The 57,671-nt window shown below is 47.9% G+C and carries 60 protein-coding genes; 3 read left to right on the forward strand and 57 right to left on the reverse strand.

From position 1 onward, the window contains the following. Nucleotides 1-138 precede the first annotated feature (138 nt). A complete protein-coding gene (locus tag H627_RS17035; RefSeq protein WP_051225181.1) occupies nt 139-1,449 on the reverse strand; it encodes a PTS sugar transporter subunit IIC in 1,311 nt (436 codons plus the stop codon). 95 nt (nt 1,450-1,544) lie between these two features. On the opposite strand from H627_RS17035, the gene H627_RS0104700 reads away from it, so the two are divergent. Further along, entirely contained in the window at nt 1,545-1,769 is a 225-nt protein-coding gene (locus tag H627_RS0104700) for a hypothetical protein (RefSeq protein ID WP_027828002.1), read from the forward strand. 208 nt (nt 1,770-1,977) lie between these two features. Here H627_RS0104700 and pepT read toward each other — a convergent pair whose 3' ends face one another. The 10 genes from pepT to H627_RS0104755 all read right to left on the reverse strand — a co-directional run bounded on the left by pepT (nt 1,978) and on the right by H627_RS0104755 (nt 13,969). Then, nucleotides 1,978-3,222 (reverse strand): peptidase T, encoded by a 1,245-nt coding sequence (gene pepT, locus H627_RS0104705; RefSeq protein ID WP_027828003.1) that lies wholly within the window; start codon nt 3,220-3,222, stop codon nt 1,978-1,980. 31 nt (nt 3,223-3,253) lie between these two features. Beyond that, entirely contained in the window at nt 3,254-4,369 is a 1,116-nt protein-coding gene (locus tag H627_RS0104710) for a Nif3-like dinuclear metal center hexameric protein (protein ID WP_027828004.1), read from the reverse strand. Further along, complete coding sequence (locus H627_RS0104715) at nt 4,369-5,079, reverse strand: tRNA (adenine(22)-N(1))-methyltransferase (RefSeq protein ID WP_027828005.1); 711 nt, start codon at nt 5,077-5,079, stop codon at nt 4,369-4,371. Before H627_RS0104715 ends, H627_RS0104710 begins: the two co-directional genes overlap by 1 nt. Before the next feature lie 95 nt (nt 5,080-5,174). Beyond that, nucleotides 5,175-5,420 carry a hypothetical protein gene (locus tag H627_RS0104720; protein ID WP_027828006.1) on the reverse strand — a complete coding sequence of 82 codons (246 nt, stop codon included), beginning with the start codon at nt 5,418-5,420 and terminating at the stop codon, nt 5,175-5,177. A 68-nt stretch (nt 5,421-5,488) separates the two neighbouring features. Beyond that, entirely contained in the window at nt 5,489-6,103 is a 615-nt protein-coding gene (locus H627_RS0104725) for a hypothetical protein (protein ID WP_027828007.1), read from the reverse strand. 110 nt (nt 6,104-6,213) lie between these two features. Next, the gene (gene rpoD, locus H627_RS0104730; RefSeq protein WP_027828008.1) at nt 6,214-7,329 is read right to left on the reverse strand and encodes an RNA polymerase sigma factor RpoD; all 1,116 of its coding nucleotides are present in this window, start codon (nt 7,327-7,329) and stop codon (nt 6,214-6,216) included. A 93-nt stretch (nt 7,330-7,422) separates the two neighbouring features. Then, nucleotides 7,423-9,279, reverse strand: a complete 1,857-nt coding sequence (gene dnaG / locus H627_RS0104735) for a DNA primase (RefSeq protein WP_027828009.1) — start codon at nt 9,277-9,279, stop codon at nt 7,423-7,425. 158 nt (nt 9,280-9,437) lie between these two features. Further along, a complete protein-coding gene (gene glyS / locus H627_RS0104740) occupies nt 9,438-11,510 on the reverse strand; it encodes a glycine--tRNA ligase subunit beta (RefSeq protein WP_027828010.1) in 2,073 nt (690 codons plus the stop codon). Nucleotide 11,511: 1 nt separating this feature from the next. Beyond that, the gene (gene glyQ / locus H627_RS0104745; protein WP_027828011.1) at nt 11,512-12,423 is read right to left on the reverse strand and encodes a glycine--tRNA ligase subunit alpha; all 912 of its coding nucleotides are present in this window, start codon (nt 12,421-12,423) and stop codon (nt 11,512-11,514) included. 376 nt (nt 12,424-12,799) lie between these two features. Next, entirely contained in the window at nt 12,800-13,969 is a 1,170-nt protein-coding gene (locus H627_RS0104755; RefSeq protein ID WP_027828012.1) for a tyrosine-type recombinase/integrase, read from the reverse strand. A gap of 405 nt (nt 13,970-14,374) precedes the next feature. Between H627_RS0104755 and H627_RS0104760 the strand changes: the two genes are divergently transcribed. Beyond that, nucleotides 14,375-15,754, forward strand: a complete 1,380-nt coding sequence (locus H627_RS0104760; RefSeq protein ID WP_027828013.1) for an SLAP domain-containing protein — start codon at nt 14,375-14,377, stop codon at nt 15,752-15,754. 307 nt (nt 15,755-16,061) lie between these two features. Here the strand turns inward: H627_RS0104760 and H627_RS19115 are convergent, their stop codons facing one another. From H627_RS19115 to rpsU, 40 genes are all read right to left on the reverse strand, one after another. After that, on the reverse strand, nt 16,062-16,931 hold the full coding sequence (locus H627_RS19115; RefSeq protein WP_051225182.1) for a peptidoglycan amidohydrolase family protein: 870 nt from the start codon (nt 16,929-16,931) through the stop codon (nt 16,062-16,064). Next, nucleotides 16,915-17,322 carry a phage holin gene (locus H627_RS19605; protein WP_081674676.1) on the reverse strand — a complete coding sequence of 136 codons (408 nt, stop codon included), beginning with the start codon at nt 17,320-17,322 and terminating at the stop codon, nt 16,915-16,917. The genes H627_RS19115 and H627_RS19605 overlap by 17 nt, the downstream gene beginning before the upstream one ends. Next, entirely contained in the window at nt 17,312-17,593 is a 282-nt protein-coding gene (locus H627_RS0104775; RefSeq protein ID WP_035439987.1) for a hypothetical protein, read from the reverse strand. The genes H627_RS19605 and H627_RS0104775 overlap by 11 nt, the downstream gene beginning before the upstream one ends. Before the next feature lie 18 nt (nt 17,594-17,611). After that, the gene (locus H627_RS19610) at nt 17,612-17,740 is read right to left on the reverse strand and encodes an XkdX family protein (protein ID WP_081674678.1); all 129 of its coding nucleotides are present in this window, start codon (nt 17,738-17,740) and stop codon (nt 17,612-17,614) included. Then, the gene (locus H627_RS0104785) at nt 17,733-18,020 is read right to left on the reverse strand and encodes a hypothetical protein (protein ID WP_027828015.1); all 288 of its coding nucleotides are present in this window, start codon (nt 18,018-18,020) and stop codon (nt 17,733-17,735) included. Before H627_RS0104785 ends, H627_RS19610 begins: the two co-directional genes overlap by 8 nt. A gap of 16 nt (nt 18,021-18,036) precedes the next feature. Then, nucleotides 18,037-20,415 (reverse strand): phage tail spike protein, encoded by a 2,379-nt coding sequence (locus tag H627_RS0104790; RefSeq protein WP_027828016.1) that lies wholly within the window; start codon nt 20,413-20,415, stop codon nt 18,037-18,039. Nucleotides 20,416-20,431: 16 nt separating this feature from the next. Beyond that, a complete protein-coding gene (locus H627_RS0104795; protein WP_027828017.1) occupies nt 20,432-21,943 on the reverse strand; it encodes a distal tail protein Dit in 1,512 nt (503 codons plus the stop codon). Then, nucleotides 21,936-26,636, reverse strand: coding sequence for a tape measure protein (locus H627_RS17050; RefSeq protein ID WP_081674694.1), 4,701 nt, complete (start codon nt 26,634-26,636; stop codon nt 21,936-21,938). The genes H627_RS0104795 and H627_RS17050 overlap by 8 nt, the downstream gene beginning before the upstream one ends. Nucleotides 26,637-26,667: 31 nt before the next feature. Further along, nucleotides 26,668-26,934, reverse strand: coding sequence for a hypothetical protein (locus H627_RS0104805; protein ID WP_226999162.1), 267 nt, complete (start codon nt 26,932-26,934; stop codon nt 26,668-26,670). Continuing rightward, a complete protein-coding gene (locus H627_RS0104810) occupies nt 26,882-27,238 on the reverse strand; it encodes a phage tail tube assembly chaperone (RefSeq protein WP_027828019.1) in 357 nt (118 codons plus the stop codon). Before H627_RS0104810 ends, H627_RS0104805 begins: the two co-directional genes overlap by 53 nt. A gap of 204 nt (nt 27,239-27,442) precedes the next feature. Beyond that, the gene (locus tag H627_RS0104815) at nt 27,443-28,099 is read right to left on the reverse strand and encodes a phage tail protein (protein WP_027828020.1); all 657 of its coding nucleotides are present in this window, start codon (nt 28,097-28,099) and stop codon (nt 27,443-27,445) included. Further along, entirely contained in the window at nt 28,100-28,480 is a 381-nt protein-coding gene (locus tag H627_RS0104820; protein ID WP_027828021.1) for a DUF806 family protein, read from the reverse strand. Further along, a complete protein-coding gene (locus H627_RS0104825; RefSeq protein ID WP_027828022.1) occupies nt 28,477-28,896 on the reverse strand; it encodes an HK97-gp10 family putative phage morphogenesis protein in 420 nt (139 codons plus the stop codon). The genes H627_RS0104820 and H627_RS0104825 overlap by 4 nt, the downstream gene beginning before the upstream one ends. Before the next feature lie 2 nt (nt 28,897-28,898). Then, on the reverse strand, nt 28,899-29,243 hold the full coding sequence (locus tag H627_RS19615; protein ID WP_081674680.1) for a phage head closure protein: 345 nt from the start codon (nt 29,241-29,243) through the stop codon (nt 28,899-28,901). Then, nucleotides 29,233-29,532, reverse strand: a complete 300-nt coding sequence (locus H627_RS0104830) for a hypothetical protein (RefSeq protein WP_027828023.1) — start codon at nt 29,530-29,532, stop codon at nt 29,233-29,235. The genes H627_RS19615 and H627_RS0104830 overlap by 11 nt, the downstream gene beginning before the upstream one ends. Before the next feature lie 72 nt (nt 29,533-29,604). Then, nucleotides 29,605-31,521, reverse strand: a complete 1,917-nt coding sequence (locus H627_RS0104835) for a phage major capsid protein (RefSeq protein ID WP_027828024.1) — start codon at nt 31,519-31,521, stop codon at nt 29,605-29,607. Between the two features lie 4 nt (nt 31,522-31,525). Continuing rightward, nucleotides 31,526-32,587: a phage portal protein gene (locus H627_RS0104840; RefSeq protein WP_051225184.1), complete on the reverse strand. Its 1,062-nt coding sequence runs from the start codon at nt 32,585-32,587 to the stop codon at nt 31,526-31,528. A 42-nt stretch (nt 32,588-32,629) separates the two neighbouring features. Continuing rightward, nucleotides 32,630-32,776: a DUF1056 family protein gene (locus H627_RS20875; RefSeq protein WP_081674682.1), complete on the reverse strand. Its 147-nt coding sequence runs from the start codon at nt 32,774-32,776 to the stop codon at nt 32,630-32,632. 109 nt (nt 32,777-32,885) lie between these two features. Next, complete coding sequence (locus H627_RS0104845; protein WP_258456954.1) at nt 32,886-34,730, reverse strand: terminase TerL endonuclease subunit; 1,845 nt, start codon at nt 34,728-34,730, stop codon at nt 32,886-32,888. Nucleotides 34,731-34,786: 56 nt separating this feature from the next. Further along, on the reverse strand, nt 34,787-35,266 hold the full coding sequence (locus H627_RS0104850; protein WP_027828027.1) for a phage terminase small subunit P27 family: 480 nt from the start codon (nt 35,264-35,266) through the stop codon (nt 34,787-34,789). A 433-nt stretch (nt 35,267-35,699) separates the two neighbouring features. Further along, nucleotides 35,700-36,137, reverse strand: a complete 438-nt coding sequence (locus H627_RS0104855; protein ID WP_027828028.1) for a hypothetical protein — start codon at nt 36,135-36,137, stop codon at nt 35,700-35,702. A gap of 16 nt (nt 36,138-36,153) precedes the next feature. Further along, nucleotides 36,154-36,420 carry a hypothetical protein gene (locus H627_RS0104860; RefSeq protein ID WP_027828029.1) on the reverse strand — a complete coding sequence of 89 codons (267 nt, stop codon included), beginning with the start codon at nt 36,418-36,420 and terminating at the stop codon, nt 36,154-36,156. Between the two features lies 1 nt (nt 36,421). Continuing rightward, entirely contained in the window at nt 36,422-36,964 is a 543-nt protein-coding gene (locus H627_RS0104865; protein ID WP_027828030.1) for an HNH endonuclease, read from the reverse strand. Further along, nucleotides 36,957-37,451, reverse strand: coding sequence for a single-stranded DNA-binding protein (gene ssb / locus H627_RS17055; protein WP_081674684.1), 495 nt, complete (start codon nt 37,449-37,451; stop codon nt 36,957-36,959). The genes H627_RS0104865 and ssb overlap by 8 nt, the downstream gene beginning before the upstream one ends. After that, nucleotides 37,451-37,693 carry a hypothetical protein gene (locus H627_RS0104875; RefSeq protein ID WP_027828031.1) on the reverse strand — a complete coding sequence of 81 codons (243 nt, stop codon included), beginning with the start codon at nt 37,691-37,693 and terminating at the stop codon, nt 37,451-37,453. Before H627_RS0104875 ends, ssb begins: the two co-directional genes overlap by 1 nt. Beyond that, nucleotides 37,683-38,207 carry a hypothetical protein gene (locus H627_RS17060; protein ID WP_051225185.1) on the reverse strand — a complete coding sequence of 175 codons (525 nt, stop codon included), beginning with the start codon at nt 38,205-38,207 and terminating at the stop codon, nt 37,683-37,685. The genes H627_RS0104875 and H627_RS17060 overlap by 11 nt, the downstream gene beginning before the upstream one ends. Then, nucleotides 38,207-38,416, reverse strand: a complete 210-nt coding sequence (locus H627_RS0104885) for a hypothetical protein (RefSeq protein WP_027828032.1) — start codon at nt 38,414-38,416, stop codon at nt 38,207-38,209. The genes H627_RS17060 and H627_RS0104885 overlap by 1 nt, the downstream gene beginning before the upstream one ends. 3 nt (nt 38,417-38,419) lie before the next feature. Beyond that, nucleotides 38,420-38,968, reverse strand: coding sequence for an HNH endonuclease (locus H627_RS19120; RefSeq protein WP_051225186.1), 549 nt, complete (start codon nt 38,966-38,968; stop codon nt 38,420-38,422). A gap of 1,204 nt (nt 38,969-40,172) precedes the next feature. Then, nucleotides 40,173-42,566, reverse strand: a complete 2,394-nt coding sequence (locus H627_RS0104900; RefSeq protein ID WP_027828033.1) for a DNA primase family protein — start codon at nt 42,564-42,566, stop codon at nt 40,173-40,175. A gap of 167 nt (nt 42,567-42,733) precedes the next feature. Then, complete coding sequence (locus tag H627_RS0104905; RefSeq protein ID WP_027828034.1) at nt 42,734-42,961, reverse strand: helix-turn-helix domain-containing protein; 228 nt, start codon at nt 42,959-42,961, stop codon at nt 42,734-42,736. Nucleotides 42,962-43,849: 888 nt separating this feature from the next. Then, nucleotides 43,850-44,134 carry a type II toxin-antitoxin system HicB family antitoxin gene (locus H627_RS0104915; protein ID WP_027828035.1) on the reverse strand — a complete coding sequence of 95 codons (285 nt, stop codon included), beginning with the start codon at nt 44,132-44,134 and terminating at the stop codon, nt 43,850-43,852. Continuing rightward, nucleotides 44,124-44,948 (reverse strand): DNA repair protein RecO, encoded by an 825-nt coding sequence (recO, locus tag H627_RS0104920; RefSeq protein ID WP_027828036.1) that lies wholly within the window; start codon nt 44,946-44,948, stop codon nt 44,124-44,126. The genes H627_RS0104915 and recO overlap by 11 nt, the downstream gene beginning before the upstream one ends. A 3-nt stretch (nt 44,949-44,951) precedes the next feature. Beyond that, entirely contained in the window at nt 44,952-45,866 is a 915-nt protein-coding gene (gene era, locus H627_RS0104925; RefSeq protein WP_027828037.1) for a GTPase Era, read from the reverse strand. Beyond that, nucleotides 45,856-46,263 carry a cytidine deaminase gene (cdd, locus tag H627_RS0104930; protein WP_027828038.1) on the reverse strand — a complete coding sequence of 136 codons (408 nt, stop codon included), beginning with the start codon at nt 46,261-46,263 and terminating at the stop codon, nt 45,856-45,858. Before cdd ends, era begins: the two co-directional genes overlap by 11 nt. A 12-nt stretch (nt 46,264-46,275) precedes the next feature. Beyond that, nucleotides 46,276-46,668 (reverse strand): diacylglycerol kinase family protein, encoded by a 393-nt coding sequence (locus H627_RS0104935; protein ID WP_027828039.1) that lies wholly within the window; start codon nt 46,666-46,668, stop codon nt 46,276-46,278. Continuing rightward, nucleotides 46,652-47,128 carry an rRNA maturation RNase YbeY gene (ybeY, locus tag H627_RS0104940; protein WP_027828040.1) on the reverse strand — a complete coding sequence of 159 codons (477 nt, stop codon included), beginning with the start codon at nt 47,126-47,128 and terminating at the stop codon, nt 46,652-46,654. Before ybeY ends, H627_RS0104935 begins: the two co-directional genes overlap by 17 nt. After that, a complete protein-coding gene (locus tag H627_RS0104945; protein ID WP_027828041.1) occupies nt 47,125-48,126 on the reverse strand; it encodes a PhoH family protein in 1,002 nt (333 codons plus the stop codon). The genes ybeY and H627_RS0104945 overlap by 4 nt, the downstream gene beginning before the upstream one ends. Before the next feature lie 303 nt (nt 48,127-48,429). Then, nucleotides 48,430-49,386, reverse strand: a complete 957-nt coding sequence (locus H627_RS0104950; RefSeq protein WP_027828042.1) for a dihydroorotate oxidase — start codon at nt 49,384-49,386, stop codon at nt 48,430-48,432. A gap of 289 nt (nt 49,387-49,675) precedes the next feature. After that, on the reverse strand, nt 49,676-50,119 hold the full coding sequence (locus H627_RS0104955; protein ID WP_027828043.1) for a GatB/YqeY domain-containing protein: 444 nt from the start codon (nt 50,117-50,119) through the stop codon (nt 49,676-49,678). A gap of 17 nt (nt 50,120-50,136) precedes the next feature. Then, nucleotides 50,137-50,313, reverse strand: a complete 177-nt coding sequence (rpsU, locus tag H627_RS0104960) for a 30S ribosomal protein S21 (RefSeq protein WP_022528361.1) — start codon at nt 50,311-50,313, stop codon at nt 50,137-50,139. A gap of 226 nt (nt 50,314-50,539) precedes the next feature. On the opposite strand from rpsU, the gene H627_RS0104965 reads away from it, so the two are divergent. Continuing rightward, on the forward strand, nt 50,540-51,379 hold the full coding sequence (locus H627_RS0104965) for a pyruvate, water dikinase regulatory protein (protein ID WP_027828044.1): 840 nt from the start codon (nt 50,540-50,542) through the stop codon (nt 51,377-51,379). 50 nt (nt 51,380-51,429) lie between these two features. Here H627_RS0104965 and H627_RS0104970 read toward each other — a convergent pair whose 3' ends face one another. The 6 genes from H627_RS0104970 to hisS form a co-directional block, all read right to left on the reverse strand. Beyond that, a complete protein-coding gene (locus H627_RS0104970) occupies nt 51,430-52,347 on the reverse strand; it encodes a deoxyribonuclease IV (protein WP_035439993.1) in 918 nt (305 codons plus the stop codon). 8 nt (nt 52,348-52,355) lie between these two features. Then, entirely contained in the window at nt 52,356-53,234 is an 879-nt protein-coding gene (locus H627_RS0104975) for a YitT family protein (protein ID WP_027828046.1), read from the reverse strand. Nucleotides 53,235-53,340: 106 nt separating this feature from the next. After that, nucleotides 53,341-53,865 carry a peptide-methionine (S)-S-oxide reductase MsrA gene (msrA, locus tag H627_RS0104980; protein ID WP_051225187.1) on the reverse strand — a complete coding sequence of 175 codons (525 nt, stop codon included), beginning with the start codon at nt 53,863-53,865 and terminating at the stop codon, nt 53,341-53,343. A 5-nt stretch (nt 53,866-53,870) separates the two neighbouring features. Beyond that, nucleotides 53,871-54,311, reverse strand: coding sequence for a peptide-methionine (R)-S-oxide reductase MsrB (gene msrB, locus H627_RS0104985; RefSeq protein ID WP_027828048.1), 441 nt, complete (start codon nt 54,309-54,311; stop codon nt 53,871-53,873). 77 nt (nt 54,312-54,388) lie between these two features. Next, nucleotides 54,389-56,158, reverse strand: coding sequence for an aspartate--tRNA ligase (aspS, locus tag H627_RS0104990; protein ID WP_027828049.1), 1,770 nt, complete (start codon nt 56,156-56,158; stop codon nt 54,389-54,391). A gap of 1 nt (nt 56,159) precedes the next feature. After that, nucleotides 56,160-57,455 (reverse strand): histidine--tRNA ligase, encoded by a 1,296-nt coding sequence (gene hisS / locus H627_RS0104995; RefSeq protein ID WP_027828050.1) that lies wholly within the window; start codon nt 57,453-57,455, stop codon nt 56,160-56,162. Between the last annotated feature and the right edge of the window lie 216 nt (nt 57,456-57,671).

Genomic DNA, 57,671 nt, shown 5'->3' on the forward strand with positions numbered 1-57,671 from the left:
CATCACGTTCCTGGGCTGGGGGAGGTATACGCCATAAGCTCTTACTAACCATCAATTTTCTTCCTGCACCTTCTTGACTTCAGACCGCAAGTCTTGAACAAAAAGGAGCAGGCATTTCTGCCTGCCCCGAACATGACCTTACTTGGTTGTTGCCACTTTATCCGTATCGTCGTCCAGCAGCTCGCCCTTCAATTCCGCGTTGTCCATTGCTTTCACAAAGGGATAGAATACGGCCATGGAGAATAGCCAGCCGACGACAACGAAGGCCACGGCCGCCCAACTGCCGTTCGTGGAAAGAAAGGCTTTGATGGGTGCCGGGGTGATCCACGGGATCGTCAGCACTGGGATGGGCAGCCAGTGCAGCGGCACCATGATCACGGCCACAATGGCGACGATGAAGGAAGACAGAATAAACGGAATCATCATCAACGGATTGAGCATGATCGGCAGTCCAAAAATCAGCGGTTCACCGATGTTGAAAATCGCCGCTGGCAGGGCCAGCCAGCCCATTTTTTTCAACCGTTGCGACTTGCAGGTGAGCAGGACGACAGCCAACGGGAAGACACCGGTCCAGATGTAGTTATCCATTAAGACGCTGGTGAAGGTGTAAGGCAGTGCCTTACCAGCTTGGAACGCGGTCTGGTTGGCGGTGAACATTTGGGTCCAGAACGTGCCGGCCACACCGCTGACGATATTCCCACCGTGGATCCCGACGGACCACAGAATCCGGTTCAGGAACGTGGCCACCAGAACGGCCCAAGGCGTATCCCCGACAACGACCAGCGGTTGGAAGATATCCGAGATCAGTTTCGGCAAATCCAGATTCAAGACGAAGCGGAACAGCCACCAGATAATGATCACACAGGAGGCTGGAATCAAGGCACTGAAGGAACTGGAGACCATGGGCGGCACATTTTCCGGCAGTTTGATCGTCCAGTGCCGGCGAATGAAGAAACGGTACATTTCGACGCTGAGGATCCCGACCATGATGGCAGAAAAGACGCCGATCGCGCCCATATAAGTGACTGGTAAACCGGCAAACGGCACCGGCGTCTTGCTGCCTTTAACCAGGGTATTCACTGTTTGAACCGGGTTGATCAACAGATACGATGCAACGGCCAGAATCATCGGTTGAATAATATCCGTCTTTTCCCCCTTGTTTTTGTTATACCATTCCACCAGCGCATATGAGGTGGTGATGACGGTATAGAGGGCGATAAAGGCGGTGCCGACCCCGGCGGCCGAGGCCAGCGTCGTTTTGAACCCGCCGATGAAGTTTTGGTACGCCGGGACTGGGAAGGCGGATAATAGCGTAAAGATGGAGCCGATGATCAAGAGGCTCATGATCCCCAGCCCAGTCCGCTGAATCACTTGAATATAGCGGTATTGGGAGAACTTAATTAACGGCGGTGCAATTTTCTCTTCGACAAACTTAGTGATGTGATCCATCAGAAAACACCCCTTCTAGTCATGATTTTCCCCTGAAGAACATGCTACACTATGTTGTAGTGAACGTATTCACTACATGAAAGGAGCTACCCGTGATGATTATTGTGCTCAGTCCCTTGATGCAGCAGCAGATTATCGACTTTTTAGAAGCCCAGTCCGATCCATCTTTTAAGTTTGAAAAGAAGAAAGGTATAGAACTGTACTTCACCACGGATGCCGCGGACGCGGAAGCCGCAGCCGATATTGCCAAACAGCGGATCAAGAGTCAACCCACCTTCTCCCCTTTGTTGATTAAGGTGCGCACTGAAGAATATTTGTAATTAATTGGCGCCTTGTTTTCACAGTATAGACCAGTTCAGGAGAGCTGGTCTATTTTTTATTATTGCAACCCCTTACAACTCAAATTATACAGGATAGAAATACAAATTCAACGGATAACAAGAATTATTTTCGAGGGCGAAATTTGGTTTCTTCCGCGGGTCAAAAAAGGCACGCAGCGTGGCCGTTGCGTGCCGAGTGTTTCACTAATTATTTAGCGGCGTTCAGTTGAACAATTTCTAACAAGACATCCACGGCTTTAGCCATCGTTTGTTCAGAAACAAACTCGAAGCGGCCGTGCATATTCTCGCCGCCGGCGAACAAGTTCGGAGTCGGCAGGCCCATGAAGGACAGCTTGGACCCGTCGGTGCCGCCGCGGACCGGAGTTTCATCCGGGGTGATGTCCAGATTGTGCATCGCCTGTTCCGCCAAGCGGACCACGTCCATGTGGTCCTTCATGACGTCGATCATATTGTAATACTGGTCGTGCATTGTCACAGTCACCCGGGGTTCATCCAAGCGGGCATTCAGCTTGTCAGCAATGGCCTGGGCCTTTTGCTTGCGCTCTTCCAGGCCGGCCCGTTCGAAGTCACGGATGATGTAATCCAGTTCGGCGTGATCCGGAGTCCCCTCGAAGGATAGCAGATGGAAGAAGCCGGCGCGGCCCCGGGTTTCTTCGGGTACTTCATCTTGGGGTAAATTATTTTGAAAATCGATGCCCAATTGAATGGCGTTGATCATCGTGTGGTAGGCCGTGGAAGGATGAACATTCTTACCCTTGATTGCTACGTGCAGCGAGGCGGCGGAGAAGGTTTCATATTCCAGCTCGCCCAATGGCCCGCCGTCAACGGTGTAAGCAAAGTCGGCCGCAAAATCCTTGACGTCGAAATGATCGGCACCGGTGCCGATTTCTTCGTCCGGACCGAAACCGATGCGGATATCGCCGTGTTTGATCTCCGGATGAGCCAGTAAATACTCGGCCAGGCTGAAGATCTCAGCGACGCCGGACTTGTCGTCTGACCCCAGCAAAGTCGTGCCGTCGGTGGTAATCAACGTATGGCCTGCGTAATTCTTTAAAGCCGGGAAATCTTTCGGATCCAGCGTATATTCTCCGGCAGGGTCCAACTTGATTACGGAATGGCCGTCATAGTTTTCGACGATCTGCGGTTTGACGCCTTCCGCATTAAAATCCGCCGTATCCACGTGGGCCAAAAAGCCGATGGTCGGCACCTGGTGGTCCGTATTGCCGGGAATTGTTGCCGTGACGTATCCGTTGGCATCGTTATACCGGGCATCGGATAACCCAATTTCTTTTAATTCATCAACCAGTTGGTGCAGGAATTTAACTTCCCGCTCTGCACTCGGGATAGTCGTTGATTTCTCATCAGAACGAGTATTGATCTTGACGTAACGTAAAAAACGGGGAATTAAAGTGGGATACTTGGTGTCTGCCATAAGTAGCAACCTGCTTTCTGAATTAATGGAATTAGAGAAATGTAAAGGGGTCGGTGGACAGCGGTGATGGCATCACCGTGATGTCCCAGTGGTTCTCATCCGCCCAAGCGGCGAGCTTTTCGCTCATCTGGGGAATGACGATACTTTCAATGTGGTGACCAGGATCGATCACCGGCAAATCCGCCGCTAGCATGTCGTGGCCGGTATGGTAATACACATCCCCGGTCACAAAGGCTTCAGCACCAGCCGCTTGGGCCTGATGGAAGAATTTACCGCCGTCACCGCCAACGACTGCCACCCGACGGATGGATCTTTGCAGATCTTTAGCCACCACGCGCAGACCCTGCAAAGCGAAGACCTGTTTAATATGGTCTGCCAAATCGCGAACAGTCAGCGCCTGGGGCAGTGTGCCGATCCGGCCGATACCGATATGCTGCGCCGGATAAGCTTCAGTGAAGATATCATAAGCGGGTTCTTCATAGGGGTGGACTTCATGCATGGCCAGCAAAACATCAGCCCGCAGCGAATGGGGGAAAATTACTTCGACGCGGCTTTCATGCACGACTTCCGGTTTGGCGACCGCGCCAATCGCCGGATGAGCACCCGCTTCAGGCGTGAAGCGGCCTTCGCCGTCATTGGTAAAGGACGCCCCGCTGTAATCGCCGATCTGACCGGCGCCGGCCGCCGCCAGCGCATGGCGCATCACATCGGCGTTGTCCGCTGGGGTGAAGACGATCAATTTTTCCAGCGGATCATCGTTGCTCCGGGCAAACGGCTGCACATCCTGCAAGCCAATGGCCGCTGCCAGCCAATCGTTCATGCCGCCCACTGCTTTATCCAAGTTGGTATGGGCGGCAAATACGCTGATGCCGTGGGTCAGCAAACTGGCATACATTCGATTCTGCGGATCAGCCAAGTCCAGATTGCGCGCTGGGCGGAAGATCATCGGGTGGTGGGCCCAAATTAAATCAATATTTTGGGCAATTGCGTAATCCACCACTTCCGGCCGGACATCCAGGGTGACGAGTACGCGGTGCACGACGGCTTGCCGATCCCCCAGCTGAAATCCGGTGGGGTCATTTCCTTCCCGTAAATACCGCGGTGCAAAGCGGTCGCTGCGATTGATAATATCTTGGACAGTGGTCATTAGGCTAACTCCTTCTCAATCATTTGCTGTTCTTCTTTCACTTGATCAGCCTTTTCCGATTGATCCGTTTGGGCCTGTCGCAGATCGGCTAATAATTCTTGGTTGTGGTCGTGGCGATCCTGCCAATAACGGCGCCAGACTTCGCTCTTTTCCTGACGCAGATGCGGTCCCATTAAAATATCAGCTGGCGCCAGCGTCACGGCTTCTTGGACCGGGTCGGCGACAATAATTTCATAAATATGGTGATCTTCGTCGATGATCCGTTCCGCATTGATGCTGTACCGGTGCTGCACCAACCAGGTGCGCACCCGGTCACTGCCGATATTCGGCTGCAAAATCAACCGTTCGGTGTGCTGCAAGTCAGACTGGCCGGCCTCCAAAATATCGGTGATCAGCGCCCCGCCCATACCGGCAATGACAACACAGGTGATGCCGTCATCCGCCGTCAGCGTGCTGAGTCCGTCGCCTTGGCGGACACTGACTTGGCTGGTCACTTGGGCTTCAGTCACATTGCGGGTGGCACTGGCTACCGGGCCGGCCCCAACATCGCTGGCGACAACGCGGGGAGACACCCCTTCATGGATGAGATAAATCGGCAAGTAGGCATGATCGGTCCCGATATCTGCCACGACGGCATCTTGGGGGATAAATTGAGCCACGACCGCGAGCCGATCGGACAATAACGTTGCGGTGTGTTTGTCTTGCGTCACAAAAAAGGCCTCCACTTTCTCTTGATACAAATAGTATACTCAGTATACCAAAAAAAGCCCGCGGCAACCGGCCGCGGGCAATAAAATAAGAAAAATCACAGCAAAATATGGTGAGCATCACGCGTCCGGTGGGTCCGCCGGTAAAGCTGCCAGTTTCCCAGCGCTGCCGTCAGCGCAACCACGGTGCCGACGACGATCAAACCGTCCACGCCGTCCTTTTGGACCAACGCATCATAAAACAGGGCGCCGATCCCCACAAGACTCAACAGTGCATACAATACCGCCATCAATGCCCAGCGATGCGCCGGGTCCGGTAACGGTCCAGGATTGTCACTATCCATAAAAATCACTCCATTTTCTCTCATGCCTTTGACAATATTATAGCATCATTACCAAAAAGGTACAGTGGTTAGCGTCGAAAGCGTTCCCACCAAGAACGCTTTGGATGGTCATCCGCCGGCAGCTGCATGTCCGCTAAGGTCTTGGGCCGATCATTGTGTTCCACGGCGACTTCCGCGGCGTGGGGATCCAAATAGGTGTGCGTCCGCGGTTTGGCAGATGCAGGCGGGGCGGCACTAATTTCAGTTGGCCGAGTCGTGACGTCACGCTTCTCCACCGCTTTGACCTGATCGGCCAAATTCGGATCCACCTGATGCAGCATTTCCAGGATTCGCGTATTTTGCTCAATCACTGTGGAGACGAGCTGGCGCAGCTGGTTGATTTCTTCCTGCTGGTTCTGGACGGTCACGGCCAAATCGGCGGCGGGCTCGGCGGCACGATTCACTGGTGCCAGCACCGCGCGTACCGCCGCCTGGATGGACAAATGTTCAGTGCTTACCCGCTGGGTGATGGCGGTAAGCTGTTGAATCGCCGTTGCCGAGTAAAGCCGGCCGCGCCGGTTATTGCGGGGGAAGGCTGCCCCATTTTCTTCCATGGCTGCGGATAACCGTCGTAACCGGTCAGCCGAGATACCCAGAGTCTGAGCAGTCTCCGTCACTGTCTGCAAGTCTTCTTTCACCATCATCATGCCGCCCCCAATGTCACATGTTAATTATATTGTACCAAAACTCGGGCTGATGACGGTAAAGAAAAAGGAAAGAGCAACGCCTGCCGGCCCTGCTCTTTCCGCCTGGTTTAATCCAAGAAATCCTTCAATTGTTTCGAGCGAGACGGGTGGCGCAGCTTGCGCAGGGCCTTGGCCTCGATTTGGCGAATTCGTTCTCTGGTGACGCCGAATACTTTGCCGACTTCCTCCAGAGTGCGGGTCCGACCATCATCCAAGCCGAAGCGCAACCGCAGAACGTTTTCTTCCCGATCAGTCAACGTGTCCAGAACGCTCTCCAACTGTTCCTTGAGCAGTTCGTTAGACGCATGCTCTTCCGGACTGGTGGCGTCGTGGTCCTCGATGAAGTCCCCTAAGTGGGAATCATCCTCTTCGCCGATGGGTGTCTCCAGAGAAACTGGTTCTTGGGCAATCTTCAAGATTTCCCGCACCTTCTCCGTAGGCAGATCCATCTCGGCACCAATTTCTTCCGGTGTTGGTTCCCGGCCTAGATCTTGCAACAGCTGCCGCTGGATCCGAATCAGTTTATTGATGGTTTCAACCATGTGGACTGGGATCCGAATGGTCCGCGCCTGGTCGGCAATCGCCCGGGTAATCGCCTGGCGAATCCACCACGTGGCGTAAGTGGAGAACTTGAACCCTTTGCGGTAGTCGAATTTCTCGACGGCCTTCATTAAGCCCATGTTCCCTTCCTGGATCAGGTCCAGGAACTGCATGCCCCGGCCGACGTAACGCTTGGCAATGGAAACCACCAAGCGTAAGTTGGCTTCTGCTAACCGCTGCTTGGCTTCTTCATCGCCCTGTTCGATCTTCAGGGCTAATTCGACTTCTTCGTCCGCAGTTAACAGCGGCACCCGGCCGATTTCCTTCAGATACATGCGTACAGGATCGTTGATCTTCACGCCAGTGGGCGCGGACAAATCACGCAATTCCTTCTTCGAAACAGCCTTTTCTTTCTTCAGGCTCCGTTCAGCTGGTTCGCCATTCTCGTCAACGATGCTGATGCCGTTGTCTTCGACCTTCTGCATCACATCATCAATGTCGTTGGACTCGAGTTTGAAGGGTTTCACAATTCTTTCAACGAGTTCTTCATTTGTGATTTGCTTCTTGGGTCGGTACTCCTTAACTAAGGCAGTCACGGCCTTGGTCAAGTCTTTCTTGGATACCGTATTGGTTTCTTTAGCCATCAAGCAATCCCCCTCAATAAAAATGGGCGTAAAAATACACATATATAATATACACCAATTGTGCCACCGATGCAAGTCGGCGGCACAATTGGGTCAGGAAACCGGTCCTGGTCTCCCCTTCAATTGCTGCTGCAACTGAATGATCTGCATAGCGACTGCTAATTCACGTTCGCCGTCGCCGTTATCATGGGCTTGGTGCAGCTGCTGCTGCAAGGTATGCAACTCAGTCTGCAGCGGGTGCCGGGACAGGATGTGCAGATAGTCCGTCACCTGTTCTTCCGAATAATCAGTGGGCAAGTCGCGCATCTCAATTTGCGTGAGCAGCGCGTTTTCCGCATCTGGAACGAAGTCGTTGAAGCCGGCCACGTCACCGGCTGAATGACCTGATGCCAAGTAATCCTGCCACAGCAAGTACAGCGTCTGATAATTGACATCCACGAATTCAAAAGTGCCATCCGACTTGCCCTGGACTAGGTCCACCACTTCCGGATGGGCCATCATCAATGCCAGCAGGTCCTGTTCTGTCCGCTCCACCAGCGACAGCCGCGGCTGCTCGGGCATCGCCGGGGGCGGCGGCAGCGGACCATAATCCATGGGGGCGGATTGGCGTCGTTCTGTTTGGCGCGGCCGCTGTTTGGGCAGCTCCGTTTGGATTTGAATTAAGGACGCCTGGAGCGCCCCTAAATCAACCCCCAGCTGTTTGCTCAAACCGCGCAGATGCACGTCTCGTTCCACCGGCGACGGGTCCTGGGCAATGATCGTCAAGGCGGCATCGGTGTAATCCGCCCGAGCGGCGTCCCCAGTCAAGTCACTGCGGCTGGCCAGCTCCCGTAAACCGAAGCCGGTCGGCGTCAACCGATGTTCCGTGATCTGTTTTTGGAAGGCCTCTGCGCCCCGCTTTTGCACAAATTCATCCGGATCCATACCATCGGGGAGGACGACGGCGCTGACGTTAAAACCTTGGTCGCCGCCCAAAAGTCCCATTGCCCGTTTGGCCGCCGCAATTCCCGGGGCATCGCCATCGTAACAAATTACGAGACTGTCCGTTAACCGCCGCAGGTCGTAAATCTGCTGATCCGTGAGGCTGGTCCCCATGGAGGCCACGCCATTTGTTACCCCGGCACTGTAAGCCGAAATCACATCCATGAATCCTTCAAAAAGAATCGCTCGGTGGTCATCCCGAATCTTGGTCTTGGCCTGATCCAGATTGAACAGCACCTGCCGCTTCGCAAACAGTTTTGTTTCCGGACTGTTCAAGTATTTCGGGGCATTGTCGGCCTTGGTCAGAATCCGCCCAGAAAAGGCCACCACCTGGCCGCCCTGATCCCGCACCGGGAACATCACTCGATTATAGAACCGATCTCGCAAATGGCCATCATCCTGCTCAGTGAACAGACCCGATGTCCGCAGCAGATCGTCATCATAATGCTCGTGCAAATACTGCCACAGCACGTCACCGGTATCCGGGGCAAAGCCGATATTGAACGTCTCGATCAAATCATCGGCCATCCCCCGCTGGTGCAGATACGCCAGGGCCGTTTCACCCACCTGGGTATTGACCAGAATATGGTGATAAAAAGCCGCCGCTTGAGTGTGCATCTGGCGCAACTGAGAAATTTCCGGATCCGCGGGTGTCGCCGGCCCTACGTATTCATCCGGCAGTTTTTCACCAATCATCTCGGCGACTTTCGCCACCGACTCTGGGAACGACAGGTCTTCAATGTCCATGATGAACTTGAAGACATTACCGCCCCGGCCGCAACTGAAACAGTGGAAGATCTGTTTGTCCGGAGCGACAGAGAATGACGGGGTCTTCTCTTCATGGAACGGACAGAGGCCGAAGTAATTGCGGCCTTGCTTGCGCAACTGGACATATTGGCCAACGATATCGAGGATATTGGCCTTCTGGCGGATACCTTCAATGACGTCTTCCGGTATTCTTTGGGCCATGGGCGGACTCCTTTCTGTTTGGATCAGTGAGAAAAGGGACCGGGACGAGACTCTTTCTTCGTACGGCGTGCCAATTTTGCCGCAGCTTGCGGAGCATTGGCACGCCGTACGTTTGAAAATTGAGTCTTGTCCCAGTCCGCTCGGAAAAAGCGTTATATCTATTTTACAATCAAACCATCCAAATTACCAAAGAACTTAGCGATGTCTCGAATTTGGGCGAGCTGGTGCAGGCGGTTATCCCGAATCTTGGGATCCTTGTCCATGACCATGTTCTCTTCAAAGTACTCGTTGATGATTGGCCGCAGATCTTGCAGGCGCTGATACAATTCCGCGATTGATAATTGCGGCGCATCGGCTTGTAACGTCTCCACCGCATCATGCAGTTTTTGTTCGGAAGGGTTCTGGAACAGACTCGGGTCGACTTGGGCACCGGCGTCTTTGGACTTCCGGGCCAAGTGTAACACCCGCGTCAAGGCTTCCACAGTCGGCTTGAAGGACTCTTTGTCGACCTGATCGGTGAGTACATTGGCGGCAGCGAACATATCCTCGGGATCGACATCTTGATTGGCCGTAACGGCATCGACGATATCGTGCCGCGTATCTTTCGTACTGAAGAACTGCTTCACCCGATCGACAAAGAAGTCGTTCAGGCCTTTAACCTTGTCCAGGTGCAGATGCGGCACTTGATTCTTTTCTTGGAACTGGCTGACGATCGCGGCTTGGATCCGAAGCAGCGGGAAGTGCCACTTGTGGTCCTGCAGGATGCGAATGATGCCATAGGCTTGCCGGCGCAGTGCATAGGGATCATTGGACCCGCTGGGCACCATTCCGGCGCCAAAGAAGGTCATGATCGTATCCATCTTATCGGCAATCGCTAGCACACTGCCAATTTTAGACGCTGGCAATTTGCCATCGGCCGACGTAGGCATGTAGTGTTCCCGGATGGCCTTGGCAACATCTTCTTTTTCACCGGCCAGGTTAGCGTAAATCTCCCCCATCGTGCCCTGCAATTCAGGAAATTCACCGACCATGCTGGTGACCAGGTCGAATTTGTAGATGTGGGCGGCCCGGTCCAAATCGGCGAGTTCTGCTTCGCTCAAGTCGAATCGCTTGCCCAAATAACGGGCAATGCCGGCGACCCGCTGCATCTTTTCATACATCGAGCCGATCTTGTCGTGGAACATGACCGTCTTCAGTTTCTCCACGTAATCGGCAATACTATGCTGCTGGTCCTCTTCATAGAAGAATACCGCGTCTTCCAACCGGGCGACAAGGACCTTTTCGTTCCCCTTGACGACATTCTCCAGGTATTCCCGGTTGCCGTTGCGAACGGCGACAAAATCCGGCAGAAGTTGACCATCATGATCGGTGACGTAGAAATACCGCTGATTGTCGCGCATGGAAGTGATTAAGACGGCATCGGGCAATTCCAGATACTTCTTGTCGAATTGACCGGCAAAGGCCGTGGGATATTCTACCAGGTTGGTGACTTCTTCAAACAAGTCCCGGTTCAGTACAATGCGCCAGCCGTGTTCGTCGGCGATCTGCTTCACCTGGGCTTTGATCACGTCGCCGCGCTTCTGCTCGTCAACAATGACAAATTGGTCGGCCAAGGCGTCTTCATAGTCCGTGGCGGTTTGCAGGTCCACCGCGTGACCAAGGAATCGGTGTCCCTGGGTGGTGCGGCCGGCCTCAACGTCGAGGACCTTGAATGGCACTATCTTGTCATCCAGCAGCGAAACGAACCAGTGGATCGGCCGGATATATTCGAAGTCATAGTGGCTCCAGTGCATCCGCGTCGGGAAAGTCATGGCTTCAATGATCTCCGTGACCTTGGGCAGAACATCTGCAACCGGCTGACCGATGATGTTTTTCTGGTAGAAAACGTAGGGCGTACCTTTAACGTCGCGTTCTTCCAGGTCATCCACAGTACCGCCTTGACCGCGGGCAAAGCCTTGGGCCGCCTTGGTCCAGTTGCCGTCGGCGTCCTTAGCGATCTTCATCGCCGGGCCGCGGTTTTCCGTACTCTCGTCAGTCTGCTTGTCTGCCAAACCGCTGACCAATAAAGCTAAACGCCGCGGGGTGGCATACTCTTTAATGTCGGCAAAGGCTAAGCGATTGTCCTTCAGAAAAGCGGCCATGCGGTCGTGGAGTTGGCGGACACTGGGGACCACCACGTGGGCCGGCATATCCTCTAAACCAATTTCGAGTAAGTAATTATGTGTCGTCATCTTATTCGACCTCCTTTGCGGCATTTTCCTGAGCATGCTTCAACAGCGGGAACCCGCGCTTCTCCCGTTCGGCCACAAACGCCTTAGCAACCAAGTGCGCCATCTTGCGGATCCGGGCTAAATAGCCGGCGCGTTCGGTTACCGAGACCGCGCCCCGGGCGTCCAGCAGATTGAACGTGTGGGAACATTTGAGAATATAGTCATACGCGGGGTGGACCAAACCCAGCTTGATCAGGCGGTGGGCTTCCTTTTCATAATCATTGAAGAACTTCAGCAGCATGTCCTGGTCGCTTTCTTCAAACGCATACTTGGAATGTTCGTACTCCGGTTCCTTAAAAATGTCACCGTACAGGACACCGTCGCCCCATTCCAGATCGAAAACGGAATTCACGTCTTGAATATAGGACGCCAGCCGTTCGATCCCATAGGTCAGCTCACTGGTGACGGGGGAAACATTCAGGCCGCCAACCACTTGGAAATACGTAAATTGGGACACTTCCATGCCGTCCAGCCAGACTTCCCAGCCAACCCCGGCACAGCCCATGGACGGGTTCTCCCAGTTGTCTTCAACAAACCGGATATCGTGTTCCAAAGGTTCGATGCCCAGCGCCCGCAGAGAATCCAGATAATATTCCTGAATTTCTTTGGGAGAAGGCTTCATGACCACCTGAAACTGGTGGTGCTGGTACAACCGGTTCGGGTTTTCACCATACCGGCCGTCTGCCGGCCGCCGGGACGGTTCCACGTATGCCGCGTTCCACGGTTCGGGGCCGACCGCCCGCAGGAAGGTATAGGGACTCATCGTGCCCGCGCCCTTCTCCACGTCATAGGCCTCCATTAACATACAGCCCTTGCTCGCCCAGAAGTGCTGTAAGGTCGAGATCATATCTTGAATGTCCAACTTCTTAGCCATAAAATTCTCCTCTTCCGGCCTCGCGGGGGGACACAAAAACCGTCCCTACACTACGCCAAATGGTAGTGTAGGGACGGCTTCAAACCGCGGTTCCACCCTACTTCACAGGACTGCGCCCTGTGCGCTTCGTTTGTTCTTCGCTCCCGGGTGCCGTGCGCTGGTCGTGGGCGGCTTGCACTCTCCCGCTCTCGCTGACTTGACCGCGCTTTACCCGTTCCTCACGAATGATTCATAGACATCATACGCTTGAATGGAATTTAAGGCAATTCCTTTCTGAAACAACCTATTTTTTACTTGCTGGCTCATGTTGTCTCCCATGTTATCCCTCATGTTATCTCCACAAGCTCGATCAGTTGGGACCGTAACGATAGAGCCGTTATTTTTTGCCCGTTTTTAAGTACTCTGCCAACTTGTCTGCTGCTTCAAATTCCTGTTCTTGATGCACACGAGCATAAATCTGGAGAGTGATTGTTGGATCAGTATGACCGACCAGTTTTTGAACCGTAGACACTGCCACACCAGCAATCAGCAGGTTGGAAATGTAGCTCTTTCGGAACTTGTGCAATGATATGACGGGGGTCAGATTGTTGTTTCGAATAATAGTGCTCAACCACATTCTCGGCTTATCGACTCTGAACGGCTTACCAACTTTGGTTGTGAACAGCAATTGATGATGGTCTGCCAGTCTGACGTAGCCATAGACGTAATCTGCCTGCTCCATTCGCCAGCGCTTTAGCCAATTAATTGTTTCCACATCAACGGGCACAGCTCTTCTACTGGCTCTGGTCTTTGGTGGATCAACAACTAGCCTGCCATGGAGTCCAAGAGAGAACGTCTTGTTGACACTAATTATTCGCTTGCGAAAGTCTATGTCTTCCCATTCAAGTGCCATTGCTTCACCAATCCGTAACCCAGCATAAGCCAGGATGCGAAACAGTACATATTTATACAGCTCACGGTCTGGATTAATGCAATTGAAAAAGGCTATGAGCTGATGTCTATCCCAAAAGTCGTTAATTGCACCTACTTTTTCTTGCTCCCTAGGAACAATCACTTTTCTGGCTGGGTTCTTGAGAATGTAGTCTTGCATCTCAGCATAGTTCAGTACACGCTTAGCATGTCGAAAGTAACGTTTGAAATTGGTTGGCGATTCTTTGTACCACTTCTGTACGACAGCCTGTAAATCGTGTGCCGTGATCTGGTCAATGTACATATCACCAAGATCAGGCAAGATATGCAGATTAAAACAGTCTCGTGTCTTTGACCAACTGCTTTCTCTGACTGTAAGTTGATAGGCTTTTAACCATTCGTGACAAACGTCTTTAAACTTTCGTTTGACCTCGGCTTTTTGAGGGGAAGCTGTTAATTCACCATTTTGCACTGCCTTTTCAAGTTCTTTGCCTGCACTGATTGCCTCTTGCCTAGTTGTTTTACCACCTCTAACTGCATATTTCTTGCGTCCGGTTTTTGGATCAACACCGATGTAAACTGTTGCTTTCCAACGGTGTTTGCCATTCTCAGTTTTGTAATCCTTAATGGAAGCCATTATTAAACCCCTCCATGCCAGCAGGCTATGTAGGGTCAGCATCAAGATTGTTCAACAATTGTTCTCCACGCACAAACTGAGTAAAAGCAGAGTGTGGTCAAGTCCGTGGTCAACAAAAAAATTCCCCAGCAAACAGCCAGGGAAATTCCCACATGATAGGAATAATCTTTAGAACCTCGATACCTGCTTAAATATATCGCACTAGCCAGCTGAATTCAAGCTAAAATTTTAGAATGTTTAAAACAAAGCAAAAAAAAGCATAAAATATTTTTCGCCTTTTTTCGAGCAACAGTTGGCTTTTGAACATTACTGTGCTAAACTCATTGTTGAAGTTGGTAAAGCGGTGCCTTTATGGTTTCGCTTCACCTGCTAATCAATTACAATTTACTTTAGGAGGAATACCACATGAAGAAATTTTCAAAAGTTAAGTACTTCGGTGCTGTAGCCGCTGCCTTGTTGGCAGTAGCCCCGATCGCTGCACCAGTAGTTAGCTCGATTGCTTCACCTGCTGTAGTACAAGCTGCTACAACTACCGATGCTCAAAAAGTGTTGAATCGTTACTTTAAGGATTCAACAACGACTAGCCAAAAAAATCTGTTTGAGTTTGTCTCTGGTGAATCGGCTATCACTGCTCCTGAATCCCTTGCGGGGCGGAGAAGTGGTCCGAACCACTTTCTTGGCACTCTGTTGACCAACGGAGATCTGCCTTCTGAGTTCAAGAATTACTATGTGCAGGTTGTGTTCTCTGGATATGAAGGTTATCCTGCTAGTCAGGTTGCCTATGACTTATATGCGCGTGGGGCTGGTACCTATACAGCGACCGTTTATTTGTTCAACGCAAATCCTTCTGGTACGTATGATACTCCAGCGCTTGCTTCTAAAACTGTTACTTTGACGGTTCCTGCCGCTACTGCTACAGTTTCCGGGGTTTCCAGTGTCAGTGATGCGACCGTAGCAAACGGTTCTTCTGTCACACCTTTCCAAACGGTTGCATCAATTGTTGGCTCAACTAAGTTTGCACTTTCAGACGGTTCCACTCGTGATGCTGTTCCTTCTGATTTCGCAACTGGTTTACCAATTTTTGTAGGCTTTACTCAATCATCTAATCCTTATTATGATATCAAGCAGCTTGACGGGGGGATTACTGGTTCAACGTTCAAGACCCCTGGAACTTATTATGCTTTGTTCAGCTTGAGCGATGATGTTGCCGCTTCACTTACAACCGCAGGAGTGACTCCAACCGTTTCTCTTCGCAAGGTTACGGCTACGGTTACGGTTCCGGGCGATAAGACGAAGACGGAGACGAAGACGAACTGGTATGTTGCTCGCAAAGTTGTAGTTGGCGATTATGCTGAGTCTGCTGCTACTGGCACGGCAAACGTCGTCAATGGTCAGGGTACTACAGTTTATAGCGATCCTACTACCACTACTTCAACTGGTAAGACTTTGGATTATGGTTCTGCTTGGAAGGTTTACGGCGTTGTAAAGAACTCAGCTGGTACTGTACTTGCTTACAATTTAGGTGGTAAGCAATATGTTAAGGCGAGTGATGTTTCTTCAACAGCTGTATCTAATCAGGCTGGTGTATTCACTGTTAAGTACCCTTCTAACCCTACTTGGTCTATCGCTGTTTATAACAGTGATCTGAAGGTTCAAAAGTTGATTCCTGCTGGATCAACTTGGACGACCTTTGGCGTCAAGACATTGAAGGACGGTAAGTCCTACTACAATGTTGGTGGCGACCAATGGGTTCGCACTGACTATGGTTATTGGAACGCTAAGTAATTAGTTAACGGTAGTCAAAAAGATGGTCCTTCGGGGCCATTTTTTTATTGATTTTTTTCTTTCTCTCTGATATAGTATTAGTTGAGGTTATCATAAGCCTCTAAATGGTCGTCCTTCCTAAGGGGACGATCAGTCTTGATACAGCACTCCCTGCTAGCGGGAGTGTTTTTTTGTGCAAACAAAAAAAGAGCCCCTAGTTTCCGCTAGAGGCTGACGTCGGTATATCGATCACTTCGGAGGAAGTGACTTTGCTGATTGCTCAGCATCTTTACTATAACACAAATTATTCAAAATGCCATACCTGAAGTCAGTATTTTGCCCCGCAACCCACAGCGTATCTGATGGGTATGAATTCAGTTGTTGAGACTTGGTAGCACCACTGGCCCTTGACACTGGTTAAATATTTGCTGCATTTCCATCGAGTGCCTGTCTTAAACTCGGCATTTGAACCAGCAATCTGCTTTCCATTCTTGTCTATAGCCATGATGCCATACCCTGGCACATAGTTGATTTGGCAGACACCAGCAAGTGTAGTTGCATACTGACCGAGCCATTCGTCGCCGCCTAAGCTGTAGTACGGTAGGCCGTTAATGCTCACGATGCCATAGCTTCTCCACTGCGATTGATAACTAAATTTATTGTGACTTGACTGGTGTTGATAGCCATCTTGCCAAGTTGAGTTATATCCACCCAGAGCAGTAACCACGTTGTAGTCCACAGGCTGAACAGACGTTTGCACACCTTCATAGCGATATGCATAAAAATATGGGCATCCGTCAGCCGCCCAGTAAGCATCATGATTGTTTATGGATACGCCATTATGACTGTAATTGCAGTGAATGATGTTGTTGTGGTCAATGAATATGCCAGTATGTCCACCAGCGCCACCAGAATCACCCAGCTTTCCCCAGATGAAAACGTCTCCACGCTGTGCATTCCAGTCGCTATCATCTGCCACACGCTTCCAACCGTTAGCTAACAGCCAAGAATGTAATGATTCAGTATTGAGTATATAGCCAGCGCTAGGCATTCCACCTGCTCTTAATGCTGCGTAAACAGCACCTGAGCAATCTGCTGTGCCATCAGAACCAGTTCGGCTGCCATCCATTGAATAGGTAACGCCATTTCTCTGAAGCTGATACATATAAGCAATTGCTGAATCAATGTTGACTGACATTGCTATCAGCTCCATTCACTGCTGTTTCATGTGAAACACTCGTGTCATCAGCAGAAATGGGCTGAATCAGCGGTGTTTCAGCAATCTGCTGGCCTTGTGGATTGGGATTTGGGACTTGAACAGCTGAGCTAGGTGCTACAACTTGAGATGCACGACTAAGAACTAATGAACTGTCGCCAATGCCAGGAGTGGTTGGATCAATAGTCACTCCCAGAATAGTCAACACAGCAAAGATTGAATTAATCACAGCAGCAACCTGCTGGTTCAAAATAACAAAGTCCCATTTGTATCCAAATACCGCAGCGACTGTCTGCACAACCAACAAAACAGCCGGCACTAAAGCTAGCCAAAATTTTACAGATAAAAATCGCACTTTCCAATTAATCTTCATTGTGCTTGTCGTCTCCTTTAATCCCTGTTCTGTCTTCCAATCTTGTCAGTCGGACTGAATGCGAATCTAGCTCGTGGTCATGACTTTTCAATTGCCCCTCGAGGTCTGCCAGCTCTTTTTCATGAACTTTTAGTTGTTGACCGATTTGCTGAGACAAGAGCTGAATGTCAGCTCGCAGTGGGTCCAGAGCAATACGTTTGAACAACCAGCTTCCACAGGAGACAATAACAGCCAGCGCTGACAACATTTCAGCCCATTCATCGATACTCATTCCAAAAAGTAAATGCACTTAATCACCCTTCTCCACATACTGCTTGCCAGTGATTTGTTCGTACTCATCTTCTGTAATTGCCCCACTGGCTACATATCCTTCGATTGGGCAATTCCATGAATACATCAGCTTTACGAAGTCAAGCATTAGCACTCGCCACCTTTGCAGACAGTTTAGCCACCATCATGCCTAATTGATTGATGGCTAATTGTTCAGAGCTAGGTTGACTGGATTGGCTTTGTAAGATTTTCAAGGCCGCTAAATCATCTGCTGTAGCATTGCTTACCCATTCCGTGCCATTCCATTTTGGCTTGATGCAATCACCCGCTGGCGGTTCCGCTTCAATCACTGTTTTGCCATCGACTTTAGCATTCTTGCCAGCCATGTGTGCAATAGTGCCGTCTTCATTTAACTTCCACTTGAACATTTGAATATCCACTCCTTTAGTCATTCATAAAACTTGTCACGTCAGTAGCGGCATACGAAATTGAGAACGACAAGTAACCCCACTTGTATACAGTCCCAGAGTTAATCGTCAGAAATCCACCAGTCTGTAGCAACAAGTTAGCTGACGACGCTCCACCAACATTGCTATTTACCGTAGTCGCAGGAACTACCAAATCGGTTACCGGCAATGCCCATGATGGGAGGGAAACGATATTGGAGCCAGCTGATACGCTCCCAGCCGTGTGAACATACCCTGACACAAACACGAAATGTCCCTTTCTCACGATGCTAAACTTGTTATTATAAACGCTCATACCATCTGACCAAGCGCAAGAGGTTTGGTCGCCAACGTTATAAATCGCGTCTTGAATGTTAAGGTAGTTGTCGCCTAAACTAGGTGTGTAGAAACTCATTGAGCTGTTGACTGGATCAATAACAGCGTTTGCCTGTGCTCCGGTGTATGGGTTATCTGAATCATAGCTGGACTTGTAATTCCACATCATTTTGAACAGTCCAAGAGATGTAATGTCGGTTCGCTGAATGATTTCATTGCCATTGTTCCATCTGTCCGTAACGATTGAATAGCCATCACTGTTCTGTGTCTGCGTTGTTGTGATCGGATTGCCATCAGAATCACTAGAGCTGCTGACATTTGTTATGTCTGAACCTGTGATATTTACGGCATTCAATGATCCAGCCGTAACATTGCCTAGGTTTGCAGATAATGCACTCAAGCTGCTAATGTTTAAGGCTGTAGGATTGATGGCATTAGTCACCCATTTGCCGCCAGTGTATTGGTGAACCTGCTTGATGTGTGTGCTGTCTGCACCTTCAAACCATATCAAACCTTCGTGTGGCGAGCTTGGAACTGTTGTTGAGATGACCGGAATCAGAGCCAGTGCATTATTAGCAATTGTGCTGGCTCCATTTACTGCTTTTTGAGCCGCTTGAGCTGTAATATTGGCAGTTTGAGCTGTACTATTCGCCGTGTTCGCCGTTGTTTGAGCTGTTTGAGCTGTGTTATTGGCCGTTTGAGCCATGCTATTAGCCGTGTTAGCTGTTGTTTTAGCTGATTCAGCCGCGCTATTAGCAGTTTGAGCCGTCGATTGAGCACTATTGGCTGCATTTTGAGCCGATTCAGCATTGCTATTAGCAGTTTGAGCTGTCGATTGAGCAGTATTGGCCATCGTTTGAGCTGTATTGGCCGCTGTTTCTGCTGATTCAGCTGTTGATTGAGCATTACTAGCCGTTGTCTGAGCTTGACTAACTTGTTTTTTGAGCTGAACAATGTCGTCAAGATTTGTTCCAATGTCTAGTGTCTTATAATCACCAAATTTTGCTGATGTTTTTGCTGGATTGTCCAGACAGATGTCAAGTTCTACCACTCTTGTACTGTCTCGAACAATGTTGTTAGGGTCATTTGAGATGAGATAAAGCGTGTCGCCAATCATCACATCATCGGGAAGATAAGCCAGTTTTGTGTCGAACGTGACAGAAGGTGTTGAAAGTTTTTGCAATTGAGCTATTGTGTCCGTAACTAATTGTTGTTGACTTGTGGCACCATCGTCTTCATACGTGCCAATGATGTAGCCTGCCCCATTTTGCAACTGTTGATTAGCCACTGTGTCCATCATGTAGCTTACGCCAGCCGGTGACTTATATCGTCCATCACTTGATGTGTAGTCTAGACTGGTTAGGTTGATTCCGCTTGCACCAGTGGCTATTAATGCCGTCGCCAGACTTGATGTGTCTATCGTGCGCTCTATTGAAGTTACGTTTTCGCCCCAGCCAAGCATAATGTCATGACGTTCAGTGCCTAGGGACGAAACAATATCTACATATTTACCAGTCAGATTGTAATGATTGTCTAGCTCTGTTCTGAAATCCAGCTCAACACCAAAGGTATCAGCAATAGAATACAGACGGGCAATTGGAGACGATGCATCAGAAAAGCTAATCTTCTTCACCGTACTATTGCCTATTTCGTCTCGACCAACTTTCCAGCCTGTGTTAGCAATGGCTTGTCCAACATAATAGCTTGCAGTTTGTGGGTCAGCAGGTGCACCAGCAGCAGCTATTTGACCATCAATTAATTGAAGGGCTAGAGCATTAGCCGTGACATTAAAGCTGCCATCATCACCAACTTCAACTGTTACAATTTGAAAGCGCCACGACCGATTTTGGTAAACAAACGTGATGTAATTGTTGTTAAGCATCAATCCTGACGCATCATCATTGGCTGGCAGTGTAAAAGTTAAGATTGCAAAGTTTGTGCTCAATGACCATGTCAGAGTTGAATCATAATAGTTAGCGGTAGAGCCTAAAACCGTTTGGTTAGGGTCTTGAATAATGAACTGTGGCTTGTTGTAAACCAATTGCTTTCATCTCCCATCAAATATATCTAGGTCTAAGTGTTGCCGTTACTTGTGGCGCTGTGGCTGTGTCAGACCAATCGAGATAAATAGTTGTCGAGGACTGTGCTGGAACAAGCAATTGGGTTGATGAGTGATCTAGCACGTCGTAAGCTGGAAGCCCATTCACATCTATTTTTACCAGCTGACCATCAGAACTGATTAAGTCAACAGTTGAGCCAGAATAGAATAGATTGGCTGTAGTTTGCCATTTGGTTGAATAGCTAATGCCTTGAACATAACCAAATCCAAGGTTGAGAATAGGCAAAACACCATTTGGCCCACACCACTGTCCAGCATAGTAGAGAACGCCTGCCACTTGTGTGTTTTCTAGACCTGCATAGTGGAACGTGCGTTTGTAGCCACTATTATCAGTGTTATTCTTGAAGCTGAAAACGATGTCAGCCCCATTTTTTTCGATTTGAATAGGGCCTTGATAGTCGTGCAGTACCCAGCTCGTGTTTTTGGCATCATTCCATTCAGCTACCACATCATCACCAACCCAAAGCTGTAAATCGACATGATCTGTCGTGCCTTGAACCTTATTCCAGTAGTAGCCAGCAATGCCAGCACCATTAGCATCAACCAAGCTGATTTCAACAGCACCATAGTTTTTATCCTTGTTGTAGCTAGTGTCCAAATCAAAATTTGACCAGCTGAGAACATGTGTCGATGGCTTTGAATAAGGAAAATAGAGACTTGCACCATAGATTTGGCCATAACCCGGGTTGCTTGGGACGCCGAATGTATTTACATAGGCCACTTCATCTTTTCCTGATTTATTCCCCATTGATTTAACTGCCCACACGCCGTTAATTGGTGAAGTTGGGAAGTGATGGGTTGGATATTTGTTCTGTGTGCCAATCAGCCTACCATTTTGAAAACTAACGTTAAAATCAACATTGACTTTGTCTCCATTTGGCTTGACTTGACCATTTATATCACCAGCCGCTTCACTGCCACCATTTAATATCTGTGCCGACAGGTAACCATTATCACTGTTCATCACAGCTGAGATATCTACTGGAGCGTCAACTGTGCCCGGATTGTCAATAATGATGGAGTTCCCTTCATCATTTGTTTCTGAGATTGTGTCCATGGAATAGATAAATGGATCGTAGCAAACAAATGTTAGACTGCCACCAGACACGATGCCATTGATCGGGGTTAATTTTTGTGAATCACCACCAGCTGGCACTGCCATGTAATACTTGTCGGGGTCATTGCCCAAAATCAATTGAGCGGGTTGATTGTTGCTTGAACCTAATGCACCAGCTAAATCATGTTTATAGCTTTGGTCAAGCAGGTAGTAATCCAGAGTGATTGTCCGTGGTCCCCACTTGTTGCTGAGCATTTTCTGCCCAGGTGATAAACCAATATCTACTGCTTGCGGCGTCGTTGTGGGCAGATCTTCAATGTCTATGCCTGTAATGCCTAGCCATTGTGACAAATCAATGTCATTAAACAGCACGCTCATACCTTTATCAGCCAATTACTGTCGCTCCTCCATTCTGATAGCTGTTTCTTGATAGCGTTTTATTGATTTTTGTTGTCGTGTTTTGAATCTTAGTCAGTGGCTCGTTGAGTGCTTTGGCTGCATCTTCAGGATTCAGTACACTTACTACCACCATCTGTTGCAGAGCTTGAGTTAAACCAGCCAAGTCAGCATGTAACGTGTCCAGCTTGCTGCTCACATCGCTATTATCAGTGGTAGAAACAGGCTGTTGACCACGATTAATTACTGTCATTGCTTGACCTAACAACTGCCAAGCTCGAGATGCTTTAGCTGCACCTAGTGGAATTACAGATTCTGGACCATTTTCACCAATGATGGCTGAAGTTGGTCGATTGACTAATGCTCCGTTGGCTAGGAAGTCAATCTGTTCACCAGTACCAATGTTGCCCCATGCACCTGAATGCATATAAGCATTAATGGTCGCCATGATTTGGTCCTCACCATTTAGGATATTGGTGTGGCCGGGCACTGCGTAACTCATGAATGTACTAGGAATGAACTGAAGTAATCCTTCTGCTGGGTCACCATTCGCCATGTTTTTATCCCAAACTGTTTGTCGAATGGTTGGGTTACCGCCAGATTCCCGTGCGATTTCACGAACGAACGCCGCCGCTTCTGATTCAATTCCATTTGGCGGATTAGCACCCATCTGTTGCATCAGCTTTTCAACAATCGGTAACCAAGCCTGCGCCGCATGCGGTTGTCCAGCAACACTGCTTTCTTCCATTTCTTTTGCCGATGACTTGAGCTTGCTGAACAGAGAAGCTATACCTTTTACATCTTGGTCTCGCATGCTTTTGCTTGTTTGCTGAGCCATTGAGCCTACGTCCTTGACAGAATTGACATTGAATATTCTGTCAGCCAAGCCATTAAAGAATTTAAGCGGATCGCCAATCTTTTTTAAGATTCCCTTGACTGACTTGCTGACTTTATCCCAAACCTTGGACACTGTGCTCTTAATTCCGTTGAAAAAGCCGCTCAAATCGCCTAAACCATTTGAATAACCGGGCAAGATGTGACCTAATTCACCGGATAACACTTTGGCAGTGTCTCGAGCGTTCAAAATGTAGTCGCCATTTGCAACATTAGTCAACTGTGGTCCATTTTCACCAAGCAGTTTGTATTGTCCAGACCCCGGTTTGTACTGGAGTTCTGGCCCAGCTTCACCAACTAATGCCATGCCATTTCTGACAGCACCACCATTGGAGTAGGCTAAGCCGCCAATTTCTGTATAACCATAATCTCCAGAGCCAGTAGGAGCTGAGCTTCCGCCAAAGAACTTAACAACTTTATTCCACCAGCTGTTTAGACCGCTGAAAATGCTATTCGTGCCAGTGGCTTGGTGGTGGGCAGCTCTCAGACTGCTGTTTGCTTGTTTTGTTGAATGACCAACAACGCTTTTCGATTGTGATGCCGCTTCAGTTGATACACCAGTATCTTGTAATTGTTGCTGAGTGATGGCTTCTGACTTCTGTTTAGAGATGGCAGAAACTGTGGATTTGTATTGATTTGTGATGTGTTTCGTAACATTGGAATATTGGTCTTTGGCTGCTGAGGACGTGTCATCCCGTTGTTGTCGTGCCTTCCCAACGATGGAATCATACTGAGACTTGCTAATACTACCCGTATCTTTGTACTCATGAGTAGCTGTAGCGACTGTACTCTTGTATCGAGTATCAGCAGCATCGATAATGGCATCACGTGCTTGCTGTGCTGGCTTGACTGCAGCATCGTAATCTTTCTTAGCGTTTTTTGCAGTGTTATCAATTTGCGCTAGAGACATCGTGTTCTTATTCTTGTTGAATGCAGCCAATATCTTTGTTTGTTGGTCAGCACCAGAACTGACCATGGAAGTAATCTTGCTGTTGTTGGTCAACTGCTGCTTAGCGTACTGATTAGCATAAGACTTATATGAAGCTAACAGTTCTTTGTTCTTTTCATCTTCGTATTGCTTACTATTTACACCATATTTTTTAGCTAGTGCCAGCAACTTAGTAGTGTTACCACTGGCAATCTTTTCAGACTGGCTGTAGTAGGCATTAGCATCCTTGGCCATGGTGGCATATGTTGACTTTTTAGATTTTGATGCTTCGGCGTCTGACTTCTTCTCTTTAGCTAGTCTGTCGTTAGCTTGCTTTTGAGTAAGCACGCCATCTTTTACCAGCGTCTGCAGGTCCTTAGCGGATGCTTTTTCTTTTTTAGCATAGTAGCTATCAACTGACTTACTCATCTTGGCATAGGTATCATTAACTGATTTTTGAGCCTGTGCCATTGACTTAGGGTCGGTGCTAAAAGAAATAACCAATTTTTTAGACAGTGCTTGGGTATACTTAGCCATGCTGTCGCCCAAATCTCTAGTGTCCGTACTGATTTTAGGCGCTGGTATCGTAATACCTTTAGAAGCATCATCCATCGACTTTTTGATTTCTTTAGCCCATGTTTGAGCTGTCTTTGTACTTCCCAGCGCATCACCAATCGCAGAGCCAAACTTAGCCCCGGCCACAGTTCCTTCTGGTCCGATTAGTGATCCAACAGCGGCACCAATCCCACCACCTATTACTGTGCCAGTGGTTTTAGACACAGCGGCAATCTTTTGCTGTTCATTATTACTTGCCAGCGAGGATACAATGCTACCACCAACATCAATAGCAGTGCCAGTAGCGGCTAGGTTAGACGTGCCTTTGAGTACACGACTTCCTAGACTGGCTTTTGAAGCTGTACTTTCAACATTACTAATTGCTGGTGCAGCACCATCGCCTGTGCTTTCAGCCTTGTTGATTAGGCCAAAGTTGCTTGCGATTTTGGTGAACAGGCTTGAATCAGCTAAGCTCTTCAGGTTGGTGTATACTCTTCCAACTGAACTAGCAAAGCCAATGGCCTTTTTAGTCATCCATAAGCCAGCAATGATGTTGACTGTGGTTCTAATTCCGTCCTTGTTCTGAACAATTTTATCAAGAATGTCATGAATGGTGGCCAACGGGTCTTTCATAGACTGTGCGTTTTTTCCGCTGATACCAAACCAGTTAGCTACATCTTTCAAAATGCCTTTGAAACTGTCCCAGACATAGTTCCCTGCGATTTTAACAATGTCGGCTAAGTCCGTGACGATGCCGCCTACATCTTTTTGATGCTCAGCAACATAGTTTAATAAGTCCGAAGCCTTCTGAGTGATTTTAGCAATGCTTTCACCCACTGACTTGAACAATGATTGAACAGCAGACGATTGAAGAACATTGACTATGGAATTGATTCCGGTTGATTGAACAGAAACAAGTGGCTTAGCCATTTCTGCTTCAATATTTTGCCATGACCCTTTTAATCTCTGCTCAGCACCCTCGGCAGTGTTACCGAAGTCAGCGAAAACAGTTTTGCTGTTCCCGCCAATTTTAATAATCAGGTCTTGTAGCTTTTGGCTGCTCATCTTCCCAGATGCTACCATCTTGTTGAAGGCTGTTTCAGACATGCCAGCCGATTGAGCCAGTGCGCTACCAAGTCCGGGTGCCGCATTCTCCATTCGGGTCAAAACACCACTGGTCAACTTGCCGCTATTAAAGGCTCGTTGCAATGATTTAGCCATGGAAGTACCAGCATCGCCAGAAAGTCTCAATTTATCAGACAGTGTAGCCACACCAGTAGTCAGCTCTTGTGTCCTTTGAACAGAGCCGGTCATGCCATAGAACCGTTTTTGCAATGTGTCCACTTGGTCAGCGGATAGATTGGTCTCAGATTTTAACTCTCGCATTTGACCGATTAAGGCATCGGCACCAGAATTGGATACGCCTAATGACGTCCATATCCTTTTGGCCTGTTCGCCAGCTTCAGCGATTTGCAGTCCTTGCTGTAAAACTGTTTTTCCCTGCGTCTGAATCGTTGTCCAAACAGAGCTGATTGCATTACTAATCAAATCGCCAGAAACAATTTTATGCAGTAGACCCGGCGTTTTTTTGGCTTGTTTATTTGTACTACCGATTGCATCTTTGATTCTGGTGAATATCGAAGGATTGGCCTTGTTCATTTCGTCTTGAAGGCTGACCATACTGCCCTTAGCTTTGGCTAAAGATGTAGCTGTTTCATTGATACGGTTCTGTTGAGTACGATAAGCGTCACTGTCTTTACCACTGGCATTAGCAATCTTATCTAATTCTTCAGACTGCTTACTCAACTGCTCATTCAGGTTGCTAATGCTGGACTTATAGCCATCAAGCTGGGCTTTGTTTGCTTCCTGTTGTCTGCCTTCAGCCTGTAAGCGATCGACATAAGTCTGATTGGCTTGTGACGCTTTTCGGTATTCGTCTTGCAACCCTGCTAAACCGCTCTTTTGGTAGTCCATGGCTTGCTTGGCTCGCTCTTGTTGAGCTTGCATGCTGGACAGTTGCTTACTAGCGGCATCGATTTGCTGTCCATACTTCAAGAACTGCTGTGCAACATCCGCTGTATTACCCTTGAGTTCAGATTGCTTGTTCTTTAACGCATCAATCTTAGCTTGTTGGTCAGTGATTGAACGGCCTAATCCTTCATACTTGGCTTGAGCGGCACCAGCCATATCGCCTGCTGATTTCAGCTGGGTTTCTTGGGCCTTCCATGCACTTTGGTTTGACCGGACAACAGAAGTCAAAGATTTGATAGATGTACTAGCACTTAACAGGTCCAGGGCGATACTTGTGCTCATTGTTGCATTAACTTGTTGTGTCACTTACTAATCACCCTTTCTCTTGTTTTTGGTACTGCTCAAACATCTTGCCTGGGTCAACTAGCCTATCCTTTTCTGGCTTGGCACTTATCAACTCCATAAGTCCAAAATAATCAGCATTCCAGAACTGGTCAGATGTCCAGTGCATATTGACCATTGTGTTCTGTCCAAAATAGTCAAAGTCTTCAAGTTTATTTTTTAGAATAAACACACGTTCTGGTGCACTAATCTTCTTTGCTTTTGTCCGCAGATTGGCTTTGTTTAGTTGCCAGTTCAATGTCTTCTTCGCTTAAGCCTTGGACACGTAATACCACGTGATTTGCAATTCGTAACGTGTCATCAAATGACAGGTCGTCCAATTTATCCTGCTCATCTTTATTCAGTTTCAGTGTGTCGATGATATACTGTTCAGTGTTTGAAATTGTGTCCAGGCTCATGTGTAATTTTTCTGGCACAGTCTTATCATCGCCATCATCTGCTTCAGCCATAGAAAGCTGATATTTCAGTGTGTTGCGCATTATCCGGTTGGATACCTTTACATTGTGTTCACGGTTGCTTAAAAGTTGTTCTTTAATCTTCATGTGTGTACCATCCTTTTTGATTTTAGTATTAAAAATGCCGGCCCAAGGACTTGCACCATTGGTGTGTGCTACTGCCGGCTATTCAGCCAATGCTGAGATTGCTGTTCTGTCGTTTTGAGGTTTATAAGTTTATTCACTTGCTTGTTTTTAATTGCGTCAGAATGAGCATCTCAGCACTAACTAAATGTAAGCACTAACTAAATGTTAGTGGCTCGTGGTCGTGGTCGTAGACGTGGACGGAGTGCTAGAGCCTGTGCCAGAGCCGGATGACGGAAGAGCATAGCCGCCAAACACTTCAGAATACATGTGTGCCTTATCAAAAGCTGAATCAAGGTCACTGTACAGTTTGTAAGGTGCACCATTAAAAGCATCGCATGTAAGCGCTGTATAGGTCAAAGTATCGTCAGCATATTGACTAGCATTTGTGTCCGTCTGCAGATTGGCGCCAGCCTCGCTAAGGATACCATCGCCAAATCCATAATAAACATAGTGCAATCGGTCTAATGTCTGGGTCGTAATGAGCATGGCGACATGAGCTTGAATTCCTTGGTCGGTATACCCACCTTTTTGGTCATTAATCATGCCCTTGATTTGTTGCTTGATTTCAAAATTCAAATCATTGATGTCGAGAGCCACACTGGGCTCAGCCATCGGAACGTCGACGGCTTGAACTCTATTAAATCCATACTTCTTAACAGGTGTACCAGCCAGACCTGTGATGTTGGCTGTTTTGCCACCGAGGTCTGCACGACCAACGATGTACAACCCATCTGTGCCCAATCCTTTACCTGTACCAGTGATTAATTTTTGGCTATCGTCTACCAAACCAAAAGCGATACCATATAAACCTACAGTTGCCATTTAATCGTCTCCTAAAATTTTTGTTCTGCCAAAGTAAAATGTGTTAAAAAGCTGACTTGAAACAGGGTCTAATGTTCTCTGCCTAACTGCTGCAACCTGCCAATTCTGATGGACAAACGCCTTCATCATGCTGACTTCAATGTCTTCGGGGTCTGAATCAATGTCCTGCGAGTACCAAATCTGAACCTCAATCTCTTGATTTAATGCCCAAAAGTCGTTATTACCGAAAGATGCTGGATTATTGGCAGCATCAGTAATCAACACAACAGTTTTATCTGTGCTGTCTACCTCTGATTGCGGCAAGTTATTACCATACACAGCGTCAATACCACTAATGTTTGCTTGACTTAATAGTGTTACGGCATCATCTACAGTGCTCATTGCTCGTCACCACCATTAATCTTGGCGATAATTTCCTTATATTTCTCGGCTTCAGCCATAAATACAGCATCTTTGGCATCGTCTCGTGCATTATCTACGAAATGGTCGCCATGAATGTGTTTAGTGCCATCGTTCAGAAATCTGGCAACGAATGCTTTGTCTCCGAACCCAGCGACTGACTGTCCATTATGCTCACCATCAATATCACCAGTGGAAGACTTAATATCTTCAGACAAATGGCCATATCCACCACCATCACCCTTAGTGTCTGGGTGTTTTTCTTTGGTGGCCTCTTGAAGTTTATCAGCAAGCACATCGGCGCCAGCCTTGGTTATTTTTTCCTGGTCTTTAATGCTCAGTTGTGCCGCTTTACTCACCTGTTTAAGCCATTGGTCAAGTGCTTCACTCATGTCCATCGCTATGCCCCCTTTGTTATTTTAACGAGGGTCAAGTAATCGTAACGAATGGCATTATTTGAATCGTCAGGACTAATGTCTGAAATGTTGTAAATAGTTCCACCAATTCTGGCTTGCTGTTGACTAGCATTTCTGTTGTCATGTCTGGTGATGATTGTGACTGAGTTATCCAATCGTGTACCAACAAGCGTGTACTGCTGGGAAAGTGTCCGCTTTTGCTGTTTGTAATGCAGACTATAAGCTGGCGCAAAGGTAGAAACATTGACGTGAGCACCATTCTGATGTGACCGTGGTGAACCCAATTCGACAACTCCACTGAAATCACTCGGAATAAAACTAACTGCCATTGTCATCACCACTTTGTTGATTGGCTGATGTATTAGCCTGCAAGTGAGCCAGCATCATGAGCAATCCGTTTGGCATGCCATTGGACATCGTTCGGTCATAATACATGGTTGTCGCAAGCGTTTTAATTGCCGGAATAACTAATGAATCATTAGTGCTGACATCAGTTGAACGATTAACTACGTCTTTGGCTGTCGTAACCATTGTTCTGATAGTTGACAGCTCAGATGAATCAAGATTTAATTCTGAAAGCAGGTCGTCCGAAATCTGATTTATATCAATGTCTGCCATGCCATCACTCCCTTCTGTAATGCCGCCGGTATTAACCTACTGTTTACTTTCTTTTGGCGACCAAATGCTTAATTACTTACCAGAAGTGGGGGTCGAAGTGGTAGATGCCGTAGGCTTAAATGTAATGAACTTGCCGGCAGCCGTATCAGCAACCTTGTAATCGCTACGAATAGCAGCTAACAAAACCTGCTCAAACTGTTCGTTTCGGGCCCAGCTCAAGTTTACGTTGCCACGAATTGTTTCAAGGACAAATGCAGACAGGTCGCCAACGAATGCCTTTTGGTCACCCTTATTGCCTAAAACGTCATCACTGACAACAAGGCAAGTAGCACCCAAGAATTGCTTACCCGTTGCAGAAGAAATAGAATCTTCCAACAGGTAGCGACCATTTGCGTCCTTAGCCTTGTCGAGAGCTGCGAACATAGATTCGCTCAGTACCCACATCCGACTGCCATAATTCGACAAGCCAACGTTGTAACTGTCTTTCAAGTCATCAATTGAAGTAGCAGACACTGGAGTTGCTTGTTGCAACACGGCCCCAATCTGATGTTGTTCAGTCGATGAGACGATGTTATTAACATATTGGGTCAACAGACCAACAATGTTCGGGTAATCTTGAGCCATTTCTAAACTGATAGGAAGTTGACCACGTCTCGTTTGAACATCATAAGCAACAGGCGTGATGGTTGCATTACCAATCTGCGGGTTTTCAGCCAGTTCTGTTGCTGTTACCAATTGAGCATTAACTTTGCTCATGACTGGCAACTTACCTGTCGGCGCTGAAACTTCTACTCGATTAACATATCCAGACAATTGTGTCGGGTCATTAGGCTGTTGCATAATATCAAGGACTTGGGACGGTAAAACTGCCTCACCTGCGGCTGAATCGAAACCAGCTGAATCGCGCTTAACTTCGCCGGTCCGTAAAAATTCTTTGAAGTCTCGAACCTGTTCGTCTTCTACTTTGTCTTCTGTTAAATTTTTAGCCATATCTTTAGCTCCATCTCTTTTATTTTCGTTTGGTTCTACGTCTTGTTCTGCAGTCTGTTCTGCTGGCTTCTTTTGGTCAAGAACAACATCATCACCATCATCTGAAGTGTCATCTGGTGTGGGTGCTTGTTGTGCCGCCAGTTGCTGACTGAGTGACTGAATCGCTTGTTGCAGTGTAGCAATCATGCTGACCAAATCACCGCTGGTTGGTTGTGTTGTTGTACCATCATCACTAGGTGTGGCAGGTGCTTGTACTGGTGCTACTGGTTCAGCATCACGCTTTTCCTCTGCTGGCTGGTCAATGACTACTTTTGTGTTAATCTGCGCTTGTAAATCTGCTAATTGCTTCTTAAACTTTTCCAGCGACCGCATTTGCTCGTCTCTGTTTTCTGTTTCTACTTTTTCCTCTGGCTTTTCTGCCATCTTCACGTCTTCTTTCTTGTTGCTTAAAAACTGAGCCAAATCTCTCTGGACCTGAACGCTTGTTTCTGTATAGGCTGGAATCGGCGTCAATGAAAGCTCAAAGACTTGGCCGACTTGATTGATTGTATGGACTGTATCGCCCTGACTGTTGACTGACCAACTGTCTCCGCCATCAGCAATTGTGAAACCGAACGACATTCCCTTAATGTTTCCATTTTGTATGTTTGTAAATGTGTCATGCCCCAACTGTGTGTCTGGTAATGCCGCTGAGAAATGCAATCCGTCCTGCTGAACACTGGTTGTAAGCGTTCCAGCGTCTGCTCGTGCCAAAATGTTTGAAAAATCGTGCGAATAAAGCAGTAAAACACCGCTCAAATCGACATTATTTAGGGCGTTTTGGTCGATATATTCGGTAAAATTGCCCTTAATCGAGGGCTGATTAAACACCGCTGCAACGCCTGAAATAGCCATATTTTGTCCATTTTCGGCCTGATTGTTGCTGTTTTCGTTGTCTAAGCCCGTTTCAGCCCGAATTTTGACATCAAATGTTCGTATATCCGTGTTTTTATCATTCATTTGTCTAAAGAACACCTCGTTTCTGTAGCATTTGCTGTGCCTGCAGAGGGCTAATAGCTGGCGTTGTCCCTGAAAGCAACTTCTGAATCTGGCTGATTAGTGTCCCATTATCAGCATCTACAGCACTAGATTCATCAAAATCAACAGGCACGCCAAGTTTGGCTGTTAGTTCGCCCTCCAAGGGCATTGTGTAACGTCGTAAAGTATTTCTGTACAGACTTTTCACCATGTCTAGGCTTGATTGTTCGTCTCCGGCGCCGTTTAAGTAGTTGCTTGGAACGCCAAAAGCCTCTGCGACTGCTGTTTTACCAAAATCCATCGTGCTTAAAAACTTGGCCACGTCTGAATTGATTTGAAGTGAATCAAATGAATAGAGCTGATCTTCGACAAGTGGTCTGCCAGCGTTAGCGCCTGTGTTAGCCTTTTCAAATGCTTCACGAGTTGCTTCTTTTTCCTCAGCGCTTAATGCACCTTCAGCAACCTTGATTCTGATTGAAGGATTGATTGCATTCTTCAGTGTTGAAAGTGTCAACTGACTTGCAAAGTCTTGCATGTTTACACTCTGAACCAAACTCTGCAATGGACTGATTCCGATTAATGAATCTGTTTGATTGCTTCCTGTTGAAAGCAGTCGAAAATGTAGCATGTTGCTGGCAGGGTAGTTAATTGTTCCACGTTCATCTTGATAATTGACTGTGTAAGTCAGACTGTTTGCATCGTCAGCAAGTATCACATTGACATCAGATGGTGGTACCAGCTCAAGGCGGGTTGGAATGTTGCTTGAATCACGCTGAACAGTCACATAAGCGTTTCCGGACAATAACAAGGATGCTGTTACACTCTGCCAGAAGTTATAACCACTAATCAATGGGCTTGGACTTTTCAATACATTTTCAAAAGGTGGTGTCGCTGAAATCGTTGAGCTTGCCACATCTGAACTCAGTAGGTTAATCACGGCAAAAACGTCACTATTTTTCAATGCATACTCAGCTGAGACTAAATGGTTTGGAAGTATCTGCCCATTTGAAATGATGAAGCTGGACATGTTCGTCGAGGGAATTGTCATGGAGCGCCGTTCAAATTTCGTGAATGGATTAATCGTTTTCTATCATCTCTTTTGTGTCTGGGGTGAAGTTGGCGATAATACCCAACCTAAAACCAGCAAGCAAACTCCCATCACTACCAACCCAACAATGTTATTGATTAAAAAGCCAGCGACAGTAAATGCAACCAGCGAAGCCAGAAACAGCAACATTGGTAGTGCCTGCTTCAATTGTTCTAGTTTGTCCAATCTTTCACCCCATTTAGTTTCGTGTTATTTTTATCTCTACACTATATATACGTGCAACATGCACCGTTTTTTATCAGAAGCTGACATTCATTAAGAAAGCGTGCCGTTCTTCGTCTGACATGCCAGACAGTGGGTCCTTCTTGACTGATGCTGGGTCAAAATCAGGGTTAATGTCACTGTATTCATAAATTGCCCTCGAAAAAGCATCGACAATAGCATCGACGCAGTCAATTTTGCTGGTGTAACGTTCCTTATCAACCTTTAGACCAGCACTATTACCCACAAGAATGGCGTTGGTTAAGCTGTATTGGATAATTGGGTCGTCAGAATAATGAATGCGACCCTCTCTGAAAGCCTTTTGTAGCTGATGAGTTGGCCTGTCGAGGTCATGTGCAGTCTGGCGAATAGGCATCATAGGCCACTTGTTTACTTGATTAAGCTCATCAAGAACATCACTGATTGCCCATGGGTCATAGCAAATAAACTTGACGCTCAAACTGTTGGTTTCGATATAATCTGCCAACCACGTGACTACGCTATCATCGTCAATGTATCCCCACCGGTTTTTAGCAATGTCACAGTAACCTAACTGTTCAGCTCGGCGATAATTGATTCCGTCTTGCTTTTCCTTGGTTAGAATATTGCCAGCAGTGTGGTTTAATGGAATCCAACTATGTTCTTCTATCCAGTAGTGTGTCTCATTTGACGTTTGGTATGGAAACACAAAAGCAATGGCAGTATCATCAGACAATTTGGACAGGTCAATGCCGATGTAGCAAGTCTGTCCATGAATATCAATCGGTGGCGTTTCGCTGACAGCATTGTGAATGTCGTGAACATTTAAGAATCGGTTTTCTTTGACCGTCAGCCAGCAATTAAGGTTCTTATTGATGAACTCACTGATTGAGCCATCATTTTTCTTTGTGTCTCGCTCTGAAGTCATTGAATCAAGCATTGTTTTACCTGCTGTAGGCAATAGAGGGTTGGACTTAATCCAAGTGTCTGGCTTACTTACCTCGTCTTCGCTGTCTTGGCTGTAATTAACCAGCAAGTTATCGTCTAGTGCTCTTTGGTCATCGTGAATCATGGCATTGCGAAGCATCTTTTCGTCCAGAAATAGACTGCTTGTGCTGTCTGGATAGGCTGTTGAGATATTCCAAGATTGACTATCAAACGTTTGAACTTGACCACTGGTGATTTTGCCGTTGTTTTCTTTAATTAAGCCAATACGACCATCATCGCCACACTCATCGTGGACAGAAAAAGCTAGGTGGTAACTATCGAACTGGCCAGATTCATCGCTTAAGCGTAACAGCTGGTTCTGACTGGTGTTTGATTTGACTGATTCCTCCCCAACCTTGACCTTGTTCTTCCTCATCCAGTCTCCAAACTGATTGTGACGCAGCCTATTGAAAGTGGTCTTTACATATCTCCAGCCTTTTTTACTCTGCTGAGAAACTGGGGCAATGTATGCCATGTCTTGATTTTGAAAGTGGGCAGATGCAATTAGGTATTGATAGGATAACAGAATGACAGTCAGATAAGTCTTACCGTTGGTCCGGGCGACACTAAAAATAACACGGTGGAAGCGACGCTCATCATTTTCATTTCGCCATCCCTGAGACCAACACAATAATGCTTTCTGCCATAGCGCTAGTGGTAATGGTCGGCCTGTGGTTGGGTCTGGACATAGTGATGCAAATCCTAAAACCTCCCGGCATTTATCAAGAGAATAATGGAATGGGAAGTCGCCCTGATTGCTCTCTGCTCTGGCTAAGTCCTGAAGGTGTCGAAAGGCTTGCAACTTAATGTCTCGGCCAGCTAATACCTCGCCCTCCAAAACTTGAAAAGCATAAACAGTCCCTGGGTCACGATACTTGTCGGCGATAGAATCATATATGCCATCATCACGTTGCATTTTGTAAGCCTTATCAACTGTCATGTCTGGAGACGTTAAATCAAATTGCTTAACACTCAGAATTGATCATCTCCCTTCTTCACCAATTCGGCTGCTATGTCATCAGTGTTACCATCGTCGTCATTTGTCTCGACATTCATCAAACTTGCTCTTGCCGCTGGGCTTAATCCTAATGATTCAGCCAATGACTTGACCTTTGCCGTTGCGCTATCTAAAACTTGACACGCTGGATTCTTCCGACCTGATTCCAACACCACGCCATTGTCTTGAATGGCTTCGTAAGCTAGTCTCTCAACGCTGACTTGTTCACACAGTGCGGTCATTATGTTCTTATCGATTTGCTTAACAAGATGCTGAGCATTCAATTGAGGAACAAGCGTTTCCCATGTTGACCTAGCCACGCCTGATAGGTGTTTTGGTGCTCGTTCTTGTAACTTGTTCAGATTCTTTGTTTTGTCTATCAGTTCTTCGGTTCTGCGACGCTGGTCAGCCCTATCACTGTCATTGGTTGTTATTTTTATCTTTCTGCCAACCATTTGCGACCCCTCCTTTCTCTAAAATGACCAAAAATGTTGATTTTAGGCCATTCCTTCGTCCATTTTTGCTTGTGATTTTGTATCTTTTGCTACGCTTTAACACACCACGAATGCCTTAACCACGCTGTTTCTGTGGCGGCTATACATGTGAAAAAAAGTTTTAATTTTTGCATATTTTTTGGGCGAGACCCATTTTGTTATGTGAGGTCCCCCCTTACACTTACGGGGGCGGGGTGTTCAGCGTTCTGCGTGTTATTTATTTTGTTATTTTATTTTGTGCAGTAATTATCAAGCGTGAACGTTAAACATGCTCGTGCTGTGCATCATTCGCTATTTGTGCCTACACTATATATACGTGCAGTGTGCACCGTTTTTGTAGCCATAAAAAAAAGAGCCAGCTGGTGTGCTGACCCCATAGATACTACCTAGTCCGTTACTCCAAGCTGGCTAAATCGTCTTGAGAAAAGTAATGTGCTTTGTTAATCACCTCCACATCCTTACACATCTGGTCAATGGACGATACAATGTCGACTTGGATAACGTCATTGTCTTGGTCAATAGTAACGTACCAGCCACGGCTCTCTAGTTCGTCGTAAAAATGTCTAGCTATTTCGTGACAGGAAAAGTATAGAACCAATGGGTCGACCATGCCTTCGTACTCCATACCTTGAATGGCAAGGTTCAACTTTTCGTTTATCTGTTCTGCCAGACGTTGATACAGTCCTGCTCGGTTCACCTTCCAAGCATACTCAGCAGTTTCAATCTCATTATCTTCGTTGCTTTCATACGTCATGCCTTGTGCCGACATTCTTACAACTCCTCCATCGAACTCTGCGTTTTCAATCTCTTCGTTTTCGTTTTCGTTTTCCATGTCTTTTACCTCCATGTTATAATGCCGCCAGCTCATTTGAAAAGGTGACTAACCAGAACAGTGTCTCCATGATGCTCAATCCCAATGAAATAATTGCCCATGTTTTATCCCTTGAGCTTATTGACTTAGCAATTCCAATGCCGCCGAACACAATGCCAATGGTTGATAAGATACAGAATGGATTAATCCAAAATCCCATTGCCGCCATCACTATTGCTGTTATTGTGAATCCGTTTAACTTCTTGCTGTTGTTGACTAATACTTCATTCTGTTTGTCTGTCATGTTATTTTACCTCTTTCTTTTCACGCAGTACCTTCGTCCACCATGCTCGGTCAAGGTGAGCCAAGATGATGTCTCCGTTCTGTTCCTTGCTAATTATCTGCTCTAGCTTTGTCTTGCGATAGTGGCACTTGTAACACAAGGTCCAAAGGTTGCTACTGTCTAATGCTTCTTGAGCTGAACACAAGCGACGTGGAATGATATGGTCAATAATCTTACGGTCCTGAACCACATTGCCACATGATTGACACGTCGCCATGTCTCTAGAATAAACATAGTCACGGACTGACTGCCATTGCTTGCTGTGATAAAACTCAACTGCTTCTGGGTCTCGTTCTGTTTGGTCATACTGCTTGGCCTTTTGTGCTTTTAACATTTGCCCTAGCTTTGACTTGCGATACTCATTCTTCTTTCTTTGCCATTCGTCATCGTGCTGTTCTTTGTGTGCTGGACAATGTCTTTCATTGACTGGTATGATGACATGGCACAATGGTTCGCCGCACTCATGCCATATGTTTTGACTTCTGTTTCTTCGTCTGCTAGTCAAATGGAATGCCTGCTTTCACTAACTGACTGTCAAGGTCGTCAAGTTGCTTGTTTATGACTGGCTGAGGTGTTGGCGTTGTCTGCTGATGGTGATACTGATTATACAAATCTTGTTGTGGATTATGAGATGCTGAATGCGTTGAATCACTCACTGTCTGCTGGCTTAATTTTGGCTGACCACCATCATGACTGCCACTATTCAGCAAGTAAAAATGTGACACAACCACACTCCAGCCATATCTTTTCTCTCCGTTTTGGTCAACATATTCACTCGTTTTTATCTGCCCATCAATCCCAACCTGTTGACCTTTTTGAACCATTTTTGAAAAGTTTTCAGCTTGATGACCAAAGAGTGAAAGTGGAATAAAGTCTGCTTCAATTCCGTCTTTAGACTTATAAATCCGATGCACAGCTATCAGTGAGCTGACCACACCATTACCTGCTTTAACATCTGTTGCAATACGTCCAATAAGCTCTACATTGTTCATTAATTATCTTCCTCCATCATTAAATCCCGGTTTTCGTACAACTTGTTTAGAAATTTATTCTGGTCATCGTGTGGTGCATCGTAGAAATCGTCCAAAAGTAGGTATAGACAATTCACACGAGCGTCTATAGCGACATAACGGCAATAGCTTCGATGAATGTTAATGAACTCCTGCATGTCAATAGTTGGTGTCTGGGTCCATTCATCAAAATCTTGCAATGCTTTTCTTTCTTCATCTTTCATCTGTATCTGCGTCCTTTCGATGTGTCGTTAAGTAAAGTGTCATCTTGTGCAGTTTTGTTGAAAATTGTCTGTTGCTCTGTCCAAACCTTGCCATCGTCTCTCGCTTTCCGTAACGCAATACTGATTCCACCCACTCTTGTGACATATGATTATGCAGGATTGAATTGGCTCGCTCAATTGCCCCATTTAGTTCTGCTTCACTATGTGTATCTGGTGGAATGGTAAGCCCCAACATTTCTACTTTGTCTTTTTCAACCCTTTCGTCATGCCATGTCCTACGCTCTACGTCCTTGCGAGCAAAGGTGATTCGCCATTGAAGCTCTGGCAGTTCTCGAACAACTGCATCTTCAACATCTTCGTCTGCCCATGATTTAAGACGGTGGTCTAGCAATTCAACGATTAAATCTTGACTAGCATCTTCAAGTGGCTCGTGAAGGTGACAGGCCAGTGTTTGTGCCTGCTTGCCGAATGTGGGCGTGGTCAAAATATCTCTAATTGTGTCCTCTGCCAGCATTACTCTTCACGCTTCTTGATAACTGCGTCAATGATAGCAATGACTAAGTCGATGACGAAATATACAGCTAGGTAAATCAGAACGAAAAGGCTAAAGTGATAAATAGCCACCCATGAAGCGGTTAGAAGGCCTGTGCACTTCATCGCCAAGGCCAAAAGCACCGAATAAATCAAAACGTCGCCGAAACCGATTCTATTTTCTTTCTCCATGTTTTAATTTTCCTCCTGTGCAAATTCAAAGTAGTAAGGCTTATCCAATGACAACTGATGATTGGCACTGCCACGAACTGACGAAAAGCTGAGATGATTATCTCTGGCGGCTGCTGAAATTGAATGATAAGAGCAAATGACATGACCGTCTTGCAATTTCAACACTTGATGCTGAGGTCTGAAAGCAGTCCGTCTCGCCAGATTGTCTCGATGACTAAGCCATTGCAAGTTGTCGACGCTGTTATTTAACTTATTGGCATCGATGTGGTCAACGTCTGATAAATGCTGTGGATTAGGAATCCATGCCGTGGCCACGATGCGCTGAACTGTAACTGTTGTGCTCTTTCCGTTATTCATTACCGAGCAAATTTCATAGCCAGCATTATTGACATAGGGCTTAACTTCAAACATCCCGCCTCGCTTGGTCAGTCTGTAGATATGGCCTTCGCAGTCTGCCCATAAATTCTTATAGGCACTACGCTTAATCGTGAAACTGTATTCCTCGTCTGTATCAAATACTACTTTTGATTCTTTTTCTTCCAGTTCAATCATGAATTATATCCCTTTCTTTTTTTCTTTACATGTATAATGTAACGAATGTGATGATGAGTGAAGGTCATGTCATGTGGCGATTGTTTATTTCTACTCCTCACCTTTTCTTCTTTACATGTATAATGTAATGAATGTGATGATGAATGAAGGTCAATAACATGCCAAGTGATAATGATGCTTATTCCTTTGCCCTTCTATTACTAATGTAGCTAAAGTGATAAAAATTGATGGTCATGCAAGCACGAGGACCCTAAGCTAAACTTAGCCAGCTGTGTGTTGTGGCATAATTCCGAGAATCCTGACGAACGATTTCAAAAATGAAATTCACGTCAGCATGTGTGTGATGCAAAAAAAATACCGCCGTATCATAATCCTATGAATCGCCTTTCTGACGGGCTTTTAGACGTGCCACGGCGAATCATGGGTTAGCCAGCTGGAATGTGTCTGGTTGTGTGTCATGAGTGGTATAATTGCAAAATGGATAAAGCATGTGTGGTGTGCTGGTTTTACACACATACAGGTGAATCAATGGTATACAAAATATGGCCCATCACTTGACCATCTTTCTGGCTCAAATTAGCAGGGTGACGGCGAATCATGCGTTAGCCTCATTTTTGATTATTGCGAGAGGGACAAAAAAGTCTTACTCATGGCGTAAAAAAGCAGACGTACCACGAAGGTAGCTCAGCAACCTGCCAGACTGAGACTTAATGCATGAGGGTTGGTTTGTTCCATTTTCTGTTCCATTTTTTGTTCCATTTTTTGACTTTGTCTAAAATCGCTGAACACTTACTCTGCCAAGCGATGCAGCTGATTTTGGACAGTAGTTGTTCCATTTCTATAAAAAAATGGAACAAGCGCCGACTTACTCTGCCAAGCGATGCAGCTGATTTGTTCCAAAAATCCACTTTTTTTAGAAATTACTTTCTATAAAAAACACACCTCTAAACTTTTTCAGCAACTAAGTTGAAAAAAAATGGAAAAATGGAACAAAATGGCCGTACTCATTGTGGCTGTAGGAATAGCGCTGTTCCAAAAATTTAAAAAAATGGAACAAAGTTTGGTAACAAAACGGCTGTACTCCTTGTGGCTGTAGGGCTTAGGCCACTTTTTTAGCCAATAAAAATTGGAACAAAAATTGGAACAAAAAATGGAACAAAAAAAAGACGACCCATTTCTGGATCGCCTTGCTGTGGCTTAAATGTTACTGTTGCTTAGCTTTTACCAGGCACCAAACTGCTTTTCCGATATATTCTCTGATGTTTATGTCGAATTGGTTACCCTCTACGAACGAATCTTCAGTAACTCGTGTCTTTTTTTTAGCCCAGCCAAACTCATTCATTCGCTTGGAAAATTGGGGCTTGCTTAGCGGGCGACGAAAACCACTGTCCATGCAGAACTGTTCAAACTGCTGGTAAGCCCACCGCACTGGAAGCGTAGTCGATTTGAACTCATTTTCGTCCATAAAGTTAGCGATTTGGTCATTGCCTTTTTCAAAATCCTTGAGTAATGACTGGCTAATCTTTGGCTGAACGAACTTGTCTAGCTTACCAGTCAGCATCAGTGAATATTTCAACAGCCATTCTCTTACATCTGACCGATGAATGTAGTCTGTCTTAATTTCCTCATTGGCTTCGTTCAGATTAAACTGAGCCATAAAGGGTACAATTAGCATTCTTCGATTGGTACCACCAGTTTGGTTATTAAACTTTGGCATTTCGTTTGTTGATTGAACAATGGTGCCTGAAAATGTAAAATTTACCGGCTGTTTGTTTTTGATGTCGGCACGCAGTGTATCACCTGTCACCGCTGAATTGAACGCACTCTGGTCTTCAATGAATTTTCCTGCCTGCACATCGTCGCCAATCACAAGGGCACGTCCCATTAGCTCATTCAATGCAAAGCGTTCGCTGAACTGGTCTATTTTCAAATGGGCTGTATTTTCGTTTCCCACAATGGCTTCCACCAACGCTTCAAAAGTTGACTTGCCGTTTGAACCATTTACTTTAGCATTTTCTGGGTTACCAACCAGCCACACTGCTTGACGCCGAGAGTAGCTACTCTGGCAAGCGTCACCAATCACCTGAAGGAGAACAGTCAGCACTTCTTTATCGCCATTTGCAAGCGTTTTAAGCCATTCTAACGGCTTCCATTCACCATTCTTTGTCTTGATAACTGGCTCTGTTACTGTTGAATTATAGGCTGTTGCAATCTTCGCCACGAAATGGAATTTAGGGCTGAAGTTGGTCAGTTTTTGCTGTTTCAAATCAAAAACACCGTTTTGGCATGCCACCAGCATTTTATCATGGGCTGGCTTGCCATCTCGAACTCGGTCATCATCACTCAGAATGCTGTAAATGTCGTTTATCTGCTTTTGTGTAGCCGCTGGCTGAATCTTATGCGCAAGGTTACTAAATAATGTCTCTGATGCTGAATAAATGCCTTTGCTTGGGTCATACATAAAGATTGGCGAGTTGACTAGGCTACGGTCCATCCACATCGGTACGTCAGCCAGTAAAATGTCTGCGACATCCGAAATATCTAGACTGGCAACCTTTTTTGTCTTTGGGTCCGTGGCTTCCAATTCTTGTTGCTTTTCATCTTTTCTTTGTTTTGCGTCTCTCACGAGGGCTAGTGAGATTGATTGAGATGTGTATGACTTGTCTTCACTTGCTTTTTCATAGACGGGAACAAGGGTTTTGAATAAGACTTTGAACGGCACAGAATTTGCAGAATAGGTTGTCTTTAGATGTTCTTCCATTTTGACTTGGTTGTTTGCTTTCCAGTCATTGTTGTTTCCAGCCAACACGTCCATTGCATCTTCCATTGCACCCTCGCTGATGTCTCCATGCTGATAGTAAGAGATAAGCTGAATCATGAGCTGGCTGAATGTCTTTTCATCACTAAGTTGATTTTCAGCCACCCACTCAGTCAACAGCTCATGAACATATTCATCGTTATATTTTGCTGAGTTTCCAAAATGATAAATGGCCTCAATCTTCGCTGTTTTGGTTGCCTGTTTATCATCTGGCTTATAATTCTTGATTGCTTCGTCCACGTCCAACTTTTGTCCATCATGAATGACAATCTTGCCTTTGTTCTGTTCAGTCTCGATTGGTGCACTAAACATCTGGGCCCAAGTCGTCATAGCCTCATCTGATTGAATGCCCAACAACTGATTAACCATTCCGATGACTGCTGTTTTTTCAGTCTTATCCTTCAGTGGGCGAGACGGGTCAATCGCCAAATGGTATCTAGGTCCTTTGAAGCCATAACTGATGCTGGGCCATAAAATGTAGCTAATGCTGTCGAGTGTGGTAGAAATTTTTGAAATGAATGCTGATTCGTCAGTAATCTCATCAAAATCAATCAGAATCAAGCTGGAATCGTGGTAAGTATTATTTGAGCGTTTGCCACCATCTAGTGTTCCTGCCACGATGTACTTCAACTGCCCTGCCTTGAAATTGCTAACAGTGTTTTCGTCCACGCTTGCTTGTTGTGGATGCTGAGCCATTTCTTTCAATTGATTAAAGTCTGTTTCTACTGATGGTACTGCGGTCATTACTGAATTTTTGAATCCATTCTGTTGATAAATCATGTTATAAATTCCTTTTTTGGTTGCCAGAAGGAATGAAACATGCTATCCTGTAATTGTCAATAACTAGGATAGTTTCCTCTGGACTATACATTCGCTGATTCCTGTGTCAGCGGCTGGATAATGTCCAGCCCATTTCCATCATCATTAGTCATGGCCTGAATCCATGGCTATTTTTGTGCTGTTTTTTCAAACATTTCATCAACTGTGCAATTAACGGCTCTTGAAATCTTTGCTGCAGTTAAAGTCGAGACTGGTAAAACCCCAAGATGTGTTAATACTGAATATCCCAGACCAGCTTTTTTTGCTAGTTCACGGCGTGTTTGAATGCCTGCCATAATCATGGCCACGTCCAGCTGGTCATTGTCTTTTATCCAGCGATTTTTTGCTTTTCGCATTATTGCATCTTCTTTCTTTGCTTTTCATTGCCTTCCCTCTCCAAAACACAAGCCGAATTTTTCCACATCCGGCTCATGACAGGAAGGAATAATAATGATATATCAACAAGAGGGTTTGGAGTTCCCTCCATTATATATACGCAAGGACGGCACCGTTTTTTATCTATTACTTTACCTTACATCTAATACTATAGCTCTTGTGCTAAAAAATGAAGGTCTGTCAATACATTCATTAATTATTCAGACGCTATAGCCCTTGTGAGAGTAGGCGTCTAGCCATCGCAAAAATAATTAAAAAGATAGGACTAAAGTCGTAGAAAAGATGGTACTAAAGTAGTAGCTATTTTTCAGTCAAGTCTTGTCATCCTGTGAACAGCTAATCAAATTGCACGAAATCTGCACAATTTTAGCCGCATCTTTGACATGCCTTCCCATTCCCACTGTCTTAAAAAAACTGTGTCGGATGCATAAAAATAGCCTCACCCACAATCAAATGGATGAAGCTGGCATTGCCTGCTGGCTGTTATTTTATTTGATCAAAATTCACGTTGTTTCATGTTGTCCAGCGGCTGAAAACGTGGTCTGAAAACGCCAATGAAAATGGCTTAAAACGCCTCATTTTCAGCCTTAAAAACGCTGGTATTGTTGACTTTTTGCTTTTGAAAACGGTGGCTGCTTAAAATGAACCGCGGTTCCACCCTACTTCACAGGACTGCGCCCTGTGCGCTTCGTTTGTTCTTCGCTCCCGGGTGCCGTGCGCTGGTCGTGGGCGGCTTGCACTCTCCCGCTCTCGCTGACTTGACCGCGCTTTACCCGTTCCTCACGAATGATTCATAGACATCATACGCTAAAAGACGGCGGGAGACAAGATGGTTTCTGAAAGTGATCTTAAACGGCGGCATGGGTCTGGCGATAGGCGGTCAAATCAACAGTAATCAGTACGGCAAAAGACTTGGCGGGAATCGCTAATTGATTCAACGGGGTTGATGCCGGCAGTGCTGTTTCGTCTAGAAGCATTGTGCCAATAAGGTCTTTACCCATTTCGATTGCTTCTTCAATAGAATCGCCCTGAGTCCAAGAACCGCCATTGATGTCGGGAATTTCGACAGAATAGCCGCCCTCTGTTTCAGGATGGAGAATGATTGGATATCCAACTTTCTGGTTAATCGTCATGATCGTCACTCCTCTGGTCGTTTGGCGCTGCATTTCGGGGCGGTAACGGTTTGAAATCCTCGTTCCACTGCCCCAGCGAATCAATAAACCGTTTAGACCGGGGATACGCCCCCACCGTGTCGCTATAAATTCGGTCAATGATGGTACGCAGTTCTGCCTTCGTGGTATTGTTCACCTTGATCGATTGGATCTGCCCAATATTCACCACCGAAAAGCGGCGCATGTAGTAAATGGTCTTCGCACTGGCATGGAACCGATGGGGATCCTGGGCCCAATGCCGGCTGCAAATCAATCCGCCGGCACTTTCTGAATAATCCATGGGCCGGTCGTCTCGCCCGCAAATTGCACAGACGCGCAGCTGCGGCGCGACCCCGAAGGCGGGCAGGAGCTGAATCTCGACGATATTCGCCAGAATACCAGCATCCAAACCGCGGTCTAAACCGAGCAGGACGTTTTTGCCGATATCGTACCATTTCGGGATGGCCTGCCCTTCCGGAAACGCCATGCGGATCAGATCAAAAATATAAGTGGCATAGGCATTAATGACGATATCCGCCATTGGTTGGCGAAAAAGGTGCGTTCCCTTGGCTGTCCGCAACTGGGACAGCCCCTGGGCGCGCACCACGCCAACGTAATCGCCCAGCGTAAAGGGTAAAGTCACCCCGGCCAGTTTCGCCTTAGGGCGCTTCAATCCGCGCGCGATAAACGTCTTGAACCCATATTGCTGGGTTAAAAAGCGGACTAGGGCATCATGTTCGCGATAGTCCTGGCGGGAGACCACGATGCCGGTGAAATCAACGGCTGCTTCAGCCATCAACTAGTCCAGTCGTTTGATGTTGTAACCAGACTGGTTGAGAAACTTCGGGTCATCCCGCCAGTTGCGCTGTACCTTGACCCACAGCTTCAAATTGATTTTTTCGCCCAACAGGCCTTCAATTTCCCGCCGGCCATTGATTCCAATCTGTTTCAACATCTTACCACCGGCGCCGATGACGATCCCCTTCTGGGAATCCCGCTCCACATAGATCGTGGCGTGGACTTGCAGTTTGCCCTCGATCCGGGTATTCATCGAGTCCACCAACACAGCGACCGCATGGGGAATCTCCTGCCGTGTCAGATGCAGCACTTGCTCTCGAATCAATTCGGCAACGACGAAATACTCGGGATGATCAGTGATCTGATCTTCTGGATAGTATTGCGGACCCGGTTTCAGATGGCTTTCTAACCCCGCAAGCATATCGGCTACGTTGTTTCCTTGGGTCGCCGAAATCGGATAGACTTCAGCAAAGTGCAGTGTATCCGTGTAATTGGCAACGATCTCCGGCAGCGTGTCGGGGTGGACCAGATCAATTTTGTTGACCAGCAAATACACCGGTGTCTTAGTCTTCTCCAACAAATCCATGATGTACCGATCGCCAGGACCGATTTTGTCGTCTGCGGCCACCATGAAGAGGATGGCATCCACTTCAGAAAACGTTGATTCTGCGGCGGCATCCATATAATCGTCCAGTTTGTTCTTGGGCTTGTGGATCCCGGGAGTATCGACGAAAACAATTTGAGCCTGATCCGTCGTGTAGATTCCCTGAATCTTATTGCGGGTCGTCTGGGCCTTATCGGACATGATCGCCACTTTTTCACCCACCAACCGGTTCATCAGCGTGGATTTACCCACGTTGGGCCGGCCGACAATGGCGACAAACCCGGATACAAATTGCTTTTCTTTATTGTCCATCAGACATCTGCTCTCCCTTAAAGGCATACGGTAAAAGTTCAGCGACGGTGGTATGCTGCACCGCGCCGTGCAAGTTGGTCAAAATAACGGGCATGTCCGGCGCACAAAACTCCGCCAGCACCTGACGGCACGCACCGCAAGGTGAGACCGGGTCCGCAGTGTCAGCAATCACCGTTAAATTGGCAAAGTCCCGCTCACCGGCACTGATCGCCTTGAACATCGCCGTGCGTTCGGCACAATTGGTCAGGCTGAAACTGGAATTCTCAATGTTGCAACCAGTATAGATCTGGCCGGTCTGGGTCAGGAGCGCTGCGCCCACTGCAAAGTGGGAATACGGGACATAGGCTTGTTCCCGGGCGATCTGCGCCGCCTTGATCAATTCTTTTTCTGAAACCATCAATTCTCCTCCTCAGCGGAAATACGCCCACACCAGCGGGATAAAGACCAAGGCCCCCACAAGCACGGCAAAAAATGCCGTCAGCAATACAATGCCGGCGGATAAATCTTTGATCTTCTTGGCCTGAGGCGAATAAGCCCCTTTGGTCACAAAGTCCACCATATCTTCCATTAGCGTATTGCCCAATTCGGCAAAAATCACTAACCAAATCGCAGCCAGCAGCCAGAGCCAATCATTCCAGCGGGCACGCAAAATAGCCGCCGCGCCGATCACGACAATGGCAGCTACTGCGTCTCGGCGCAGATTGCGTTCCTCGTGCAGCGCCACCCGGACACCCGCCCAGGCATGGCGCAGGGCTTGCAAGAAGGTATGGTTTTTATCAGTTTGCTTAGCGGGTGAGGCCATAGGCTTCTAGAATCCTCTCTTGCAGCGGGATCATCACTGCTTCGTCCGCCTTCTTGATATGGTCATAGCCATTTAAGTGCAAGAAGCCGTGAACAGTAGTATATCCGAGCTCTCGGGCAAACGAATGACCATACCGCTCCGCTTGTTCCTGGGCAATGGCCGGTGAGATGAACAAGTCCCCGATGTTGCGGGGCAGATCAGCTAACGCCTCGAGCGGTTCGCCAAACTCGCTATCGTCGTCGCCGTCTTCGATCGCAAAACTGATCACGTCAGTGGCCCGATCCACGTTACGGTATTGATTATTGATTTCCCGAATGCGCTCCTTCGTCACGAAGGTGATGGACATCTCGGTATCTTCTTTAAGGTGCAGCTGCTTCCCGGCAAATTCCACCAAGTCTTTGACCATGGCTAAGGAATCTGAGTCTAACAGGTGATCGTCGTCATATACGTCTAAATTCACTGCTTAGGTTCTCCGTTCTCTTGAGGATGTTGGGGCATTTCATAGGCGGCATAGGCATCAATGATCCGGGCGACTACCGGGTGCCGCACCACGTCCGCACTATTGAAGTGGACAAAGCCGATATGGGGAATATCATGGAGAATTTTTTCCGCTGACATCAGCCCACTGGCACTGTTTGAAGGCAAGTCGATCTGGGTGATATCGCCGTCCACGACCATCTTCGAATCGAATCCTAGCCGCGTCAACAGCATCTTCATCTGCGCCCGCGTTGCGTTTTGGGCTTCATCCATAATGATAAAAGCTTGGTCTAAAGTCCGGCCGCGCATATAAGCCAGCGGCGCAATTTCGATCACGCCGCGATCGATCATCCGGTTCGTTTGATCAGTGCCCATGATTTGATACAGAGCATCATAAATCGGCCGCAAATAGGGATCGACTTTTTCCTTCAAATCGCCGGGTAAAAAGCCCAGCGACTCCCCGGCTTCGACTGCTGGCCGAGTGAGAATCAGGCGTTCCACATCGCCGCTCTTTAGCGCCGCCACCGCCAAGGCAACGGCCAGATATGTTTTCCCGGTACCGGCGGGGCCGATGCCGAAGGTGATGTCATTGTGGCGGATCGTTTGCACATATTGCCGCTGGCCAAAGGTCTTAACGCGAATGTTACGGCCCTTAGCGTCACGGATAATCGTTTCCTTGTAAAGATCAGTGAAATACTCCAGCGTTCCCCGCTCGGCCATCTTAATGGCACTCATGACATCGGTGGATCCGATCCGGATGCCGGATCCGATAACGTCAGTGAGGGCATTTAATACCTGTTCGGTTAAGTGCACATCGTCCGGTTCGCCGGTGATATGGATCTCCACATCCCGAGCGGTAATGGACACATTGAGTCCTTCGGCCAAGAGTTGTAAGTATTCATCATTGACGCCCATCAAAGTGACAGCCATGGCCGGATCGCTGAGATGGTAGGTTTCTTCAATACGCGTGGCTTCTGCCAAATTCTCACTACTTTCTGGGTTAGTTAGTCTAATTGTATTTTAGCACAGATGGCAAGAGAGGGCGGAGCCGACCGGTTAGCAGCGTAGGCATAAGACAAGCCGGGCGTAAAACCCGGTTTTAGGTTTTGCGTCCGGCTTGTCTTATGCCCTAGCTGCTGGTCGGCGGAGCCCGTTTACGCGGAAGCAGCCTTGTTCGTTCCAGCACTGCCGTGCCAAAGCTGCGCAATCTCCGGTGGATGGGAGATCAGCCATGGCACTAGTTTCTGTGTGACATGTAAATCCTGCTTATCACGACCAAATTTCTTAGTGCACCGCCACTTCCCGCGCTTCCGGCACCTGCAATTTCCCGCGGAAATCGCTCAGCCGCTTGTATCCTTTGGCATCCATGATGGCGGTCAGTTCCTCCGTTAAGCGGGCAAACACTTTCGGTCCTTCCTTGCCCAGCTGGGTTGCAACGCCGACCATGTCGGCCCCGCACAGGATCAGTTCGAAAACATCCCGGCCGGTTTCGACACCGCCGGTACCGATAATGTTAATTTCGGGCTTCAGGAGCTGGCGCAGGACGCGGACGTTAGCTAAGGCCATCGGCTTGATGTAGCCGCCGCCGATGCCGCCCAGTCCGCCCTTAGGCGCAATCGCGGCGGTTTCGTCTTGAATCACCAGACCATTACCAACGCTGTTGATAGTGTTGACGAAGGTCAGCGGAAATTGATTCAGCACATCAGCAATCTGCTGGAAGTGCACCAGATCGAAATACGGCGGTAATTTCACGCCCAGCGGACCATGATAAATGCCGGTCACTTGGGTCAAGATCCGTTCTACCGCGGCAAAGTCATAGGCAATCTGCGGTTTGCCCACGACGTTGGGGCAAGACAAGTTTAATTCCACTAACCCGCTGAAATTGCTTGCGGCGATCTTTGTAAAGATCTTGCCGAAATCGTCGGGGCTGGTACCGGTCGTTGACAGGAAATACGGCTTTTCCGGATTAGCCTGATGGAATTCTTCAACAACCTGCAAGTAGTAGTCCAACCCTTTGTTGGGCAAGCCCATGGAATTGATCGAGCCCAGGTCGGTCGCCGCCATGCGAGGCTTGGGGTTCCCTGCCCGGGGGGCCAAAGTGGCCGTTTTAGTCACAAAAGTAGCGGCTGCTGAGGTATCGACCGCGGACAATTCCTTCCGGTCGTAACACCAAACACCCGCTCCGTTCATGATTGTATTGTTAAAATGAAAGCCGCCGATCGTTGTGGTCAACTCTGCCATTGTGTATTCCTCCATAGATCGGGGGGCATAAGCATAACGCTGTCTGCGAAATCCCCAGGAGGGTACTCCGTTGTCAGCAAAATGGATGCTCACTGTCACCCGTTATTTTGTCGCTTGTTGGTATTCTGCCACAAGCCGTCAAAAAACGCAATAAAAGAACCAGATCATCAAAAATGACCTGGCTCGTTTTTTTCGCGGAGATTTGCGTTATTCAAAGCCAGCGGAAAATCCGCCGTCCATTTGGTTGGTTACTGTTGGAGCAGACGTCAGGTCGACAGAACGGCCGGAGCTAGCCCAGCAATTCCTTGACCATGGCGTTCACTTTCGCCCCATCGGCCTTACCTTTGACCTTGGGCATGAGCGCCTTCATCACTTTGCCGAAATCAGACTTGCCCGAGGCGCCCACTTCAGTGATCGTTTCTTGAACGGTCTGCTTAATCTGGGCGTCATCCATCTGCGCGGGCAGATATTTCTCGACGATGGCGATCTCGGCTTTAACCCCGGTGACCAAATCGTCTCGATGGGCTTTTTCAAAGTCCTCAAGCGACTCCTTACGTTGTTTCAGTTCTCGGTTAACGACCCCGAGTTCCTCTTGAGCAGTCAGGTCGCGACCGACCTTGATCTGTTCATTTTGCAAAGCAGCTTTGATCATACGAACGACGCTCAGCGTGGTTTTATCCTTAGCCTTCATCGCCGTAATCATGTCGGCATTTAGCGAATCTAACAAGCTCATTTTTGCGCTCCAATCAATTAGAACTTCTTACGCTTTCTCGCTTCCTCGGATTTTAACTTCCGTTTCACACTCGGTTTTTCGTAGAACTCGCGTTTCCGGTATTCACGTAAAGTACCGCTCTTAGATACGGAACGCTTGAACCGCCGCAGTGCATCATCGAGAGATTCGTTTTTGCGAACGACTGTCTTTGCCATTTGACATCCCTCCCTCCGCGATGAGTGTAACTGTCGCCAGATGTACATGTGACAAACAATTCCTTTTCATTATACAGAACATTATTTTAGAGCGCAATTAATCTTGGCATATTTGTGGAAAAGATTCTGACTCGTGATTTTTCGGCCGCCCAGATTTGCTCACTGTTTCCCGGTGCGACGGGAATTATGGTATCATAGAGAAAAATGAGAGAAGCGGAGCATCGATATGACCGAAGCAAAAAAGCTCAACCTGTATGTCCTGTCTGATTCTGTTGGGGAAACCGCCTTCAAACTCGCCCAGGCCGTGATGGCCCAGTTCCCCCACGTGGAGACGACGTACATCCGGTATCCGTTTATGCACACGGAGAAACAAATTGACGAAGTTGTAAAGAAAGCCAGCCAAGACGGCGGTATTGTGATCCACACGCTGGTGACTAAGGGCTTGGCTAAGCAAGTGCATCAAGCCTGCCTGATCCACCACGTGGTGGATTTCGATCTGCTTAGTTCGTTGATTGATGAAATCACCAAAACCACCGGCGAAGAACCGACCCACGAAGCTGGTGCTATTCACCATTTGAATGAAAAGTACTTCGATCGGATTTCAGCGATGGAATTCGCCGTGCTGTATGACGATGGCAAGGATCCCAAGGGGTTCTTGGAGGCCGACGTTGTTCTTCTCGGCCCGTCACGGACCTCCAAGACGCCGCTGTCCCTGTTCCTGGCCGGTAAAAACTTGAAGGTGGCCAACCTGCCGCTGGTGCCCCAGGCCCACATCCCTGAGGAACTGTGGAAGGTCGATCGAAAGAAAATCATTGGGCTGACCAACGATGTCGAAGTCTTGAACAATATTCGCCGGGAGCGCATGATTGCCTATGGCTTGAATCCAGACACAACATATTCCAATGTGGACGAAATCAAGAATGAATTGAAATTCGCTCAAGATCTGTACACCAAGCTGGATTGCATGGTGATCAACGTTGCCCACAAGTCAATTGAAGAAACTGCCGCACTGATTCTGGAACACCTGGGGTTGGATGATTACCAACCCAATTTAACCAAGAAATAACTGATTGGTCGATAGAAAAGACGAGCCCCGTGGCGGGACTCGTCTTTTTGCTACGCTTCTGGTAATTTTCCTTCGTGTTCCTGAATCTTCTCAAGTAAATCCGGGTCAAATTGACCGCTGCGCAGCATCTGAATCTCGAAAGCGTACGGTGGGAATTGGTGTTTCTTATCCGGACCGACAAAGGGCGTCTCCATGATCTTCGGCACGTCCTTTAACTGCGGGTGGGCATAGACGTAATGGAGCGCATCGAAGCCAATCGTCCCGAAGCCGATGTTCGCATGGCGGTCCTTATGGCTGCCTTGGGGATTCTTTGAATCGTTCAGATGAATCATCTGCAGCTTATCCAGGCCAATAATGTGGTCGAACTGGTTCAGCACCCCATCAAAATCGTGGGCGATATCGTATCCGGCATCGCTGGTGTGGCAGGTATCGAAGGTGACACTGACCTTGTCATTGTTTTGAATACCGGCGATGATGTCGGCCAGTTGGTCAAAGGTAATGCCGACTTCGGTGCCCTTCCCCGCCATCGTTTCAATGGCAATGTGGGCATGCTGAGTCGGACTGATCACTTCGTTCAAGCCTTTAATGATCTGCTTAATGGCATTTTCCGGTGTGTCCTTCAAATGGGCGCCGGGATGGAGCGCGATTTGGGTCGCCCCCAAGGCATCGGCTCGGGCCACTTCCTCTCTGAGAAACTGGACCCCAAACGTATAATTTTCCGGTTTCGCCGTATTTCCCAAATTCACGATGTAGGGCGCGTGCACCACGACATCGTCAATGCCGTGACTGGCCAGCAGCGTCTGGGCTTGGGCAATCTCAAATTCATCGATCGGTTTGCGCCGCGTATTTTGCGGCGCACCGGTGAACACCATTAACGCGTCGGCGTGATAGTCGAGTGCCGTTTGGACGGACCCGGCAAACATGGTTTTACCCTTCAGGGGCACATGGGCCCCAAGATGATCATGCAACAAACAACTCACTCCCTCTTTGGTTCATAGTAATGGCCCAGAATACGGACAGTCGGCGTCACTGACACGAAGGCGTGGGCGTCGCTTTCGTGCATCACGTCCGTGAGATCACGCAGTTCGTATTGCGAAATGACAGTGAGCAGCACCGTCTTTTCTTCATGGCGATAGGCGCCCTCGGCATCATGCATGATCGTGATCCCCCGCCGCATCTGTTCCTGGATGCCGGCAATCACGGTGCGGGGATGGTTCGTCACGATAATGACCTGTAACCGCTGATCCTGAGTATAGATCATATCGATCACCCGGCCGTTGATAAAAATTCCCAGGGCACTGTATAGCGCGTGGGGCCAGCTGTAGATAAAGCCGGACAGCAAAACGATCAAGGCGTTAAACGCGATATTGATCGAGCCAACGGATTTGCCGGTCTTTTTCCGCAGCACGATGCCTAAAATGTCCAATCCACCTGTAGAAATACCGCTGCGCAGCGCAAAGCCAGTCCCAGCGCCATTGAATAATGCCCCAAAAATAGCACATAAAATCGGGTCCACGGTGAGTTTCCGAATGGGTGAAAAATGCAGTAACAATGATGACAGCACAACAGCCAGAATGGTGAACCAGGTAAAATGATGACCGATTTTGCGCCAGGCCAGAATAAATAAGGGCAGGTTCAAAGCCACGAGCCAAAACGGGGTACCCAGGAAGGTGATCCCCATCCGGGCCAAGACCGTACTCATCAGCTGAGCAAACCCGGTCACACCGGAGGCGTAAATCCCTCCGGGTTCCCAGAAGAAGTTCAACGCCATGGAGACCGCCACGGCGTACAACAGGGCGGCGGATACCCGCGTGAAGTTCCGGTACCGCCGGCTTACTTTTTCGATACTATCCATTGATTCTTTCTCGTCCCTTTTCCGTGGTGCGATTAGTGACACTATTGTAACATATTGGACAAGAAAAACAGGACCGGCATATGCCGGTCCTGCAAGGGATCAACGGTTATCCGCGGTCCCAATATTTTTTCTGGTAGGCTGCTCGGCCGCCGGCTTCTTCCATGGCGTACCGCTCCGGATTTTTCTTATAGAAATCCTGATGGTACCCTTCAGCCGGATAAAACGGTTGCGCATCTTCGATCTTAGTCACGATCGGTTTAGAAAACTTGCCGCTCGCTGCCAAAGCCTTTTTCGATGCCTCTGCGACCGCCCGCTGGGCCGGCGAATTAACGAAAATCACCGGCCGGTAGTTGTCGCCCCGGTCCTGGAATTGGCCCATGGCATCGGTGGGATCGGCCACCTGCCAATAAATATCGACCAATTGCTGATAACTCAGCACTGCGGGATCGAAAGTGATCTCGACCGCCTCAGTGTGGCCAGTGGTGCCGGAAGAGACCTGGGCGTAAGTGGGATTAGCCACGTGCCCGCCGGTGTAACCGGACACCACGGACCGCACCCCAGGATATTGATCAAACGGCTGGACCATGCACCAAAAACAGCCGCCAGCAAAAATTGCAGTTTCTTCTGCCATGTGCACTATCCCTTCTTTTCAAACAACGGGGCATACTGCCCGTATCCGGCCTTGGTTAAATCGGTCGCGGGAATGAAGCGCAGCGCCGCTGAGTTAATGCAGTAGCGCAACCCGCCCTGATCTTGGGGCCCGTCGGTGAAGACGTGGCCCAAGTGCGAGCCGGCATTCTGGCTGCGGACTTCGGTGCGGGTCATTCCGTGACTGGTATCCATATGAGTGTGTAATTTCTCGATGGGCTTGGAAAAAGACGGCCAGCCGCAACCAGCGTCGTATTTATCCAGCGAAGAGAAAAGCGGCTCGCCGCTGACCACATCCACATAAATCCCCGGCTCGTAGAAATCATCGTACTGACCGGAAAACGGCCGTTCAGTGGCCGCATGCTGGGTCACTTCATAGGCCAAGGGTGACAGTTTTGCCTTTAAATCCTGCTCTTTTGACTCTGCCATGGAATCCCACCTCTCTGATGCTGATTATACGCATTTTCGGGGTGGTTGTCATTAATTTTGTGCAATTAATTTGTTCCCTACTTACGATATTTGGCTTCGACCTCAACGCCCAGCTCATCCAGTTGTTCGGCGGTGACTGGCTGCGGCGCACTGGTCATCGGGTCGGTGGCCTTGGAGTTCTTCGGGAAGGCGATGACGTCCCGAATGTTGTCCCGGTGCGACAGCAGCATGGCGAAGCGATCCAGGCCAATGGCTAAGCCGCCCATAGGCGGGAACCCGTATTGCATGGCATCCAGCAGGAAGCCGAATTGGGCATAGGCCCGTTCCTTAGTGAAGCCCAAGGCTTTGAGCATCTTCCATTGAATATCTTCGTTGTGGATACGGATGGAACCGCCGCCTAATTCGTATCCGTTCAGGACGATATCGTAACTTTGAGCGTGAGCCTTATACGGATCGGTATCCAGCAAGTGGATATCTTCTTCGTTGGGCATCGTGAACGGGTGGTGGGCCGGTACCCAGCGCTTGGCCCCTTCGTCGTATTCAAACAATGGCCAATCAACGACCCACAGGAAGGCGTATTCGTCTTCCGGAATCATATCCATTTCCTTGGCAAAATGCGTCCGCAGATAGCCTAAAGAATCAGCGACGACTTTCCGACTAGCCGCCACAAACAGGATCAGGTCGCCGTCGTGGGCCTCCAGCCGCTTGGTCAATTCAGCAGTTTGGTCGCCTAAAAACTTCGCGACGGGACCAGTGAAGCCGTCTGCGGTCACTTTAACCCAAGCTAAGCCCTTAGCGCCAAAGCGCTTGATATATTCCTGTTGTTCGTCAATATGCTTCCGGGAATACTTGGCCGCTGCCCCTGGGACGCAGATCGCCTTAACCTGGCCGCCATCAGCAACGGCACCGGAAAAGACCTTGAAGGGGGAGTCCTTGAACAGGTCAGACAGATCCGTTAATTCCATGCCGAAGCGAACATCCGGCTTGTCGGAACCGAACCGATCCTGGGCATCTTGCCAAGTGATTCGGCGGAACGGCAATTTAACGTCGATCCCCTTTTCATCGTGCATGACTTGGGCAATGACACCTTCGGTAATATCCTGGATCTGTTTTTGATCTAAGAAGCTGGTTTCAATATCGATCTGAGTGAATTCCGGCTGCCGATCACCCCGCAAGTCTTCATCCCGGAAACAGCGGGCCAGCTGATAATACTTATCGAAGCCTGCACCCATCAGCAATTGTTTGAACAGTTGCGGGGACTGGGGCAGTGCGTAGAAACTGCCCGGATAGACCCGGGAGGGCACGATATAGTCCCGAGCCCCTTCTGGCGTGGACTTGGTCAAATCCGGGGTTTCCATTTCAATAAAGTCGTGGTCGTCCAAATAATGGTGGACGGACTTCACGATTTGGGCCCGGGTGCGCAAACCGCGCTGCATTTCCGGCCGGCGCAGATCCAAATAACGGTACTTCAGTTTGGTATCTTCCGTGGCGTCAACGCCGTCAACGATGTCAAATGGCGGTGTCTTTGACTTGTTCAAAATCTCAGCTTCCGTGATCTCCACTTCCACTTTACCCGTACGCATCTTGTTGTTCACCGCTTGGGCATCCCGGGCGACGACCTTGCCGTGGACCCGAATGACATACTCGGAGCGCATTTGTTCAGCAAGGGCTAACGCGTCCGGGCCGAACTCTTGACTAAAGACCAGTTGCAAAATCCCTTCCCGGTCCCGCAAATCCACAAAGACCAAGTTACCCAAGTCCCGGCGCTTGGCCACCCAACCGGCCAAGTCGACTTCCTGGCCGATATACTGTTCATCGATCAATCCTGCATAATTCGTACGTTTCATCCTATTTTCCCTCTTCCACTAACTGCTGATAAATCTTGTGAAACTCTGTGGTGACTTCCGCAAACGGCACTTGAATCTGTTGACCAGTGGCCATCTGTTTAATGCTGGCGGCACTGTGAGCCAGTTCATCTTCCCCAAGGGTGATGACCAGCTGCGCATTCTCCCGATTGGCCGTCTTGAATTGGCTCTTGGCTTTCCGATTCAAGAAATCCATATCTACGGTGTAGCCCGCTTCCCGAATCGCATGGGCTAAGACCAAGGCCTCAGCACCGGCCGGTTCAGATAAAGATGCAATATACACGTTCAAAGGCGCCGCTTCTTCCGCCGGCCGGTTGTGCTGAACCAGCAGCATCAGCCGTTCCGTCCCTAGCCCGAAGCCGACTCCCGGCAAAGCCGGCCCGCCGACCTGTTCGACCAGGCCGTCATAGCGGCCGCCGGCCAAAACAGTCAGTTCTTTGTTGCCAAACGCGGGGGATGTTGTCATAATTTCAAAAATCGTATGGTTATAATAATCCAACCCGCGGACCATCGTGGGATCCACAACATACGCAATACCCAACTTATCCAAAGATTCTTTGACTACAGAAAAATGGGCTTGGGCCGCCGGAGTCAGATAGTCCAGAATAGAGGGGGCATCGGCCACCAATGGCTTATCCTGAGGATCCTTGCTGTCCAGGATGCGCAACGGATTCTTGGCCAGTCGAATCTGGGAATCTTCACTGAGTTCAGCTTTGTGCGGCGTGAAATAATCGACTAAAGCCTGATGATAGGCCTGACGGGTTTCCGGATCGCCCAGAGTGTTGATGGCTAGTCGCAGATCATGGACACCAACGCTATGCAGCAAATCGACCCCTAGCTGGATCGTTTCCGCATCCAGCAAAGGCGAATCGCTGCCAAAGGCTTCAACGCCAATCTGATGGAACTCCCGCTGCCGGCCGGATTGGGGCCGTTCATACCGGAACATTGGGCCCATGTAGTAGACCCGGTACGGTTTTGGAAATTCTGGGCCATAAAGTTTGTTCTCTACGTAAGCCCGGACAACACCGGCGGTGCCTTCCGGCCGCAACGCCATGTGACGCCCGCCTTTATCATTGAAATCGTACATTTCCTTCGTGACAATATCACTGGTGTCGCCTGAAGAACGAGCGTACAGATCATAACTTTCAAATAATGGCACACGAATCTCACCGTAGCGGTAACGCCGGAATACTTCCCGGCTCTTCGCTTCGACTTCATCCCAGAGTTGTGCTTCCTGGGGCAGAATATCTGCGGTGCCTTTCGGCTTTTGGTACTTCACGCCAATCTTCCTTTCTAAAAGCACACAAAGCGCCCTCGTCTAAGACAAGGGCGCTTTGTGCGCGGTACCACCTTTTTTGTGTCTATGAGTAACGTTCATGCGGACGGGGGCGTAACGCCCCGGCAACGAAGACTGTCTTTTCAGTCATGAGCCCTTTCAGCAAATGGACTCTCTCTGGAATTCCTGACCTATCCTGTGTCTCCGTGAATGCTTTTC

Source organism: Schleiferilactobacillus harbinensis DSM 16991 (assembly GCF_000425885.1).
GTDB classification, from domain to species: domain Bacteria; phylum Bacillota; class Bacilli; order Lactobacillales; family Lactobacillaceae; genus Schleiferilactobacillus; species Schleiferilactobacillus harbinensis.

Coding starts and splice junctions, on each gene's coding strand:
- era (WP_027828037.1), bottom strand. CDS start 45,866: ATGGACAATAAAGAAAAGCAATTTGTATCCGGGTTTGTCGCCATTGTC.
- glyS (WP_027828010.1), bottom strand. CDS start 11,510: ATGACGACACATAATTACTTACTCGAAATTGGTTTAGAGGATATGCCG.
- H627_RS0104830 (WP_027828023.1), bottom strand. CDS start 29,532: ATGGCAGACATTGATATAAATCAGATTTCGGACGACCTGCTTTCAGAA.
- H627_RS0104720 (WP_027828006.1), bottom strand. CDS start 5,420: ATGGATAGTGACAATCCTGGACCGTTACCGGACCCGGCGCATCGCTGG.
- H627_RS0104860 (WP_027828029.1), bottom strand. CDS start 36,420: ATGACAGACAAACAGAATGAAGTATTAGTCAACAACAGCAAGAAGTTA.
- glyQ (WP_027828011.1), bottom strand. CDS start 12,423: ATGGCTAAGAAGTTGGACATTCAAGATATGATCTCGACCTTACAGCAC.
- H627_RS0104915 (WP_027828035.1), bottom strand. CDS start 44,134: ATGACGATTAACCAGAAAGTTGGATATCCAATCATTCTCCATCCTGAA.
- H627_RS0104855 (WP_027828028.1), bottom strand. CDS start 36,137: ATGGAAAACGAAAACGAAAACGAAGAGATTGAAAACGCAGAGTTCGAT.
- H627_RS0104835 (WP_027828024.1), bottom strand. CDS start 31,521: ATGAATGATAAAAACACGGATATACGAACATTTGATGTCAAAATTCGG.
- H627_RS0104950 (WP_027828042.1), bottom strand. CDS start 49,386: ATGGCAGAGTTGACCACAACGATCGGCGGCTTTCATTTTAACAATACA.
- dnaG (WP_027828009.1), bottom strand. CDS start 9,279: ATGGCCCAAAGAATACCGGAAGACGTCATTGAAGGTATCCGCCAGAAG.
- pepT (WP_027828003.1), bottom strand. CDS start 3,222: ATGGCAGACACCAAGTATCCCACTTTAATTCCCCGTTTTTTACGTTAC.
- H627_RS0104955 (WP_027828043.1), bottom strand. CDS start 50,119: ATGAGCTTGTTAGATTCGCTAAATGCCGACATGATTACGGCGATGAAG.
- H627_RS0104785 (WP_027828015.1), bottom strand. CDS start 18,020: ATGTTCAAGTGGAAGTTAAATGAAGACGGCACTATTGCACACATGGCT.
- H627_RS0104775 (WP_035439987.1), bottom strand. CDS start 17,593: ATGAGTATCGATGAATGGGCTGAAATGTTGTCAGCGCTGGCTGTTATT.
- H627_RS19615 (WP_081674680.1), bottom strand. CDS start 29,243: ATGGCAGTTAGTTTTATTCCGAGTGATTTCAGTGGAGTTGTCGAATTG.
- H627_RS0104885 (WP_027828032.1), bottom strand. CDS start 38,416: ATGGAGAAAGAAAATAGAATCGGTTTCGGCGACGTTTTGATTTATTCG.
- H627_RS0104725 (WP_027828007.1), bottom strand. CDS start 6,103: ATGATGGTGAAAGAAGACTTGCAGACAGTGACGGAGACTGCTCAGACT.
- H627_RS0104935 (WP_027828039.1), bottom strand. CDS start 46,668: ATGGCCTCACCCGCTAAGCAAACTGATAAAAACCATACCTTCTTGCAA.
- H627_RS0104965 (WP_027828044.1), top strand. CDS start 50,540: ATGACCGAAGCAAAAAAGCTCAACCTGTATGTCCTGTCTGATTCTGTT.
- H627_RS0104905 (WP_027828034.1), bottom strand. CDS start 42,961: ATGCGAAAAGCAAAAAATCGCTGGATAAAAGACAATGACCAGCTGGAC.
- cdd (WP_027828038.1), bottom strand. CDS start 46,263: ATGGTTTCAGAAAAAGAATTGATCAAGGCGGCGCAGATCGCCCGGGAA.
- msrB (WP_027828048.1), bottom strand. CDS start 54,311: ATGGCAGAGTCAAAAGAGCAGGATTTAAAGGCAAAACTGTCACCCTTG.
- H627_RS0104850 (WP_027828027.1), bottom strand. CDS start 35,266: ATGGTTGGCAGAAAGATAAAAATAACAACCAATGACAGTGATAGGGCT.
- H627_RS0104900 (WP_027828033.1), bottom strand. CDS start 42,566: ATGATTTATCAACAGAATGGATTCAAAAATTCAGTAATGACCGCAGTA.
- H627_RS0104975 (WP_027828046.1), bottom strand. CDS start 53,234: ATGGATAGTATCGAAAAAGTAAGCCGGCGGTACCGGAACTTCACGCGG.
- H627_RS0104700 (WP_027828002.1), top strand. CDS start 1,545: ATGATTATTGTGCTCAGTCCCTTGATGCAGCAGCAGATTATCGACTTT.
- H627_RS17060 (WP_051225185.1), bottom strand. CDS start 38,207: ATGCTGGCAGAGGACACAATTAGAGATATTTTGACCACGCCCACATTC.
- H627_RS20875 (WP_081674682.1), bottom strand. CDS start 32,776: ATGTTGCTGTTTCTGGCTTCGCTGGTTGCATTTACTGTCGCTGGCTTT.
- H627_RS0104755 (WP_027828012.1), bottom strand. CDS start 13,969: ATGGCTTCCATTAAGGATTACAAAACTGAGAATGGCAAACACCGTTGG.
- recO (WP_027828036.1), bottom strand. CDS start 44,948: ATGGCTGAAGCAGCCGTTGATTTCACCGGCATCGTGGTCTCCCGCCAG.
- H627_RS19115 (WP_051225182.1), bottom strand. CDS start 16,931: ATGTCAGTCAACATTGATTCAGCAATTGCTTATATGTATCAGCTTCAG.
- H627_RS0104820 (WP_027828021.1), bottom strand. CDS start 28,480: ATGAGCACTGTAGATGATGCCGTAACACTATTAAGTCAAGCAAACATT.
- ssb (WP_081674684.1), bottom strand. CDS start 37,451: ATGAACAATGTAGAGCTTATTGGACGTATTGCAACAGATGTTAAAGCA.
- H627_RS17050 (WP_081674694.1), bottom strand. CDS start 26,636: ATGAGCACAAGTATCGCCCTGGACCTGTTAAGTGCTAGTACATCTATC.
- H627_RS0104815 (WP_027828020.1), bottom strand. CDS start 28,099: ATGGCAACTGTAGGTTTATATGGTATCGCTTTTGGTTTGGTAGACGAT.
- msrA (WP_051225187.1), bottom strand. CDS start 53,865: ATGGCAGAAGAAACTGCAATTTTTGCTGGCGGCTGTTTTTGGTGCATG.
- H627_RS0104760 (WP_027828013.1), top strand. CDS start 14,375: ATGAAGAAATTTTCAAAAGTTAAGTACTTCGGTGCTGTAGCCGCTGCC.
- H627_RS0104825 (WP_027828022.1), bottom strand. CDS start 28,896: ATGGACATGAGTGAAGCACTTGACCAATGGCTTAAACAGGTGAGTAAA.
- H627_RS0104845 (WP_258456954.1), bottom strand. CDS start 34,730: ATGCAACGTGATGATGGCATATATGATTCTATCGCCGACAAGTATCGT.
- H627_RS19120 (WP_051225186.1), bottom strand. CDS start 38,968: ATGATTGAACTGGAAGAAAAAGAATCAAAAGTAGTATTTGATACAGAC.
- H627_RS0104710 (WP_027828004.1), bottom strand. CDS start 4,369: ATGACCACTGTCCAAGATATTATCAATCGCAGCGACCGCTTTGCACCG.
- H627_RS19605 (WP_081674676.1), bottom strand. CDS start 17,322: ATGAAGATTAATTGGAAAGTGCGATTTTTATCTGTAAAATTTTGGCTA.
- rpoD (WP_027828008.1), bottom strand. CDS start 7,329: ATGGCTAAAGAAACCAATACGGTATCCAAGAAAGACTTGACCAAGGCC.
- H627_RS0104875 (WP_027828031.1), bottom strand. CDS start 37,693: ATGAAAGATGAAGAAAGAAAAGCATTGCAAGATTTTGATGAATGGACC.
- aspS (WP_027828049.1), bottom strand. CDS start 56,158: ATGAAACGTACGAATTATGCAGGATTGATCGATGAACAGTATATCGGC.
- H627_RS17035 (WP_051225181.1), bottom strand. CDS start 1,449: ATGGATCACATCACTAAGTTTGTCGAAGAGAAAATTGCACCGCCGTTA.
- rpsU (WP_022528361.1), bottom strand. CDS start 50,313: ATGGCAAAGACAGTCGTTCGCAAAAACGAATCTCTCGATGATGCACTG.
- H627_RS0104840 (WP_051225184.1), bottom strand. CDS start 32,587: ATGACAATTCCCTCGACGAACATGTCCAGCTTCATCATTTCAAATGGG.
- H627_RS0104810 (WP_027828019.1), bottom strand. CDS start 27,238: ATGAAGATTAAAGAACAACTTTTAAGCAACCGTGAACACAATGTAAAG.
- H627_RS19610 (WP_081674678.1), bottom strand. CDS start 17,740: ATGCTTGACTTCGTAAAGCTGATGTATTCATGGAATTGCCCAATCGAA.